The organism is Shewanella sp. BF02_Schw, from assembly GCF_014596695.2.
Lineage (GTDB): Bacteria > Pseudomonadota > Gammaproteobacteria > Enterobacterales > Shewanellaceae > Shewanella.
This window is the reverse complement of record NZ_JABKAW020000002.1, coordinates 922,742-980,412: the sequence shown is the minus strand read 5'-3', so window position 1 is coordinate 980,412 and position 57,671 is coordinate 922,742. Positions and strand designations below refer to the sequence as shown.

47 protein-coding genes and 1 pseudogene (2 of these 48 running past the window's edge) are annotated in these 57,671 nt (G+C 43.0%); 37 read left to right on the top strand and 11 right to left on the bottom strand.

From position 1 onward, the window contains the following. From HNW13_RS12595 to priA, 3 genes are all read right to left on the bottom strand, one after another. Positions 1-273 carry the start of an SPOR domain-containing protein gene (locus HNW13_RS12595; RefSeq protein ID WP_192116419.1) on the bottom strand. The gene continues 330 nt to the left of window position 1, outside the view, so only the first 273 of its 603 coding nucleotides appear in the window; it begins with the start codon at positions 271-273; the stop codon falls past the left edge of the window. Then, on the bottom strand, positions 273-2,018 hold the full coding sequence (gene argS, locus HNW13_RS12590) for an arginine--tRNA ligase (RefSeq protein WP_182744101.1): 1,746 nt from the start codon (positions 2,016-2,018) through the stop codon (positions 273-275). Before argS ends, HNW13_RS12595 begins: the two co-directional genes overlap by 1 nt. A gap of 182 nt (positions 2,019-2,200) precedes the next feature. Then, entirely contained in the window at positions 2,201-4,396 is a 2,196-nt protein-coding gene (priA, locus tag HNW13_RS12585; protein WP_101087705.1) for a primosomal protein N', read from the bottom strand. 82 nt (positions 4,397-4,478) lie between these two features. Between priA and HNW13_RS12580 the strand changes: the two genes are divergently transcribed. The 34 genes from HNW13_RS12580 (at position 4,479) to HNW13_RS12415 (ending at position 46,631) form a co-directional block, all read left to right on the top strand. After that, on the top strand, positions 4,479-5,339 hold the full coding sequence (locus HNW13_RS12580; protein ID WP_192116404.1) for a FimV/HubP family polar landmark protein: 861 nt from the start codon (positions 4,479-4,481) through the stop codon (positions 5,337-5,339). A 288-nt stretch (positions 5,340-5,627) separates the two neighbouring features. Continuing rightward, a complete protein-coding gene (locus HNW13_RS12575; protein WP_192116403.1) occupies positions 5,628-6,860 on the top strand; it encodes a FimV/HubP family polar landmark protein in 1,233 nt (410 codons plus the stop codon). Positions 6,861-6,999: 139 nt separating this feature from the next. Beyond that, complete coding sequence (rpmE, locus tag HNW13_RS12570) at positions 7,000-7,212, top strand: 50S ribosomal protein L31 (RefSeq protein ID WP_011639173.1); 213 nt, start codon at positions 7,000-7,002, stop codon at positions 7,210-7,212. A gap of 435 nt (positions 7,213-7,647) precedes the next feature. Next, the gene (locus tag HNW13_RS12565) at positions 7,648-8,895 is read left to right on the top strand and encodes a malic enzyme-like NAD(P)-binding protein (RefSeq protein WP_101087702.1); all 1,248 of its coding nucleotides are present in this window, start codon (positions 7,648-7,650) and stop codon (positions 8,893-8,895) included. Between the two features lie 205 nt (positions 8,896-9,100). Continuing rightward, positions 9,101-11,011 (top strand): RNase E specificity factor CsrD, encoded by a 1,911-nt coding sequence (gene csrD, locus HNW13_RS12560; RefSeq protein WP_192116402.1) that lies wholly within the window; start codon positions 9,101-9,103, stop codon positions 11,009-11,011. A 287-nt stretch (positions 11,012-11,298) separates the two neighbouring features. Then, a complete protein-coding gene (locus HNW13_RS12555) occupies positions 11,299-12,180 on the top strand; it encodes a biogenesis protein MshI (protein WP_242445183.1) in 882 nt (293 codons plus the stop codon). Continuing rightward, positions 12,177-12,797: a fimbrial assembly protein gene (locus tag HNW13_RS12550; RefSeq protein WP_192116401.1), complete on the top strand. Its 621-nt coding sequence runs from the start codon at positions 12,177-12,179 to the stop codon at positions 12,795-12,797. Before HNW13_RS12555 ends, HNW13_RS12550 begins: the two co-directional genes overlap by 4 nt. After that, on the top strand, positions 12,794-13,450 hold the full coding sequence (locus HNW13_RS12545; RefSeq protein ID WP_101087698.1) for an MSHA biogenesis protein MshJ: 657 nt from the start codon (positions 12,794-12,796) through the stop codon (positions 13,448-13,450). The genes HNW13_RS12550 and HNW13_RS12545 overlap by 4 nt, the downstream gene beginning before the upstream one ends. A gap of 4 nt (positions 13,451-13,454) precedes the next feature. Beyond that, positions 13,455-13,757: an MSHA biogenesis protein MshK gene (locus HNW13_RS12540; protein WP_162024421.1), complete on the top strand. Its 303-nt coding sequence runs from the start codon at positions 13,455-13,457 to the stop codon at positions 13,755-13,757. 13 nt (positions 13,758-13,770) lie between these two features. Beyond that, complete coding sequence (mshL, locus tag HNW13_RS12535) at positions 13,771-15,447, top strand: pilus (MSHA type) biogenesis protein MshL (RefSeq protein ID WP_192116400.1); 1,677 nt, start codon at positions 13,771-13,773, stop codon at positions 15,445-15,447. A gap of 69 nt (positions 15,448-15,516) precedes the next feature. Next, positions 15,517-16,461 (top strand): AAA family ATPase, encoded by a 945-nt coding sequence (locus HNW13_RS12530; RefSeq protein ID WP_162024065.1) that lies wholly within the window; start codon positions 15,517-15,519, stop codon positions 16,459-16,461. Further along, on the top strand, positions 16,458-17,741 hold the full coding sequence (locus HNW13_RS12525; protein WP_192116399.1) for a tetratricopeptide repeat protein: 1,284 nt from the start codon (positions 16,458-16,460) through the stop codon (positions 17,739-17,741). Before HNW13_RS12530 ends, HNW13_RS12525 begins: the two co-directional genes overlap by 4 nt. After that, complete coding sequence (locus tag HNW13_RS12520; RefSeq protein ID WP_101087693.1) at positions 17,738-19,498, top strand: GspE/PulE family protein; 1,761 nt, start codon at positions 17,738-17,740, stop codon at positions 19,496-19,498. The genes HNW13_RS12525 and HNW13_RS12520 overlap by 4 nt, the downstream gene beginning before the upstream one ends. 2 nt (positions 19,499-19,500) lie before the next feature. Further along, a complete protein-coding gene (locus tag HNW13_RS12515) occupies positions 19,501-20,715 on the top strand; it encodes a type II secretion system F family protein (protein ID WP_192116398.1) in 1,215 nt (404 codons plus the stop codon). 56 nt (positions 20,716-20,771) lie between these two features. Further along, the gene (locus tag HNW13_RS12510; RefSeq protein ID WP_192116397.1) at positions 20,772-21,350 is read left to right on the top strand and encodes a hypothetical protein; all 579 of its coding nucleotides are present in this window, start codon (positions 20,772-20,774) and stop codon (positions 21,348-21,350) included. A 109-nt stretch (positions 21,351-21,459) separates the two neighbouring features. After that, positions 21,460-22,065, top strand: coding sequence for a type II secretion system protein (locus tag HNW13_RS12505; RefSeq protein ID WP_101087690.1), 606 nt, complete (start codon positions 21,460-21,462; stop codon positions 22,063-22,065). A gap of 65 nt (positions 22,066-22,130) precedes the next feature. Beyond that, positions 22,131-22,646 (top strand): prepilin-type N-terminal cleavage/methylation domain-containing protein, encoded by a 516-nt coding sequence (locus tag HNW13_RS12500; RefSeq protein WP_192116396.1) that lies wholly within the window; start codon positions 22,131-22,133, stop codon positions 22,644-22,646. A 235-nt stretch (positions 22,647-22,881) separates the two neighbouring features. Further along, positions 22,882-23,361 carry a type II secretion system protein gene (locus HNW13_RS12495; protein ID WP_347813085.1) on the top strand — a complete coding sequence of 160 codons (480 nt, stop codon included), beginning with the start codon at positions 22,882-22,884 and terminating at the stop codon, positions 23,359-23,361. Then, on the top strand, positions 23,351-23,887 hold the full coding sequence (locus tag HNW13_RS12490; protein WP_192116394.1) for a type II secretion system protein: 537 nt from the start codon (positions 23,351-23,353) through the stop codon (positions 23,885-23,887). Before HNW13_RS12495 ends, HNW13_RS12490 begins: the two co-directional genes overlap by 11 nt. Continuing rightward, the gene (locus HNW13_RS12485; RefSeq protein ID WP_192116393.1) at positions 23,887-24,714 is read left to right on the top strand and encodes a type II secretion system protein; all 828 of its coding nucleotides are present in this window, start codon (positions 23,887-23,889) and stop codon (positions 24,712-24,714) included. The genes HNW13_RS12490 and HNW13_RS12485 overlap by 1 nt, the downstream gene beginning before the upstream one ends. Further along, complete coding sequence (locus tag HNW13_RS12480) at positions 24,704-25,159, top strand: MSHA biogenesis protein MshP (RefSeq protein WP_192116392.1); 456 nt, start codon at positions 24,704-24,706, stop codon at positions 25,157-25,159. Before HNW13_RS12485 ends, HNW13_RS12480 begins: the two co-directional genes overlap by 11 nt. After that, positions 25,149-30,101, top strand: coding sequence for a DUF6701 domain-containing protein (locus HNW13_RS12475; RefSeq protein ID WP_208062863.1), 4,953 nt, complete (start codon positions 25,149-25,151; stop codon positions 30,099-30,101). Before HNW13_RS12480 ends, HNW13_RS12475 begins: the two co-directional genes overlap by 11 nt. Positions 30,102-30,293: 192 nt before the next feature. Next, positions 30,294-31,343, top strand: coding sequence for a rod shape-determining protein (locus HNW13_RS12470; protein ID WP_011639153.1), 1,050 nt, complete (start codon positions 30,294-30,296; stop codon positions 31,341-31,343). Between the two features lie 63 nt (positions 31,344-31,406). Then, positions 31,407-32,363 (top strand): rod shape-determining protein MreC, encoded by a 957-nt coding sequence (mreC, locus tag HNW13_RS12465; RefSeq protein WP_101087684.1) that lies wholly within the window; start codon positions 31,407-31,409, stop codon positions 32,361-32,363. After that, positions 32,360-32,851 carry a rod shape-determining protein MreD gene (gene mreD, locus HNW13_RS12460; protein WP_011639151.1) on the top strand — a complete coding sequence of 164 codons (492 nt, stop codon included), beginning with the start codon at positions 32,360-32,362 and terminating at the stop codon, positions 32,849-32,851. Before mreC ends, mreD begins: the two co-directional genes overlap by 4 nt. A 56-nt stretch (positions 32,852-32,907) precedes the next feature. Continuing rightward, positions 32,908-33,495, top strand: coding sequence for a nucleoside triphosphate pyrophosphatase (locus tag HNW13_RS12455; RefSeq protein ID WP_101087683.1), 588 nt, complete (start codon positions 32,908-32,910; stop codon positions 33,493-33,495). 81 nt (positions 33,496-33,576) lie between these two features. Continuing rightward, complete coding sequence (gene rng / locus HNW13_RS12450) at positions 33,577-35,067, top strand: ribonuclease G (protein WP_059747760.1); 1,491 nt, start codon at positions 33,577-33,579, stop codon at positions 35,065-35,067. Beyond that, positions 35,067-39,383, top strand: a complete 4,317-nt coding sequence (locus HNW13_RS12445; RefSeq protein ID WP_192116390.1) for a YhdP family protein — start codon at positions 35,067-35,069, stop codon at positions 39,381-39,383. Before rng ends, HNW13_RS12445 begins: the two co-directional genes overlap by 1 nt. Beyond that, positions 39,307-40,137, top strand: a complete 831-nt coding sequence (locus HNW13_RS12440; RefSeq protein ID WP_101087681.1) for a carbon-nitrogen hydrolase family protein — start codon at positions 39,307-39,309, stop codon at positions 40,135-40,137. The genes HNW13_RS12445 and HNW13_RS12440 overlap by 77 nt, the downstream gene beginning before the upstream one ends. A gap of 125 nt (positions 40,138-40,262) precedes the next feature. Beyond that, complete coding sequence (gene tldD, locus HNW13_RS12435) at positions 40,263-41,711, top strand: metalloprotease TldD (RefSeq protein ID WP_192116389.1); 1,449 nt, start codon at positions 40,263-40,265, stop codon at positions 41,709-41,711. A gap of 180 nt (positions 41,712-41,891) precedes the next feature. After that, the gene (locus HNW13_RS12430) at positions 41,892-43,325 is read left to right on the top strand and encodes a TolC family protein (protein ID WP_243756251.1); all 1,434 of its coding nucleotides are present in this window, start codon (positions 41,892-41,894) and stop codon (positions 43,323-43,325) included. Then, complete coding sequence (locus tag HNW13_RS12425) at positions 43,315-44,304, top strand: biotin/lipoyl-binding protein (RefSeq protein ID WP_192116388.1); 990 nt, start codon at positions 43,315-43,317, stop codon at positions 44,302-44,304. The genes HNW13_RS12430 and HNW13_RS12425 overlap by 11 nt, the downstream gene beginning before the upstream one ends. Positions 44,305-44,316: 12 nt before the next feature. Further along, complete coding sequence (locus tag HNW13_RS12420; RefSeq protein ID WP_192116387.1) at positions 44,317-45,489, top strand: ABC transporter permease; 1,173 nt, start codon at positions 44,317-44,319, stop codon at positions 45,487-45,489. Then, the gene (locus tag HNW13_RS12415) at positions 45,486-46,631 is read left to right on the top strand and encodes an ABC transporter permease (protein ID WP_192116386.1); all 1,146 of its coding nucleotides are present in this window, start codon (positions 45,486-45,488) and stop codon (positions 46,629-46,631) included. The genes HNW13_RS12420 and HNW13_RS12415 overlap by 4 nt, the downstream gene beginning before the upstream one ends. A gap of 179 nt (positions 46,632-46,810) precedes the next feature. Here HNW13_RS12415 and HNW13_RS12410 read toward each other — a convergent pair whose 3' ends face one another. The 4 genes and pseudogenes from HNW13_RS12410 to HNW13_RS12395 all read right to left on the bottom strand — a co-directional run bounded on the left by HNW13_RS12410 (position 46,811) and on the right by HNW13_RS12395 (position 49,821). Next, positions 46,811-47,323 (bottom strand): hypothetical protein, encoded by a 513-nt coding sequence (locus HNW13_RS12410; RefSeq protein WP_192116385.1) that lies wholly within the window; start codon positions 47,321-47,323, stop codon positions 46,811-46,813. A 101-nt stretch (positions 47,324-47,424) separates the two neighbouring features. Further along, positions 47,425-49,067: pseudogene (locus HNW13_RS12405) on the bottom strand (IS66 family transposase). A gap of 83 nt (positions 49,068-49,150) precedes the next feature. Continuing rightward, positions 49,151-49,498 (bottom strand): IS66 family insertion sequence element accessory protein TnpB, encoded by a 348-nt coding sequence (gene tnpB / locus HNW13_RS12400; protein ID WP_208062782.1) that lies wholly within the window; start codon positions 49,496-49,498, stop codon positions 49,151-49,153. Continuing rightward, complete coding sequence (locus tag HNW13_RS12395; RefSeq protein ID WP_208062781.1) at positions 49,492-49,821, bottom strand: IS66 family insertion sequence element accessory protein TnpB; 330 nt, start codon at positions 49,819-49,821, stop codon at positions 49,492-49,494. The genes tnpB and HNW13_RS12395 overlap by 7 nt, the downstream gene beginning before the upstream one ends. A 484-nt stretch (positions 49,822-50,305) precedes the next feature. Here HNW13_RS12395 and HNW13_RS12390 point away from each other — a divergent pair, with 484 nt between their 5' ends. Beyond that, positions 50,306-50,890, top strand: coding sequence for an aspartyl/asparaginyl beta-hydroxylase domain-containing protein (locus tag HNW13_RS12390; protein ID WP_208062861.1), 585 nt, complete (start codon positions 50,306-50,308; stop codon positions 50,888-50,890). 35 nt (positions 50,891-50,925) lie between these two features. Here the strand turns inward: HNW13_RS12390 and HNW13_RS12385 are convergent, their stop codons facing one another. The 4 genes from HNW13_RS12385 to yjgA form a co-directional block, all read right to left on the bottom strand. Next, a complete protein-coding gene (locus tag HNW13_RS12385) occupies positions 50,926-51,816 on the bottom strand; it encodes a LysR family transcriptional regulator (RefSeq protein ID WP_194956201.1) in 891 nt (296 codons plus the stop codon). Positions 51,817-52,153: 337 nt separating this feature from the next. Next, positions 52,154-52,555, bottom strand: coding sequence for a hypothetical protein (locus HNW13_RS12380; RefSeq protein WP_101087673.1), 402 nt, complete (start codon positions 52,553-52,555; stop codon positions 52,154-52,156). A gap of 291 nt (positions 52,556-52,846) precedes the next feature. After that, on the bottom strand, positions 52,847-55,327 hold the full coding sequence (locus tag HNW13_RS12375) for an Ig-like domain-containing protein (RefSeq protein WP_192116382.1): 2,481 nt from the start codon (positions 55,325-55,327) through the stop codon (positions 52,847-52,849). A 46-nt stretch (positions 55,328-55,373) separates the two neighbouring features. After that, positions 55,374-55,907 (bottom strand): ribosome biogenesis factor YjgA, encoded by a 534-nt coding sequence (gene yjgA / locus HNW13_RS12370; protein WP_101087732.1) that lies wholly within the window; start codon positions 55,905-55,907, stop codon positions 55,374-55,376. 159 nt (positions 55,908-56,066) lie between these two features. Here yjgA and pmbA point away from each other — a divergent pair, with 159 nt between their 5' ends. Both pmbA and HNW13_RS12360 read left to right on the top strand, forming a co-directional pair. Next, a complete protein-coding gene (gene pmbA / locus HNW13_RS12365; protein WP_101087671.1) occupies positions 56,067-57,446 on the top strand; it encodes a metalloprotease PmbA in 1,380 nt (459 codons plus the stop codon). 200 nt (positions 57,447-57,646) lie between these two features. Beyond that, positions 57,647-57,671, top strand: partial view of a hypothetical protein gene (locus tag HNW13_RS12360; RefSeq protein WP_192116381.1) — the 5' end (the start) only. It continues 1,343 nt past the right edge of the window; 25 of the gene's 1,368 nt are visible here — the first part of the coding sequence; its start codon is at positions 57,647-57,649; its stop codon lies off the right edge, out of view.

Sequence of the window (57,671 nt, the reverse complement as noted above, 5' to 3'; positions counted from 1 at the left end):
TGCGTTAGGATCTTTCTTGACCACTTTTTTTGGCGCTTCTACGGTCGTGGTTGATAGCGTTTTCTTTTTAGGTTGTTGAGCTGGCTCAGATACGACCGATGAGTCGGAGCTGCCATTAATGGACCATAAGAAATAACCAAAACCTATGACTAAGGTGAGTATCACAAAAACAGCCAAGTAAGGAAAAGAGCGTTTAGGTGCTTTTTTTCGTTGTGGCGCACGGGCTTTTGCGCCCGCACGAGGTTTGCGATTTGCGTAGTCACGACTCATGATTACATCCGCTCTAGGGTTTCAATGCCAAGTAGCGACAAGCCCGTTTTTAAGGTTTTAGCGGTTAATTGTGCAAGCAATAAACGGCTTTGCTTTTGTGCTTCAGTTTCGGCAGCAAGCACTGGGCAAGCTTCATAAAAACTCGAAAACTCACTCGCTAGCTCATACAGGTAACCACATAATACATGCGGTAAGCCTTTGTCTGTCATGCGAGTTAGCACCTCACCAAATTGTGCCAGTTTAGTGCCTAAGTCTTTTTCTTTTTCATGCTCAAGCACAATCTTAGCTTGGCTAAGATCAATATCTGTTGCACGTTTAAAAATACCTGCCACGCGGGTATAGGCATAAAGAAGATAAGGTGCAGTATTACCTTCAAAGCTAAGCATTTGCTCAAAACTGAAAATATAATCACTGGTACGGTTCTTGGACAGATCGGCATACTTAACTGAGCTGATACCGACTACGCGAGCAATTTCAGTGAGGGTAGCTTCATCCATATCTGGATTTTTACTGCGAACCAGTTCAAGAGCGCGAACATCGGCTTCGTCAAGTAAATCGACTAACTTAACCACACCGCCTGAACGGGTTTTAAATGGACGACCATCTTCACCATTCATGGTGCCAAAGCCTGTGTGCTCTAGCGACATTTCTGGGCGAACAAATTTAGCCAGTTTGGCAAGGCTAAACACTTGCTGGAAGTGCAGGGCTTGACGTAAATCGACAAAGTACATAGCGCGATCGGCTTTTAATACGTTTGAGCGGTAACGCATGGCGGCAAGATCTGAGGTGGCGTATAAATAGCCACCATCAGCTTTTTGAATAATAACCGGTAAAGGCTCGCCTTCTTTATTACGAAACGCTTCTTGGAATACCACTTTAGCGCCATTGCTTTCGCTTAACAGGCCTTGGGCATCTAAATCTTTAACCACTTGGGCTAGGTCGGCATTATATGCACTTTCGCCGTGAACATCTGCGCGGGTTAAGCTAACCCCTAAACGCTTATATACATCATGACAATGGCTTAATGAGATGTCGTTAAATTCGCGCCATAGCTTATTGCAGTACTCATCACCTGATTGTAACGCGACGACAAGTTGACGAGCGCGAGTGGCAAATTCAGTAGACTCATCAAAACGTACTTTAGCAGCACGATAAAAACTTTCTAAGTCAGACAATTCCATTTTGGCTTGTTCGCCATTAGCTGCGCGTAACTCTTCCATTAACGCCAGCAGCATACCAAACTGAGTCCCCCAATCGCCGACGTGGTTTTGGCGAATGACCTTATGGCCCAAATACTCGAGTGCGCGCACGACGCTGTCACCAATGATGGTTGAGCGTAAGTGGCCGACGTGCATTTCTTTGGCTAAGTTTGGCGAAGAATAGTCGACAACGATAGTTTGCTTAGTCGGTAAAGCCACTCCTAAATGGTCGCTCGTCAGTGCTTGCTGTAGTTGATTAGCTAATGCATTGTCATCAATGAAAAAGTTAATAAACCCTGGTCCGGCAATTTCTACTTTGGCCACATAAGATGATGCTGGCAAGGTATCAATAATAAGCTGTGCTAATTCGCGCGGGTTCTTTTTAGCAACTTTAGTCAGCATCATTGCAAGGTTAGTCGCTAAGTCACCATGACTTTTATCTTTAGTGCGATCGACCTGAATGCGAGCTTGAAAATCAGCCGGCACAATTCCTTGCTGTTTGAAGGATTCGATGGTTTGTTCTAGTAAAGATTCAATATGTGATTTCATGGGCGTTTGCTTGCACTAATTCGTTAAATGAATGACATGACGGAACCGCATATTTTAGCCGTTTATGGGGGGTGATTGCTATCTGCTTTAACGGAAATATTGGTTTTTTTATGCTGATTATCAACCTAAGCGAAGTTTATGACAGATATAGGGTCCGTTGGCTTAGTAAAAATGCCGCTGTGTTACATTAAATCCTGTGGATCACGATCGATACTCCAACGGCAACGCTTACTTTCAGGTATTTGTTCAATGAGTGCTAATACGCGTTCGAATTCGGTTTGCAAGCGCTGACGACTTTTAGCTTGCAGTATTAATTGGCGTCGATATTTTCCAGCTTTACGATCAAGTGGCGCCGGAATTGGGCCAATAATTTCAAAGTCTTTATCTTGTGGTAATAGCTCGCTGGTGCGGGCGAGAAACGCATCAGCATCTTCGGCTAAATGTGCTTCTGCTCGAATTAATACCATGTGCCAAGCGGGTGGTAATAGTGCCTGTTGGCGCTCTTTCAGCTGAGTACGAGCGAACTCACCATAACCGCGTTTCAATAAATCACGTAAAATGGGGTTATCACTTTGATGGGTTTGCAGTAGCACTTTACCGGGTTTGTCTGCACGGCCAGCACGGCCAGACACTTGGGTGTATAGCTGCCCAAAACGTTCAGGTGCGCGAAAATCTGCACTGAACAATGCACCATCGACGTCCAATAAGCCAACAAGGGTAACATCTGGAAAGTGATGTCCTTTGGCGAGCATCTGTGTGCCGACCAAAATTTTATATTTACCCATGTAAATTCCTTTGAGCTGCTGTTCAAGGGAGCCTTTACGTCTGGTGGTGTCTCGGTCAATGCGGACAACCGGATATTTGGGAAACAGTTTAATCAATTCTTGTTCTAGCTGCTCGGTCCCCAAACCGTGGCCCATTAGCATGGTGCTACCACATTGATGGCATTGGCGCGGGATAGCGTATTGATTGCCACAGTGATGACAACAAATCTCGTTTAAGCCTTGATGAACGGTAAAAAAAGCATCACAACGATCGCACTCATGTAAATGACCACATTCATGACAAAGCAAGGCCGGGGCAAAGCCGCGGCGGTTGAGAAATAGCAGTACCTGATTACCCGCATCAAGGTGCATACGCATTTCATTAATTAATGATGTCGACATGCCCGCTTTTAATGGTTGCGAGGTGATATCGACAATACCTTGCTTAACCTTTTGCGCAGCACCAGCGCGTTCACTCAGTTCCAAGTGATGATAGCGGCCAGATAGCGCATTTTGTAAGGTTTCTAATGATGGCGTTGCGGAGCCTAATACCACTTGAATATCTTCAAGATGCCCACGCATTACTGCCAAGTCACGCGCGTGATAGCGCACACCTTCCTGTTGTTTAAAGCTGCTGTCATGCTCTTCATCAAGAATAATTAACCCTGGATAAGCCATTGGGGTAAAGAGTGCTGAGCGAGTACCAATAATAATTGCCGCTTCACCGACACGAGCCTGACGCCAAGCTTCTAGGCGTTGATTATCGGTTAATCCGGAATGGATCACGGCAACATTGACTTCAAAACGGCGTTTGAAGCGATTAATGGTTTGCGGTGTTAAGCCAATTTCAGGCACGAGGATCAGTGCTTGTTTACCTTGTTTTAAAATTGTCTCAAGCAAGGTGAGGTAGACTTCGGTTTTGCCAGAGCCTGTGATCCCTTCTAATAAGGTGCAATGAAACCCTTGCTGTTGAGTGAGTACTGAAACGGCAACGGCTTGTTGTTTGTTAAGCTTATGAGGTGACTCATTCATAATAAGCTGTTGGCGCCAGCTTAAATCATGGCTGAGTACTTTTTGTTGCCGTTCAATCCATTGTTTTTGTTCTAATGCTTTTAATGCCGCTTTGCTTAATTGTTGGGTGGTGAACTCATCTTGGCTGATGGGGTTTGCCAGTAATAACTCGTGCAGCTTTTTCTGTGCCGGGGCACGTTTTAATACGCTAGAATCAGCATTGCGTCCTTCGGGGCTTAAATGATATTCAACCACCGCTTGCGGCGCCGCTTCGAGGCCTTTTCTCAGTGCGACAGGCAGCGCTTGGCTGAGCATTTGTCCTTGGGTAGTAAAGTAATATCGGGCGGCCCAGAGGGTTAATTTATATAGCGAATCAGGTAACAATGGGGCATCATCTAGTACAGCTGTGACTGATTTTATTTGTTGCGGTGCTAAGTCACAGCTGTCAGTAATAGCAGTAATTAAGCCGATGAGTTGTTGAGGGCCAAAAGGGACTTTGACTCGAAGACCGATTTGTAATCCCGCTTGTTGTTCGTCTTTTACACGATAACTAAAGTTTCTGCGTAACGGGACGGGTAAGGCGACTTCAACAAACACGGGCATAAGGCTTCATCATTTTTCAATTCGATAGTGGATTGCGGATCAGTTTACCTCTAAGTGTCATCAAAGAGATAGGGCAACATATATGCGTAAAGGACTTATTGAGGTCATCATTCTAGTATTTGGATTATTGGGCTATATTGCTACGCCAATGGCTCAAGTGAATCATGTCAGTATCAATAGTCGCCAATTTGAATTGAATAATCTCCCGCAATTAAAGATCAATATCGTGGCACAAAATGATGATGCGTCGCGGTTAGGTTTTTATATTCGCCAGTTGGATGACAGCTTGGATGGCAATAAGGTTGTGCAGCAGAAGTTAGCAGTGCAGAGTATTAATCGTTTTTTATTGCAGCTTAAGGGTACTGATATCATCAGTGATGTAAATGCACAGTTAATCGTTACCGAAGATACTGCGAAAGGAGCGGTTACGTTAGCAGTAATGGCCTTATTTGATGCCCCGTACTCAGTTAATAGTGCCACCTTAGTCTCTAATGTTGTTACGTCTCGAGTACTGCCAGTAGCAAAAGACACCACTAGTGGGAAAGCATCCAAAAAACATCAACAAGATGACAGACGTTTAGAGCAGGCATCATCAGTACCAGAACTATCAGAACCATCAGAACCATCAGAAACATCAGAAACATCAGAGCCATCCACAGTAGAATCCTCTCTTCAGGCAATCTGTGTAATTGAGCGAGATAATAGTGATACATTATGGCGTATTGCGAACCGTTACAAAGAGCAATGGCATACCAGTGTTTATGGGGCAATGTTAGCCATTTTTGAGGCTAACTTAATGGCATTTTCCAAACAGAAAATTCATTTATTACTCAAAGATGTTCCATTGCATTGCCCATCGAAGGCTATTTTAGCTGAATACAATAATAAAGCTGTAGATAGGAAAGTCTTTGAGGTCATTGAAGCAAAGCATGCGGCTAAATAAGGTTTCTGATCATAATTAGTGATAAAAAGTAGTCCTTAATCGAGTATTTACTTTGGTTTATCAGTAATTAGTTGCAGCTGTTTATGTTAGTTTATATAGTTGCCCGTGTTAATACTTATGATTTAGCTCAAGCATAAGGTTAAAAAAGTAAACAATAATAATAAATTACAGCCTGATGAGCTTTATGTGAACATTTTATTTGTCAGTGTATACGTGTATTTAACATCATGGTTTTACAGCGTGTTTTGCGCTGTGCTGAAGCGGTTTATAATCGAAAGGATTGATTTAATGAAAAGCTTTAAGGTGCTAGCAATATTAGCATTATTGGCGGTTGATAGTATTTCAACTGTGATTGCACAAGTCAGTCATATCAGTATCGATACTATTCCATTTGAAAGCGGACAATCTCCTCAGTTCACCGTGAATGTTATAACCGATCACCATGATTTATCGCGGCTGACATTTTATTTACGCCAAATTTATCAAGATAATATTGTGTTAGAAAAGCTTGAGGTTGAACAGCGTGATCGTGATGTTTTTGTATTAAGTGGTACCGAAAAAATCCGCGATAAAGATGCGGCACTCATTGTTTCTGAATACCGTAATGCTAAATGGCTACAATACTCACCTGTCCCTTTATTCTCTCAAGCCATTGTTCAGAGCCAATACCAGCCAGTAGCAATTAAAACGATGAAGTCAGCTTCGGTATTACCGACTTCAATGCTTACGCCTATAAGTCGTAAAGCCAGCATTATACCTCAGGTTGCTACAACGCAAAAAAATCTGAATGATTGCCAGATCAATCAGTTACCGAATGATACTTTATGGAAAATAGCGGTTCGCTATCGTAAGCAATGGAATTCAAACATTTATGGCGCCATGCTTGCGCTTTATCAAACGAATCCCTCTGCATTCTATCAAGATAAAATTAGTCTACTGCAATTAGGCCACTCGTTACGCTGCCCATCAATGGAGACGCTTTCGCGCTATCAAAATGTCGCGGTAGATAGGATCACATTCGACAATTTAGTCGCCAGTCAACGCGGTAAGTCTCAAGGACTATTAGCGCCAACATTACCTGTGCCTGTTCTCGCCACTCAGTCAGTATCAATGAATGGTTCAGTGAATGATATGGACAGTAAAAAATCTGAAAGTAATGCGTTATTGGCCGCTATTCATGAAACGAAAATATCGCCTCAGCCATTGCCAATCAATAATATAGCCAAGTCATCGATACCGACTTATGGGCAAGATAAAACCTGTTTAATGGATAAATTTCCTCAAGACACGTTATGGCGAGTTGCCGATCGTTATTATCGACAATGGCAAATCAGTGTATATGGTGCAATGCTGGCGATTTATGAGGCAAACCCTAATGCGTTTGCCAATGGTAAAATTTACTTATTGATGTCTGATAGCCGTTTACAGTGCCCATCAAGTGAGATGTTAAAGCAACATCAAAATTCATCTAAGGCACAAATTACCTATGAGACTCTAGAGCGCACACATCGACAATCGTAGTATCGCTTAGAAATTCTACTTGTTTGTGTATAAGAGACACTGTATTATCTCGCGCCTAAAACATATTGTTATTAACTGCATGTGGTGCTCAACTTCGGGTTGGGAGAGCGACATGGCCTTCAATTTAAGGTAGCCCAAAATGAAAACAGGTATTCACCCAAATTACGCTGAAATTACTGCAACTTGTACTTGTGGTAACATCATCAAAGTGAACTCAACTGCAGGTAAAAACCTACACTTGGACGTATGTGGTGCATGTCACCCATTCTACACTGGTACTCAGAAAGTTGTTGATACTGGTGGTCGTATTGACAAGTTCAACAAGCGTTTTGGTATGCTTGGTAAAAAGTAATTGCATTGCAATTTACTTGAATAAGGCGCCTTTGGCGCCTTTTTTGTTTTTTATATGGCAACAGCAGTATTGTGCTGTAACGAAAACTAATTTTTTAGTGGTAAACAATACAAAAAAGCACAAACCTCGCTTTATTGTTATTTAGACAAAATAAACTGCAAATATCGACGTCTATATCCGATTGTTATCGTAAATCTTGTTATTTTCCTACATTTTTAACTTATTGATTTATATATATTCATGTTCGATTAGTTATAATTATAAAACATAGCCTCTATTCTGACTCACAACACCTCCTATCACTGAGTTTTTGATGTATATAATCCCTGCATTAGCGTATTGTTATTAAAATTTTAGATGGCCTGCAAGTTCACGGTTAAAGTGAACTATGGATCATACTTTCCTTCATAGATAGCGCATTTCAGGATGTATAAAATGTCAGATATTCGTCAACAAGCTCTCGATTATCATGAATTCCCAGTACCAGGTAAAACCGCTGTTTGCCTGACAAAACCGGCTCAATCAAGCCACGATCTAGCGTTGGCCTATAGTCCTGGTGTGGCAGAGCCTGTTAGAGAGATCGCTTCTAATCCTGAAAATGCCTATCGGTATACCAATAAAGGCAATTCGGTTGCGGTTATTACCAACGGGACCGCTATTTTAGGTTTAGGCAATTTAGGACCATTAGCGTCAAAACCGGTTATGGAAGGCAAATCACTTCTGTTTAAACGTTTTGCGAATATTGATTCGATTGATATTGAAGTGAAACACCGCACAACTGAAGACTTTATTAATACTGTCGAATCGATTGCTGATACCTTTGGCGGGATTAATTTAGAAGATATCAAGGCGCCTGAATGTTTTGAAATTGAACAAGAACTGATTAAGCGATGCAATATTCCGGTATTTCATGACGATCAACACGGCACTGCTATTGTTACTGCAGCAGGCATGTTGAATGCTCTGGAAATTCAAGGTAAAAAAATTGATGATGCAATATTTGTTTGTTTAGGTGCCGGTGCTGCTGCGATTGCGTGTATGACTATGATCGTTAAATGTGGCGCATTGCGTGAAAATGTTTATATGCTAGACAGGCAAGGAGTGATTCATACACGCCGTGAAGATCTCAATGAATATAAAGCGTTATTTGCCAACAATACCGATAAACGCACCCTACAAGATGTGATTAAAGATGCCGATGTATTTTTAGGGTTGTCGGGTGCAAATTTATTGGCTGCCGATGATATTGCGTTAATGGCACCTAACCCGGTGATCTTTGCCTGTTCAAATCCTGATCCTGAAATTAAGCCTGAATTAGCTCATAATATCCGTAAAGACTTAATTATGGGTACTGGTCGTAGTGACTATCCAAATCAAGTGAACAATGTATTGTGCTTCCCGTTTATTTTTCGAGGCGCACTCGATGTTCGCGCGGCGGTCATTAACGACGAAATGAAGCTGGCTGCTGTATATGCTATTGCTAACCTCGCTAAAGAGCCTGTGCCAGCCGAGGTGTTAGCGGCTTATCCTAACGTGTCATCATTGAGTTTTGGTTCGCAATATGTGTTGCCTAAACCCATGGACCCAAGATTACTGCCGCTGGTAGCTCGCGCAGTATCGCAAGCGGCAATCGATTCTGGGGTGGCAAAAATCACCACATTACCGACTGAATACAAAGTGTAGAAAGCAAGCATACCTAATCAGGTTTATTCATCCGAACAAGGATAATAAACCTGCTGCCGTTAATAAAAGGGGCTTTTGCCCCTTTTCTATAGGCCTAAGATAAGCGTGATTAAAAACGATTAGTGAAGTTGTAGAGCACAATCGTTATACTGGATAACATTGGAGTCATTAATAAAATAAATAAATCCAGCAGGATAGCGGATAAATGAAACTCACCAAGATCCTTACTAAAAAATTAACCAGTTTTTGGCTGCTTTCATTAGCTGCGGTGGCTTTTGTATTTTTACTGTGTGCGGTGATGGGCTTTACCCAATTGACCTACACTTTTCAGCAACAAAAAGTCGCTGAGTTAGAAACCATGTTAGCCGACGATTATCAACAACACGGTAGTCGTCAATTTTCTACCTGGTTACCCCCTCTATTGACCGCTTACAAAGCGGTTGAATTCTCTCTGTCGCAAGACAACCAATTAGTTTATCAATTTCATCGTGATCAAGCCGATATCGTTAAAAGTAGTTTAACGCTCTATAAGAGCGAATTAAGCCATGGCCAATTATCCATGTCATTAATTATGCCGCCGCCATTTTCTTTACATGATCTTGGCTGGCACGAGCTTATTATTCTGGTTATTGGTTTTATCAGCATCGGAATTTTTGTCCGTTTTGGTTATGGCTGGTACTCCAGAGAGCTAGATGGCATTGAACAACTTGCTCAACGAAGCAAACTCATTTTAGAGGGACATTTAAAGCAAGCTGCCGATATGCCGACAAATGGCAAACCACGGATGATCAATCGTGCGATCAGCAAATTGCTGGCCGAGTTGGATGATGCTCATAAAGAACGTGGCCGTTTAGATCAATTTATTCGTAAAGACACTTTTCTTGATAAACAAACTCAGATTGGCAACCCGATATTCTTTCAAAATCGTCTCGACGGATTAAGCCATAATCAGAAAATGGTTGCTCATGGCGTATTAATGTTAATTGAGCTTGATGATGTTGACTTAGTGGAAGACCAATACGGTGAAAGCGGCGTTAAGGCAATGCTGTCATTAACAACGGAAGCCATTACAGCCGCACTCGTTCAATACGAGGACAGTATTTTTGCTCGCCGCAGTTACTCACAATTAGTCATCATAGTGCCACAATTATCACTGGCAGAAGCCGACCAGTTAGCGCAACGAATACTCAAAACCTGCCTTGCATTACCTTTTTATGGCATTGGTAATCCCGATAACTTTTTACACTTAGGCTGTGCTTTTTTTAACGCTGGCGATTTACAAGTTCAGCTTATTGAAGAAGCCGAAATGGCACTTCGAGCTGCGCAACTGCAACGTGTTAATAACTGGTTTATGTACGATAAAGGCGCGTTAGATGAGGAAATCGCTAAAGGGTCTGTGCGTTGGCGTAGTTTTATTGAAAATGCATTGGTGTCCAAACGATTTTTTACCTTACAGCAAGCTATTATTGATAGTGATAATCAAATTATGCACTATGAAATATTCAGCCGCGCCCGTGATTTAAAAGGTAATGATGTTCGCGCGACATTGTTCATTCCCATGGCTAACAAGTGTGGATTAATGCCACAGGTTGAGAGGCAAGTGCTGGAACAAGTGCTCTTCAGGTTAATGTCTGATAATGAGTCAACTTACAGCATTAACTTAAGCCTTGATAGTTTGACCAGTAGGGCATTTGTTCGTTGGTTACAATCTACATTATTAGAGCATCGTCCTTTAGCTGCGCGACTTATTTTTGAAGTTTCTGAAGATATTATTGTCAAAAATCAGAAAAATACTTTGGTAGTTAAAACTCTCGATATGTTGAGAAAGATGGGTGCAAAATTGGCGGTAGATAATGTTGGTCAATCAGTTGTGGGTACTCATTATATCCAGGAGTATCACTTTGATTTAGTGAAATTACATCGGTCTATCGTGCGCCGAGTAGATCAACGCTCAGAAAATCAATTATTTATACGTAGTCTCATTGGTGGCCTTTATAGAGCCGAAGTGAAAGTGATTGCAGAGGGCGTTGAATGTTTAGAAGAATGGCAAACGTTAAAAATTCTTGGTGTGAGTGCAGCCCAAGGCGATTTTTTGGGGCAAAGAACTGAAGTTTAAGTCATATAATGCTATGTTTGTTTAAGTTAGATCTTGTTTATCAATAGATTGCACTCTATGTTCAATCTATATGCGCTATATTAATGAGCAGTTATAGCGTTAACGTATCAGTAACAAAGCTTCATCGTTTTAGATTTGAGCAATAATACTGAGAAACGACAATACAGCGTAATCGAATCATGTTGATGTTATATGCTGGTACATTGGCTTAAAAATGTCATTTTTACTGATATATTTATCATCAGTAATCTTAAATAATTAATATGTTAGCGAATATGGGCCACGCAATGGACAATGGTTTTTTGAGTAAACTAGCCTTTTGGCAGACATCGCAATTGATGGGTAATGTAGGTGTATTTATCGCCGGAAATTCCCTGTGGGTATGTAAGCCACAGCAAGGTCAATCAGCGCCTGTTATCAGCCAGTTTTTAGTACAAAAAAACAATTGGTCTCAAGCCTTTGAAGCATTAAAGAGTCAGTTTGGCCGAGTTCGGGTGCAATTAGTGCTGTCGCAGCAGTATTATCAATTATTACAAGTTGAAAAACCCAATGTTGAGCCTAGTGAAGTGACTCAAGCGTTGATTTGGTCTGTTAAAGACATGGTGTCCGAGCCCGTTACGAATATTCATCTAGATTATTTCGAATCCAGTTTTATTGCCAGTTCAAAAGTGAATGTGGTGGTCAGTAGTCGTCAATTTTTAATGCAATTGGCCAGTGCTTGTGATGCCAATGGATTAGATATTGTTGGGATCAGTATTGAAGAATTGGCATTAAGCCATGTCTTAGCACACGATAATATGGCACATATGTTAGTCGCTCACTTGCCGCAGCAAGAATTGTTGTTGTTAGTTGTTAAAGCGGGTGAAGTGTTAATGCAGCGTCGCGTTAGAGGATTTAACCACCTGGATAAAGCGACTTTAGAAGAATTAAAGCAAGGCTTAGCCGATAACCTCAGTTTAGAAATCCAACGTTCTATGGATTATTTTGAAAGCCAATTACGTCAAGCTCCAGTTGGGTCAATTAGTATTTTGGTTGAAGGTGATAGTTCATCATTGGCCAATCTCGTTAGTGCTAACTTTAATCAAAAAGTGGTCGCGGTTACTCACGATGGCGTATCGAATTTACTCGCGCAGTTAGCGTTGCAAGAATTAGCTCGAGGTGAAGTGTGATAAAAACCAGTGTTAATTTATATACCACAGATTTGTTGCCGAAAAAGCAAAGGCTAACCTTTGCAAGAATGATGCTGGCATTGGCTTTTTTCACCGGAGGTTGCGCTGTACTTTATGTTGTAGGGTTGTGGCATACCGATGAGTTGCAAAAGTTAAATCAACAGGCAAGCAGCACAAAAAGTCGATTAACTGACCAAAAGACACAACTAGAACAACAAATTGCTTTACGTAAACCTAATGCCGATTTGGTAGTAAAGGTTGAACTTGAGCAACAACGTTTAGATCTTAAAAAACTACTAAAAGATGAACTAAGTCAGCGCAAGACCATGATAAGCCAAGGTTACTCGCCAATGTTGACCGACTTGGCTGCTGTGGCTGATAGCAATGTGTGGTTGAGTCATATTACTATTGAGCAACAAAACACTAGCGCTCAGCGAATTGAGTTTGAAGGTTATGGTCGTAATCCTCAAAGTATTCCACTGTGGATAGATAAATTAAAAACCACTTCAACGTTAAAGGGTTATGCATTTTCAGCGATGACAATGGATCGCGGTGAAGCACAGCCGTTGGCGTTTAAATTGATAAGCCAGCCCGTTGCTAAGGAGTTTGCACAATGAAGCAACAATGGCTGGTGTGGTCGTCAAAATTTAATGAGCTAAGTCCACGAGAGCGGATATTGATTACGTTAGCCTTATTCGTTGTCATTGGGATGTTGCTGTTTATGCCATTAGAGTCATTGTGGAAGCAACAGCAAAGTGTTCAGAATCAGCTAAAGGGACTCGAACAAGAAAATTCGATTTCATTACAACAAGTGGCGCTTTATGAAGAGCGTTTACAGCTCGATCCCAATCAAGATTATCAACAACGATTACAGTTGATTACTGAGCAAATGCAATTGATTGATGCTGACCTCAGCAACCAAATGGTTGATATGGTTCCCGCGGATTATATGCCGACAGTATTAGCCAACTTGCTGGGTAATGTGAAAGGCGTCTCGCTCATGTCGTTTGCCTCTATTGCGCCCAAAGCCTTATTGCAAGTGGGTGATGGTAGTAAAGTTAATCTTTACAGCCATGGTATTAAGTTGACGTTACAAGGCGATTACTTTTCTATTTTAGCGTTTATTAAAGCGGTGGAAAGTATGCCCGATAAATTGTATTGGAAGCGTTTAGATTACCGTGTTGAATCTCATCCCGATGCGTTAGTTGAATTAGAACTTTACACACTTAGTGTGAATAAGGACTTTATCAGTGTTGCGAAACAAGATTAATGCTATGGCGTATGCATCCAGCCTAATGATGCTATTAATGTCGGCTGCTAACGCGCAAACATTACGTGATCCAACTTTACCAGGGCAGGGCTTTGTTGCTGTGCAGGCCAAAGCTGATAATCAATCTTTGGTGTTAAACAGTATTGTTAACGGCCAGAATACTTATGCGGTTATTAATAATATTATTCTTTCGGTAGGTGATGCTATTAGCGGTAGTGGATTACGAGTATCAAAGATTAACAAGGACTATGTTACCTTGTCAGATGGAAGAAAACTTCAACTATTTCAGTCGATAACAGAGCGATAGGATAAGAATAAAAATGAATGTGATTAGATATGTTACTCCTCTGATGTCGCTGTGCTTAGTTGCTTGCCAAACGACAGATAGGCCCGACCCACAAACAGCGAAAGCGGCCTTGAATGAGTCAAGGCAACAAGCTGAGGCGAGTCAAGCCATTACGCCTCCTCCAGCGGCAATGCCTGAAGATGTTCAGCGTGAGCTTAATGGTAATAATGTGTTGAGCCAATCAGCAAGAGCATTGCCCGCCGAGCGTCGTTTTGATGTATCAGCCAATGAAGTTGACGCCAGAGTTTTTTTCCCCAGCTTAGTAAAAGACACCCCATTGAGTGTCGCGGTACATCCAGATGTACAAGGTAAAATTTCATTATCTTTAAAAGCGGTAACCTTGTCAGAAGCCATTCAAGTTGTTGAAGACATTTATGGTTACGAAGTGAATCGAGAAGGTCGTATTTTACGTGTGTTTCCGTCGGGTATGCGAACCGAAACTTTCCCTTTGAATTATATTTACATGCAACGTGAGGGGTTGTCATTAACCTCCGTTAGCTCAGGACGGATTTCAGACCAAAACAATAATTCAAGTAATGGCAGTAACAATAGTAATAGCAACAGCAGTAACAGTAGTAATAGTTCAAATAGTAACAGTAGCAATGGAAATTCGAACAGCAGTGACAATACCAATGGCACGTTTATTCGTTCAACGACCAAGACCGATTTTTGGGGTGAATTACAAGCCACATTAATGTCAATAATGGGTGAAACAGGTGGCGGACGACAGGTTGTGGTAACCCCTCAAGCAGGGCTTGTTACCGTTCGAGCTTTCCCTGATGAGTTACGTCAAATTCGAAGTTTCTTACAAATAGCCGAAAGCCATCTACAGCGCCAAGTGATTTTGGAAGCGAAAATTATTGAAGTGACCTTATCCGATGGTTACCAGCAAGGTATTCAGTGGGAAAATGTCTTAGGTCATGCTGGCAGTACCAATGTTGATTTCAGTACCTCAGCAGGACAAGGGTTAAGTAATGCGATTACGTCTGCAATTGGCGGTGTAACCTCGATTAATTTCACCGGAAGTGATTTCAGTACCATTATTAACTTGTTAGATACCCAAGGTGATGTTGATGTACTTTCAAGCCCTCGTGTTACCGCTTCTAATAATCAAAAAGCGGTTATTAAAGTCGGCAATGACGAATACTTTGTCACCGATGTATCTTCAACGACCGTAGCGGGTACCACTCCGGTAACGACGCCGCAGGTTGAGCTGACACCATTTTTCTCAGGCATTGCCTTAGATGTAACCCCGCAGATTGATGAATATGGCAACGTAATATTGCATGTCCATCCTTCGGTGATTGACGTGACCTCACAAACCAAAGAAATTAAAATCAGTGATTCAACCTTAGAATTACCGTTAGCACAAAGTGAGATCCGTGAATCGGATACCGTTATCCGCGCCGCTTCTGGTGATGTAGTGGTGATTGGTGGCTTGATGAAGAGCGAAAATATTGAAACAGTGTCTAAAGTACCTTTATTAGGTGATATTCCTTTTCTGGGCGAAGCCTTCACCAGTCGCACTAAATCTAAAAAGAAAACTGAATTGATTATTATGTTGAAGCCAACGGTTGTGGGTGGTGACACATGGAAGGATGAATTAAAGCGTTCGCAAGATTTAATCGAACGTTGGTACCCTTCTAAATAGCGACCGTTGACGGTAGAGAATTGACGATTAAAAATAGCGGTTGAAATTGATAAGGGATAGCCAGTAATTATGTATTTGCAGCACTTTGGCTTAAGTCAATTGCCCTTTACGCTTACCCCAAATACGAGTTTCTTTTTTGGGTTGTCGCCGCATGTGGAAGCGTTGCAAGTGCTGCAAACCGCATTACAGACAGGTGAAGGTTTTATTAAAGTCACTGGTGAAGTGGGTACCGGTAAAACCTTAGTGTGTCGTAAGCTGTTGAATGACTTACCGACTCAATATCATTGCGCTTACTTACCTAACCCCTATTTGAATCCTAAAGAATTACGTTTGGCCGTAGCGGGCGAACTCGGTTTAGCGTTACCGAACAAATTAGATCAACAACAATTGACAAGGCTTATCCATGAGCGCTTGTTAACGTTAAATCATCAGGGCTTTCACGTGGTGTTAGTGTTAGATGAAGCGCAATCATTACCGGATGACAGTATTGAGGCATTAAGATTATTTACTAATTTAGAGACCGAAAGTCGTAAATTATTGCAAGTGGTGTTATTTGGCCAACCAGAATTAGATGAGCGTTTAGCTCAACCCAAGTTTAGACAATTACGACAACGCATTACCTTTAGTTATGACTTACGTCCATTAACATGGGATGAGATACAAGCTTATATTGGTTACCGACTTGCTGTAGCGGGTTATCAAGGACCTGAATTGTTTAATACCGCGGATATTAAACGCATTGCCAAAGCTGCTCGAGGTATCCCGCGTTTAGTGAATATATTGGCGCATAAGAGCTTATTGCTATGTTATGGCCAAGGTAAAAAAAAGGTGACATCTCGCCATTGTCTAGCTGCGATAACGGATACAGAAGATATTAATTTACAACATAAAGTAGGGTTTTCCCGTGTCAGCATGCTGATAATTATGTTGCTTGTAACAGTGATGGTGGTTATTGGGTTAAATGGTGATAATTGTTGTGGTGAATGGATGACACAAATAAGCGAGATTAAATGAGTGTGATTATCAAGATGCTGAAAGATTTAGAGCAGCGTCAGCAACCCGGAACAGACAAACCACCAGTGCAACCTGCAGGTGAATTTGTGCGTCCTCAAATTCAGTATCATTCAGTAGCTAAATCTCGCTCACCACTTATTAGCCTTATTGTTGTTGCCGTACTCCTGATCCCTACATTGTGGTTTGGTGTATCTATGTATCGCCAAGCCAATATTCAAATGGTCAATGAGCCAACAGCTATCAATACATCGGTTACCGAAGATATTCAGTCATCGCTGGCGAGTCAGCCACAAGATAATGTCGTTGCTGCTGAACCTAAGTTTGCTCAAGTTTCAACTGAAGCACCAACCCAAGCAGCAGCTCAAATATCAACTCAAGCATCTATTCAAGCGAGCCCCCCAGAAATCACTGCTGAGATGATTGAACCAACGGATCGCATATCCGAGCTTGATCCATCCAAAGTGAGCACTGCATCAGCCGTTAATAGCGAAAGCGTCAACCAACAAACAGTGCTAGCTTCAACCGTAGACACAGAGAAGCCCAGTGGTTCGGTGGATAATAATTCACAGAATATGGCTTCGCTGATTAATACTGAATCCACTCAAGGCCAAATCGTAGCGCAAACATCTCGCTTCTTACCCGCTGAAGTATCTGCTGCAGCAAAAACTGTTGATATGAGCGTCAATGAAGTGGTGCTTTCCAAGACGCAAATGGCGCAATTGCAATATCGCAAAGCGATGGATGCTGAGCAAGCGCAACGTCTGGACGATGCGGCGGGTTACTATTTAGAAGCCATTATTTTACAACCGAGTTTACATAAAGCCCGTAAGCAATTAGTCGAAATTTATTTTGCGCAAAATAATCCAACGACTGCAATGAGATTACTCGAGAGTGGAATCAGTATGTTTCCACAACAGTGGGAGTTTTATGTGATTTTGTCGCAAATTCAAACTGCAATAAAAGCTTATGATGAAGCGTTAATAACGGTGGCGATGATCCCAGATAGCTCATCGTGGGCTCGTGATAAGTGGATCGCACAAACCGATTTGGCACAAAACTCTAAAAACTTTGTTTTAGCGGAGGAGGCTTACCGAAACTTATTGGTATCTGAGTCAACTCAATCTCGCTGGTGGATGGGGTTAGGTTATGCGCTCGATTCCCAGCAAAAATATCCACAAGCCGCGCAAGCATACCGATCAGCATTAAGCTATGAAGGGCTATCAACTTCAGCTATGACATTTATTGAAAAGCGTTTAGATCAGCTAGGAGAAAACCGATGAAGCCTAAGTTAAAGATGCGGTTAGGAGATCTTCTTGTTCAAGAGCTGATTATTACTGACACCCAATTACAGCAAGCATTAGCAGAGCAGCGCAATTCAGGTAAAAAGCTCGGCCGCACCTTAATTGATTTGAATAGTATTACTGAAGACCAGTTACTTAAATTTTTATCTCATCAGCTTAATTTACCGTACCTCGATATTAGTCGTCGTCCGATTGCCGATGAAGTGGTGAATATTCTCCCCGAAGTACAAGCGAGGCGTTATCGAGCTTTAGTGGTGGAAAGTCATTCCGACCATGTATTAGTTGCTATGAGCGACCCTGCTGACTTGCAGGCTATTGATAATATTGAAGTGTTAGTTGCCCCTAAGCAGTTAATGATCGCGGTGGCACCAGAGCAACAATTACTCGACGCGTTTGACAACCTTTATCGTCGTACCGGGCAAATTGCTGAAATTGCCGGTAAGCTTGATGAAGAATATGCCGCAGATGACATGTTCGATTTGGCTAATTTGACTCAAAGCGACAGTGATAACGAAACCACCGTGGTGAAGCTATTACAGTCTATTTTTGAAGATGCGGTGCAAATGCGTGCGTCAGATATTCACATTGAGCCTGGCGAGAAAGTGCTGCGGATCCGTCAGCGTATCGATGGCCAATTACATGAAAACCTTCTTAGTGAAGTTAATATCGCCTCTGCTTTAGTATTACGGCTTAAGTTGATGGCTGGACTGGATATTTCAGAAAAACGTATGCCACAAGATGGCCGTTTTCATATGGAAATAAAAGGTCATAAAATCGATGTGCGGATGTCGACCATGCCGATTTATCATGGTGAGTCGGTGGTGATGCGTTTATTGGATCAGACCACAGGTTTACGTACGTTAGATGAAACCGGTATGCCACCGCATATTGTGGCGCGTATTCGTAAACAGATTAAACGCCCCCACGGTATGTTGCTAGTTACAGGGCCAACCGGTAGTGGTAAAACGACCACCTTGTACGGTATTTTAAGTGAGCTTAACACTGCCGATAGAAAGATTATCACCGTAGAAGACCCGGTTGAGTATCAATTACCGCGCATTAACCAAGTACAAGTTAACCACAAGATTGGTTTAGACTTTTCTAACGTACTGCGTACCACGCTTCGTCAAGATCCTGACATTATCATGGTGGGAGAGATGCGTGACCAAGAAACGGTGGAAATTGGCTTACGCGGTGCATTAACCGGTCACTTTGTATTATCGACTTTGCATACAAATGATGCGGTTACCAGTGCATTGCGATTACTCGATATGGGCGCGGCGAGTTATTTGGTTGCTAGTGCGCTGCGGGTCATTATCGCTCAACGTCTTGTTAGGCGCGTTTGTCACAATTGTGCCGTAGATTATCAACCAACCGCAGCTGAACGCAGCTGGCTTGCGAGTGTGACGAAAAAAGATATTAGCAGCGCTACGTTTAAAGTGGGTAGCGGTTGCCAAACCTGTAATGGTTCTGGCTATCGTGGTCGTATCGGTATTTTTGAAATACTCGAACTCGACGAAAATATGATTGATGCCATGCGAACGGGTAATCCGCAAGATTTTGCCCGTGCAGCGCTGCGCAGTCCTAACTTTATTCCCCTCGCGCATTCTGCGATGGAGTATTTATTCCTTGGCACCACAACACTGGAAGAGGTGTCAAAACTGGTTGAAGACGTTAGTGAGTCGAAAGTGCCGTTGTCGGAAGATATTGTTAGTCAACAAGATATTGGGTTATAACAATGCCACTATATCAATATCGAGGACGTAATTCACAAGGGCAGGCGGTCAGTGCACAGCTTGAGTCTGCTAATGAAAGCGCGGCGGCCGATGCGTTGCTTTCTCGCGGGATCATTCCACTAGAATTGCGCGAAGTGAAAACTAAGCAATCCTTTTCGATGAGCTTATTTCAAAGCAAGGTGTCGCTGGAAGAGTTACAAATTTTTAGTCGACAAATGTATTCACTGACGCGTTCAGGCATCCCCATTTTAAGGGCCATAGCGGGCTTGTCGGAAACAACCCATTCTGATCGTATGAAAAAAGCTTTGGATGATATTTCTGTTCAACTTACTTCAGGTCGACCGCTATCTTCGGCAATGAATCAACATCAGGATATATTTGATTCGTTGTTTGTCTCGATGATCCATGTTGGGGAGAATACCGGTAAGCTGGAAGATGCTTTTATCCAGTTGTCTGGTTATATCGAGCGAGAACAAGAAACTCGTCGACGGATTAAAGCCGCAATGCGTTATCCGATGTTTGTCTTGATTGCGATTACTATTGCGATGGTTATTTTGAACATTATGGTGATCCCTAAATTTGCCGATATGTTCTCTCGTTTTGGTGCTGAATTACCATGGGCGACAAAAATTTTAATTGGCACGTCTAATCTGTTTGTTAATTTTTGGCCTCACATGATTGTGCTATTAATCGGCATCATAGTCGGGATTCGATACTGGCATCACTCTGAAAAGGGCGAGAGGCAATGGGACTTATGGAAGCTGCACATACCTGTTATTGGATCTATTATTGAGCGCTCAACCTTGTCACGTTATTGTCGCTGTTTTTCGATGATGCTCAGTGCAGGCGTTCCGATGACACAGGCATTAAGCTTGGTCGCAGATGCGGTCGATAACGCTTATATGCATGACAAAATTGTGGGTATGCGCCGTGGTATTGAATCTGGTGAGTCAATGCTAAGGGTATCAAATAGCAGCCAATTGTTTACCCCATTAGTATTGCAAATGGTTGCCGTGGGTGAAGAAACCGGTCAAATAGATCAGCTGCTCAATGATGCCGCTGATTTTTATGAAGGTGAGGTGGATTATGATTTAAAAAACCTCACTGCAAAACTCGAACCTATTTTAATCGCATTTGTTGCTGGCATTGTATTGATATTGGCACTGGGTATTTACCTACCTATGTGGGATATGCTGAATGTGGTAAAAGGCGGTTAGCAAAGAATGCAACAAAGAACGCAACAAAGAATGCAAACAGATCATTGGGTATCGAGATGTTGAGCCAGCAAAAAGCGGATGGCGATCTGCTTAAAGTCTATGGGCGAGTTATTGCGATTGTGGTGGTGTTAACGCTGCTGGCTATTTTTGGCGGACGTTATGTCAATACTACCTCAAACATAGGTGGGCGTGGTTTAGAGTTTGAACATAATCGTTTTTTGAATGTCTTAGCTATGGTGCGTAGTCAGTGGTTAGCTTCTGGCCGACCTCATAAAATGCAGTTGTCCTGGCATCATATGGCATCGAATGTGACATCAAGTAAGATTAGCGATGACAATACAGTATCGAAAGATGCTCCGAGTAAGATGGATGCTATTAATACTGATGCTGATTTGGTTGGCACCGATAATTGGATTGCTATGTCTAATCAAGGTTGGCCAACCATTGACACTAATGATATCCAAGGTTGTGAACAACTGTGGGGGCATTTATTGGCAACTAATGTTCAAGAGTTAAATATTACGGTAGATTATCAGCCTGATGAGAACATTTGCCGCTACTATTCAGGCAATACAGCCAGTTTAAGTTATCAGCTACAAACGGGTAGAGTTATTTTTTTAATGAGCGATGGATAAAGTTTGTGCCATTAGTGTTAAATTTTAAATAAGCTGCTAATATTAGTGAAGTTATAGCTTAATCAGTATTATTTCCTGTTGTAGGCGCTATAGATAAGAGTGAGTTATTATGAAATTGAAACAACAAGGTTTTTCATTGATCGAGTTGGTTATTGTTATTGTCATCCTCGGTTTATTAGCCGCTACAGCGATCCCGCGTTTTTTAAATGTGACCGATGATGCTGAAGACGCCAGTGTTGATGGTGTTGCTGGTGGTTTAGCCACAGCAGTGAGTTTTGTTCGCGCACAATGGGAAGTTGATGGTCGTCGTAACAACAGCGTTATTTTAGATGGTACTAGCGTATCACTCGATACACGTTTTGGTTTTCCAACCGGCACAACCAATACTGATGTTACCTCAATGACCAACGAAACATGTCAGGAAGTATTTGATTCAGTTTTACAAAATGCTCCTAGAAATGTACTGTTCAATCAGGATGCTCGTAATCATCGTTATACCGTAAGAATGCAAAATGGTGTCGGCGGTTCATCTACCAGTATTGATGGCCAAACTGTTACTGGTCTTGATTTGTGTGTTTATCACCAAGTGGCTACTTTAGCGCTAAATCAAACGTCGGGTGTAGCAGATCCTGCGCCTGATTTAGACACTGCGGGTGCTAACGGTGTAACATATAATGCAGGTACGGGTCAGGTCGTATCTTTTACAAACAACTAATTTGATTTACCACTGTTCGCAGTGATGTTGGTTTACCCATTTATTTTCTATAGAGGTTATTTAATATGCAAAAACAACAAGGTTTTACATTAATCGAATTAGTGGTAGTGATCATTATTCTAGGTATTTTAGCGGTTACGGCAGCACCTAAGTTTATTAACTTGCAAGGTGATGCTCGTGCTTCAGCGTTATCAGGCATGAAAGCGGCAATTCAAGGTGCAAACACCTTAGTTTATTCGAAAGCAGCATTAGCTGGTGTCGAGAAAGGCATAGATCCTACTGATGGAAAAGCTAATGTAGATATCAACGATAATGATAATGTAAATATAGTATATGGCTATATTGCAGCATCAATAGTAGATCTGGAGGCCGCATTGGATGTTACATTTGCTGCAGGTGCAGATGGCGTCGCAACAGTAACTACACCTGTTACAGTTGGTGATTGGATTATCGAAGAAAGTACAGGTAGTGTTGAAATTTGGCAAGCAGGTGCACCTGCTACTTGTTCTTTTACTTATACTCAAGCAACGGCGACATCAATTCCTGCCCTTTCTCAAGTTCCTGATGCTGACGATTGTTAATACTTGATTGTTAAGTAATAAAAGCCTGCTCATGCAGGTTTTTTTTTAAGTTAAAAAAGGATATTAATCGACTCACTTGGCTTTTCTATAAAATGTGACAAGGTAATAAATAAACAGACAATAACGCCTATTTTTGCCATAATGAGTAAGTTAATATAAGTCACTGACACCATTATGGTTTAATTAATATTGAACGTTAATAATGTTCATCAGGTTGAATGAGGACATCATCATAGTGAATCGACAACATCATATTCAAGCCGGGTTTACCTTGGTTGAATTGGTTACCACCATGATTGTGATTGGTATTATTGCCGTGGCGGTGTTGCCGCGTTTGATGTCTGATTCATTTTTTAGTGCCTACAGTTTACGCAGTGAATTTATTAGTGAGTTACGCCAGGTCCAACTTAAAGCCATCCAGAATACCGATCAGTGTTATCAAATTGATGTCACATCAAGCGGTTATACGTTACGCCATTTTAGCGAAAGAGCCGCCAGCATATGTATAAACCAAGTACGTATAGAGCAACAACAAACCTTCAGCGGCAATGCTCATGTCGCCTTAACCAGTAATGCTAGCCAAGTGTTTTCGATTACCTTCGACAGCTTAGGTCGCATGTTATCTCCGGCTTGTTCTGGCCATTGCTTTAATGTGGTGGCAGATGAAACCTTAGCCATTGCGGTCGAGTCAGAGGGGTATATTTATGCTCTGTAAAACTCAATTTCATCGTTTATCACAATCTACTCGTGGCTTTACTTTAATCGAACTTGTTATTGGCATGATGGTGATCGGCATTGCGATAGTGATGCTCACCAGTATGCTTTTTCCCCAGGCGGATAGAGCAGCATCAACATTACAAAGAGTGCGTTCGGCAGAATTAGCTCATTCGGTAATGAATGAAATTTGGGGTAAGCGATATGACCAAAATACTAATCCCAATGGCGGAGTACCAGCGTGTAATGCACCTACTGGTATCGCTTGTACTGCAGCATCAGCATTAGGCCTAGACGGTGAAAGCCGAGACACGTTCAACGACGTTGATGATTATAATGGCTTGGTTGAAACCGCCAAAATGCTCGATTCAAGCCAAACTTATGCCCAAGCCTATCCTCGTTATAAGTTGAACGTATCAGTTGAATATCTTGACCCTACGACTCAAGCAAAAAAGTTAATTACTGTCTATGTGACAACACCTGCCGGTGAAGTGATCACTTACCAAGCGGTAAGGAGTAATTATTAATGTCACTTAGCAACCAAGGTAAATCTGCGGGTTTCACTTTAATTGAAATGGTTACGGTTATTTTAATTTTAGGCATTGTTGTAGTTGGGTTGAGTAGTTTTGTGATTTTTGGCACCCGAATTTTTGTCGAATCGAGTGCTGTGGATCAAGTACTCAGTCAAAGCCGTTTTGGTATCGAGCGGATGACCCGAGATATTCGCCATGCAGTGCCCAATAGTATGCGGGTACTTACCGCAACCGATGGCAGTTATCAGTGTTTGGAGTTACTGCCTATTAGCACCAGCACATCGTATCTTGAAGCACCGTTTGTGCCTCAAATTGCGCAAAATACCATAACCGCGATTAAAAGTATTCGTCCCATTAATGCTGCTCAGTCAGTGCTAATTTATCCTTTAACCAATAGCGAAATTTATAATCCTCAAGCGACTACCGCCAAACGATTTATTGTGCAGAGTGTGGCTGAAATAAGCGATCAACTCACCATTACATTAACTCAAAGTGTGCGTTTTACTGAGGCCTCACCGTTAAAACGCTTGTTTGTTGCCGATAGCCCATTAAGCTACTGCTTTGTTAATACAGCTAGCAATGTTGATCTGCGCCTGTACCAAAACTATGGTTATAAGGTCAATCAGCCTGCACCAGCAGCAATGGGCAATGGCGTATTGATGGCACAAAATGTCACTAATACCTTAGCTGTTAATCCCGCGGTGATCTTGACTCCATCGACACTGGTGACTAATGCTATAGTGCATTTGCAGCCACTATTTAGCGTCAATGGTGAAACATTTCAATATCAACATCAAGTACAGGTGATGAATGTTCCCTAAGCTGAAATTAACCCAACATTCTCAACAAGGTAGCGCACTAATTATTGGTGTATTTGTGCTAACGGTGATGTTTTTACTTGCCGCGAGTTTAATTCGTATTGTCGGTGATGCAGATGAATCTGTAAATATGGAAGTGTGGGGCACTCGAGCTTTGTTTAGTGCCAATAGCGGTGCTGGTGCGGCTTTGGCTGAGTTATTTCCACTGTTAGGTTCAGCAGCTAATTGTACTAATGTTAGCCCTACATGGACGCCGCCAAGCGGATTAAATGGGTTTCATAACTGCACCGTGTCGGTTACCTGCAATACTGCAACTGTGGGCAGTGTGACTCAATATCGTATTAACAGCTCAGCGGTATGTGAAACAGGTAATTGTGGTGGCAATGCTAACAGTTCAACATGTTTGCGAGTGAGTCGCCAAGTGGAGGTAGAAGCCCGTGGGAATTAAGTTACTTAAATATATTTTTACTCTTCTGAGCGTTTTTTTTGTGTCTAGTGCAAAAGCGGATCTGCCGCCGCAGTTAGAGCCCCCTCTTGATAGCCTGACGATCTATTCTGGTGCTGCTATTACAATGGGCGCAAGTTCAATAGTTGGTGGCAATATTCAGGTAAAAGCCGCCGCAACACTCGGTGCAAGTACAAGTGTAAGTGGCTATATTGTTGCCGGTGCTGCTGTAACTCTCGGCGCATCGGCAAAAGTTGGAGGCTATATTGAAGCCCGTGACGCCGGAACTATTGGTGCGGATTCAACCATAGGCGGTCATCTTACAACTGGAGATGCCGCTACGCTCGGTGCGAATACGATAGATGGCAATATTATGGTTGGCGGCGACCTAACGGCCGGTGCCGCGATACTCGTCGGCACGAAGGCCATTATTTCCGGTAATCTCAGATCTGGAGCTGCCGCATCTGCAGATCTTGGCGCGGATGCAATAGTTCGTGGCAATGCTACCGCTGGAACCGCCTTAACATTGGGCGCTAATGTCATCATTGATGGCAATATTCAGGCTGGAACTGGCGCTGTATCGCTTGGCGTGGATGCCGACGTGATCGGTAATGCTAGAGCTGGAACCAGCGTGACGCTCGCCGCAGGTGCAAGTGTTGGTGGCGTGATCACACAGAATAGTATTGAGCTGTTTACTAATGATCCCAAGGAACCCATAGATGATCATTTCTTAAAGCTTTCGGTGGTGCAAGCTGAGCTTGCCGCGATGATAGCACCCTTGGAAAATCAACTTCCAGCGTCGATGACCTCAAGTACTACACTCAAAAAGGGCGTCTATCATACAACGGCTCTCACGACTACCGCAGGCATAACCATCACGCTCGATGGCGAAGGCGTAGATGGTCACTGGCTTATCAATAGTGATACCTTCATTGCCTTTGGTGCGAGTACTAAAATAGTATTAAAGAATGTTACTGCTAACAGTACTATTACCTGGAATGCATTGAGCTACACATCTGCAGGTGCAAGCGCTGATCTAATCGGTAAATTTTTTGCATTTTCTTACATTCTCACCGGAGAGTTCGCTACGCTAAAAGGCATTGGTACTGGTTGTGGTGGTATGTTTACTAATACCGGAGCTGTCACATTAGGCGCCAGTAACATAATTGGATCCGTTGGTTGTACGTCTGTTGCACCTCAGAGGCCTTTTCATATGCAATTTGGTAAGGCAGCGCAGGCATCAACGTCGGTGATATTTGATAAACCGTTTCTCTCAGGTGTAACGCCGTTGGTTTTTGTTATGGCGACAATTTCAGAAGCTGATACGAATGACGATGGTCCTGCTGCAGTTTTTGTTAGTGATATTAGTAATACAGGTTTTAAGTGGACACAAAAAGAATCACCTTCTTCAGCAGGAAACTCTGTGGCATCAAAGCCTATGCCTGAGATTCATTGGATTGCAGTGACATCAGGTACTTATGATTTAAGTAACGGGACGCAACTCATTGCTGGCTCGGTACTGCAAAATAAGGCGTTGATTGGCTCAACTAATCAATATGTAGCAGTAACCTTGCCCAGTACTCAAAATGTGGTGCTTAACCAGTTGCAGACTCAAAATAATGACTGTTGGCTAACCAGTACTTCTCAATTTACGACAAGTGGTATCGAGTTAGCGATGGATGCCTCTGAGGTGCGTAATAATTCGGGTCAGTGCGAAACGGGTAAACTAGACAATAATAGTCTTAAAAGTGAAAAAATTGCCTATTTGTCAGTAAAATCAGGTAGCGGTGCGCTCATATTAAATGAAACTAATGTCAATTATCATTTTGGCCAAGGGCAAACGTTTGATGGTAATGGTACCAAAAGTGTTGCAGATCAATGTTCTGATACTACTAGTTTGACAGGTTTTACCAATGTCCCTATGTTGGTCGCCAGTAAAAATAGCCGTCGTGGTAGTGACGGTGGGTGGTTACGGCGCTGTAAGTTAACGAATACAACGGTCAGTATGGTCGATGATGAAGACACTTTTAGGGATGGTGACCGTAGACATACTCGAGAAAACTACAGTTTTGTTGCGATAGAAACACTCAAACCTGTTCGTCAGTGTTTTACTGATAAATTCGATCGTACAGATTTAGGCAGTGATTGGGTTGTTGCGCGCAGTTCAGGTAATTTCACACCTGCAATTGTTGGAAATCGTTTAAGACAAACTCAAGCCTCTTCTAATCAAGCTACGTCTACAACTTACCAGCGTTTATTTCCTGCAAAGAATAATAAAGTAGAAATTGAATTTGATCATTATGCTTATGGAGGAACTGGTGCCGATGGTATTGCTTTTGTATTGTCCGATGCATCTATAACACCACAACCTGGTGCCGCGGGCGGTCCTATGGGTTACGGTGCTCGTTCGAATGTGAATGGATTTGCCGGAGGTTGGTTAGGGTTTGGTATTGATGAGTATGGTAACTTTTCTGCTGAGGGTGGGCCAAGTGGTCCAGGTCGACGCAGACAGTCGGTATCGATTCGAGGTTCTGGCTCAGGCACATCTGGTTATCCTTATTTACGCGGGACATGTAGTAATGGCTCTATAAATCAGAATGGGGATTGTTTGTCTCCTAAAGTTGATAACAATAATGTTTCACCTGCACATCGATACCGTATTACGGTTGATTCATTGATCGCTAATCAGTCCATTGTTAAGGTTGAACGCAATACTGGAAGTGGTTTTGTTGAAATTATTCCAGCATTTAATGCAGCAGGCATTTCCACTCAAGCTGCAATACCTGATAACTTTGTATTATCGTTGACCGGCTCGACGGGTGGCTCTACCAATAATCATGAAATTGATAATGTAGAGATTTGTGCGCTCGACTCAAATCCAATAGGTGTCCAAATAGATCACTTTGAATATTCATATTCTGGCCAAGGGATCACCTGCACACCTAAAACATTGTCGATTAAAGCGTGTGCCAATGCGGATTGTACGCAGACAGTGGCCGATACCGTTACAGCAACTTTAAGCCCTGCAACAGTCACCGGTGGTGGCGGTTGGGTTGGTGGTAACGTGATAACGTTTACTGGTGGGCAAAAATCAGATTTACAACTAAGACGTAATACTCCAGGCACAGTTACTTTAGGTGTTACAGGGTCTACGCCAAGCACTAAAGCATTCAGTAAAACCTTGTGCCGTGTTAATGGTAGCGCCGCGAGTGAGGCTAACTGTGGTTTAGTGTTTGCAGACAGTGGTTTCATTTTTGATGTGCCGGATAAGTTGGCTAACAAACCAACAGGTAATGTATCCATTAGTGCAGTGAAAAAATCGGATAGTACTCTTCAATGTGTACCTACTTTTGCTAGTACAACCAAAAACGTCGGTTTTTGGAGTACTTATATTGAGCCGACTACGTTAATTAGTGGTCAATCGGTAATCGTGAATGCAACAGCTGTGGGTAAACAGAGTAGCGCAGCAACCACGCTTGCGTTGGCATTCGATGCAGAAGGAAAAGCAGATATTATTGTTAACTATCCTGATGCAGGAAAAATGCAGCTAGATGCAAAGTATACTGGCACAGGCGATGAGCAGGGGTTGATCATGTTAGGTTCAGATCAGTTTGTTAGTTTCCCTGTAGGCTTATGCGTTACCCCCAAAGATAGTGTTGCAGAGTGCTCTGCAAATATTAGTAGTACTTGTAATCGATATAAAAAAGCTGGCGAGTCATTTGATTTAATTATTCAAGGTAAAGCATGGCAAGCGGATGGGGACACAAATTACTGCGATAATGTGAATACCCCTAATTATTCCCATACTAACATTGTATTAGGTCATCAGTTGGTTGCTCCAGCCGGAGGTGTGTTAGGGGCTGTGGGATCATCGCTATACAATCATGTCGCCCAAACCACTAACAGTAATACCGTGTCTCAGTCGGTAACCGAAGTTGGTGTGTTTCAGTTTACCGCTAACCCACCGATCCCGTATTTAGGGTCGAGTTTTTATGACATTCCACTGGCAGCATCGCCTAACATCGGCCGTTTTGTACCAGACCGCTTTGTGGTGAGTAGTTCAAGTGTATTGCCATCTTGCGGTAGCTTTACTTACATGGATCAACCTTTTGGCCTGACGTTGACTTTAAGCGCCTTGAATACCGGTACTTATATCACTAAAAATTATCAAGGAGCCTTTGCTAAAGGTAGTGCAAGCCTTGTGGGTGAAAACATCAATAATGGTGTAGATTTGAGTGGTAGATTAAGTGCTTTACCAATAAATGCTGGTTCTTGGGCGTTGGGTGAAGCAAACGTCGGATTATCTTATCAAGCAAATTTTCGTCGTACCGTGGCACCGGCTGTGGATGGACCATTTAGTCAGTTAGCTCTTGGCGTACAAGCATTTGATAATGATGGAGCGGTGTCGTTTATTGCCTCACCTGATATGCGTGCAGACAGCAGTGCTATTTGCGCTGACAGTAACACCTGCAATGCGAAACAATTGTCGACTCAAGATTTTCGTCATGGCAGAGTGGTGATGGATAATACCTATGGCCCTGAAAATGAAATTTTACGCATGCCAACGTATGCTCAATATTGGAATGGTAGCGGCTGGATAACTAACGTCAGTGATAGCTGTACTCGAGTGTTCGATCTACTTGATGGTAGCGAAGTATACAACCCATTATTAACCTCTGGTGAAACCGTTACCCGTAGTGATGGCAACAGTGCCGTGAACGTTACGATGAACAATGGCCAACTCCCCTTATTATGGCAAAACACGGGTTCTGTCGCATATCGAGGTCAAGTGACCGCACCGCTACAAGTCGAGGATTGGCTTAAGTGGTATTGGAATTGGGACCAAGTAAGTCCGACTCAGCTCTATGACCCAAGAGCAAGTGCGTACTTTGGTCGCTACCGAGGCCATGATAAGATCATTTATTGGCGTGAGGTTAGTCAATGATCCGAATAAAAAAGCATCTCTTTTACGCTTTTTAGGATTAAATTTGACCGATTAGCATTTTTTTAGATACTTTTACAAAAAAAAACGTCAGATTAGCAATTGTTAACCTGTTCGGTCTTGTAGAATGGGGGTGTCATTGATAAAGTTAGCTGATTTTTCTTCTTCTGATTTCACAGAATACAGGCCTGATACATGTTCAAAAAGCTGCGCGGCATTTTTTCTAACGACCTATCCATCGATTTAGGTACGGCAAATACTCTTATTTATGTTCGCGATGAAGGCATCGTGTTGAACGAACCCTCAGTGGTTGCCATTCGCGGCGAACGCAATAGCAATGGACCAAAGTCAGTTGCTGCAGTCGGTAGAGAGGCAAAACAAATGCTAGGCAGAACGCCTGGTAATATTCAAGCTATTCGTCCAATGAAAGACGGCGTAATTGCCGATTTTTATGTTACCGAAAAAATGCTTCAGCACTTTATCAAACAAGTGCACAACAACAGTTTTTTCCGTCCTAGTCCTCGCGTACTCGTGTGTGTTCCGGTAGGCGCGACTCAAGTTGAACGCCGTGCTATTCGCGAATCAGCGATGGGTGCAGGTGCTCGTGAAGTTTACCTAATTGAAGAGCCAATGGCTGCTGCGATTGGTGCGGGTTTACCAGTATCTGAAGCGACCGGTTCTATGGTTGTCGATATTGGCGGTGGTACGACCGAAGTGGCGATTATTTCATTGAATGGCGTGGTGTATTCTTCATCAGTGCGTATCGGTGGAGATAAGTTTGACGATGCCATTATCAATTATGTTCGTCGTAACTACGGTAGTTTAATTGGTGAAGCAACAGCTGAGCGTATTAAGCATACTATTGGTACCGCATACCCTGGTGACGAAGTACTTGAAATTGAAGTGCGCGGTCGTAACCTTGCTGAAGGTGTACCAAGAAGTTTCACCTTAAACAGCAATGAAATCTTAGAAGCATTACAAGAGCCATTATCTGGCATTGTGAGCGCGGTAATGGTTGCCCTTGAGCAATCACCACCGGAGCTAGCGTCAGATATTTCTGAGCGCGGCATGGTATTAACTGGCGGTGGTGCATTACTTCGTGACCTAGACCGTTTATTAATGCAAGAAACCGGTATTCCAGTTATGGTCGCAGACGATCCACTGACCTGTGTTGCTCGTGGTGGTGGTAAAGCTCTTGAAATGATTGATATGCACGGTGGTGATTTGTTCTCTGAAGAGAACTAATTATCAACTGCTGAGCGGCTTTGTTAATGGCATTTTATGGGTTAACAAAGTTGCGAACAATTTATGAAACCAATTTTCGTTCGTGGCGTCTCGAGTCAATTTAGATTGACACTGGCAATTATTTTGTCGGTGGCATTACTTATGACCAATAATCGCCTTGATCCAATACGCCAATCTTTATCCTCAGTATTAAGTCCTCTACAGTATTTAGCCAATGTACCAGGGGTGATGCTCGACTGGTCAGCCGAGGCTTTTGCCACCCGCAATATGCTTGAACTGCAAAACAAAGAACTGTTACGCCAACAACTGGTTATGTCAGAACGTTTACAACGTTTTGAGCATGTTCGCCAAGAAAATGAGCGTTTACGTGCATTACTCGGTTCGCCTGTGCACATGGATTCTCGTAAAATGGTGGCTGAAGTGATGGAAGTTGCCAGTGACCCATTTCGTCAATTTGTGGTATTAAATCATGGTTCACAAACCGGCATTTATGTTGGTCAACCTGTGGTTGACGCCCAAGGTGTTGTGGGACAGGTGGTGGAGGTTAGTGAGTTTACCAGTCGAGTATTGATGGTGTCAGATACCACTCATGGTATTCCGGTACGTGTTACCCGTAACGATGTGCGGGCCATTGCGAATGGCATGGGTGATATTGATCAAATTGAACTCCGTCATGTGGCTAAAAGTACTGACATTATAGTGGGTGATTTATTAGTCACTTCAGGGCTGGGTAATCGTTTTCCTGAAGGGTATCCCGTCGCGCGCGTTATTAGTGTGTCGCGTGATGATGGCCAGAGTTATGCCGTGATTTATGCTCAGCCTTTGGCAGCGCTAGATCGTATTCGATACGTGTTACTTATTTGGCCTGATGAAACCAAACCGTTTACGCTGCCTAATGACGTACAAGAGTTAATAAAAGAAGCGGCAGATAAAGCCGCTGCCACTGCAAATTCTTCAGCGCCCCAACCTCAACCCGTAGAAACAACCACTACACCAGTAACAAGCGAGGTAAACCAATGAGCGCACATATTGCAAATGGTCGCTTAGTGGTATGGCTGACCTTATTCATCGGGATGATGTTTCAGATTATGCCGTTGCCAAAAATGGTAGAAGCCTGGCGACCGGATTGGCTATTGATGGTGATGATGTATTGGGCCATGGCGCTACCGCATCGTTACAGTATTCTCACTGCGTGGTTGTTAGGGGTGATGCTTGATGTGTTGTTGGGCGCCCATTTAGGCATCCGCTCATTAGCGCTGTCATTAGTGATTTATATTGTGGTGTTGTTGTGTCAACAGTTACGCAATTACCCTCGCTGGCAGCAGTCGTTACTGGTTGCTTGTTTTATTTGTATTTATCATGCTGTGATCTTTTGGGTGCAGTTTGTTGTCGTAGGCGCCGCCCCATTTAATGTGGACATGTTTTTACCCGCTATTTCGAGTTTATTTATTTGGTGGTGGGTGTTCTGGGTGTTACGCAATATGCGCCGCCATTATAAAGTACGTTAATCCAACGCACTAACGTGAGTACGGTATTAATGTACACTAATTAGGGTAAATAACCGATGGCATGGGTACTGGCTTCAACATCACCAAGAAGAAAAGAATTATTGGCACAAGCAGGATTTAGTCATCTCGATTTTTCGTTTCAGCTTGTCGCACCCAACATTGATGAAACACCTTTGTTGACTGAAACGGCAGAGCAATATGTCTGTCGTCTCGCACTTGAAAAAGCCCAAGCGGGCCTAGTGCTTAGCGGTCATGTGGTTAAGCCTCAAGTTCTGGGTTCAGATACGATAGTGGTGTTAAATGGCCTGATATTAGGTAAACCAACAGATTTAAATGATGCCAAACGTATGCTGGCATTATTATCCGGTCAAACTCACGAAGTGATGACCGCGGTAGCGTTAACAGACGGTGAACACACCTTTAACCGACTATGCCGTACCCAAGTGAGCTTTTGTGAATTGTCTGCAGCAGACATAGATGCTTATGTTGCCTCAGGTGAACCGATGGACAAAGCCGGTGCTTACGGTATACAAGCTCTGGGTGGTTGTTTTGTTAAATCGATTACTGGCAGTTACTCTGCAGTGGTTGGTTTGCCGTTAGTCGAAACACGTGAATTATTAGCCTGCATGATGCAGCAAACTTAACCTTTGCTTTAATCGGTCATCTACGGTGGTACAACTGCTGTCAATATTACGATTGGAGCATGACCCGAATACTGGTGGCTTATGAACATAAAAGCACAACGTAAAAAAGGCACAGAATTACTTATCAATGTCACGCCAACAGAAGCGCGTGTTGCATTAGTCGAGCATGGTGTTTTACAAGAGGTGCATATTGAACGTCGCATGAAGCGAGGTTTGGTCGGCAATATTTACAAAGGTAAAATCAGCCGTGTCCTCCCAGGTATGCAAGCCGCGTTTGTTGATATTGGCTTAGATAAAGCTGCTTTCTTACATGCCTCAGATATTGTTCCTCATACCGAATGTGTTGCCGATGTCGAAAAAGGCAACTTTGTGGTGCGTGATATTGCTGAGCTCGTGCGTCAAGGGCAAGACATTATGGTGCAAGTGGTCAAAGACCCACTCGGTACCAAAGGCGCCCGCCTTACGACTGACATTACCTTACCCTCACGTTATTTAGTCTTTATGCCTGGTTCTAGTCATGTTGGCGTATCGCAACGTATTGAGCTTGAAGACGAACGTCAACGCCTTAAAAATATTACTCTTCCTTATGTTGATGATGATGGCGGCTTTATTATTCGTACCGCGGCTGAAAATGTGGGTGAAGATGAGCTTGCTCAAGATGCAGCCTTTTTACGCCGGGTGTGGGCTAAAGTCAGCGAGCGTCGTAAGCGTAAAGGCGTCACTTTACTGTATCAAGACTTAGCCTTACCAGTGCGGATCATTCGTGATTTTGTCGGAACCGAACTTGACCATATTCAAGTCGATTCGCGTCGAACTTATGCAGAGCTGCAACAGTTCGTGCAAGAGTTTATGCCTGAAATTGCGGATAAAATTGAGCATTATGCTGGCCCTGCACCTATCTTTGAATTGTATGATGTTGAAAACGAAGTTCAACGGGCTTTGGGCCGTAAAGTTGAACTTAAGTCTGGTGGTTATTTAATCATTGACCAAACTGAAGCCATGACCACCGTCGACATTAATACCGGCGCATTTGTTGGCCATCGCAACTTAGAAGAAACCATTTTCAATACTAATCTCGAAGCCACTCAAGCAATTGCAAGGCAACTACGGTTACGCAATTTGGGTGGGATTATCATTATCGACTTTATCGATATGTTAAGTAAGGAACACCAAGCGCGGGTGCTAGAAAGCTTAAATGCAGCATTGGCGTTAGATCGCGTTAAAACCAGTGTCAGTGGTTTTTCGGGCTTAGGTTTAGTGGAAATGACCCGTAAACGTACTCGCGAAAGTTTAGAGCATGTGGTGTGTGGTGAATGCCCTTCCTGTAAAGGCACCGGCACCATGAAAACGATTGAAACCGTGTCTTATGAAATTTTTCGAGAGATTATCCGTTTAGACCGAGCATACAAAGCCGATGAGTTTTTACTGTATTGCTCGCCGGCGGTGTATATGAGCTTTAGTGGTGATGAATCGCATTTGCTGGCAGAATTAGAAGTCTACATTGGTAAGCGTATTCGTTTGCAAAATGAACCGTTATACATTCAAAGTAAATATGATGTGGTGATGATGTAGTGTCGACAACTCAGGCAGTAACTATCAACAGATTATGTTGGCAAATTTTGGCTATCGCGCTGGTGCTTTTTGCACTGGTTGTGAGCCTTATTCGTGGTTTATTGCCCCATATTCCTGAAGTACGTACTGAGTTAATCCATTATCTTGAAAGTGAATACCAACTGCATGTGCAGATGGATAAACTGAGTGCAGAATGGCAAGCTTTTGGGCCAGCACTTACCGTTAATAATTTAGTCTTACCGCCACAAGATAACTTACCGATTACCGTTATCAGCGAAAATGTGCATATCAAACTCGATTTTTGGCAATCGCTTTTCACCTTGAGCCCACAGATTGAAACGGTAGTATTTGATGGCGTTAAAGTCGCGTTAAATCTTGATGAGTTAGCGGCTAGTGATGACCAGGCTACAGTGGGCGATAAAGCTAATCTTGATTGGTTATATGGTCTGTTACTAGAACAGCTGGGACATTTTTCAATTACCGACGCGTCTTTACAACTGGTGAGTAAACAACATGCTTATCAGCCGATTTTTATCGATAATCTGCTATGGCAAAACACGGCTAATCGTCACCAAGCGCAAGGTATTATCCACGTCGATCAGCTTAAGTCGGAGCAAGAGCAATTAACATTACGCATTGACCTTACAGGGGATGGTTATCAACCCGATACTGTAGCAGGCCAGCTTTATGTTACCGCAGACTCATTAGACCTAGGTGAATGGGCGTCAAGGCAGCATACCGCTCAAACAAACACTGATAATATTGAATTTCAAGGCGTGATAAACCTCGATGCGTGGATGACATTTGCTCATCGTCAAATTCGTGATGGCATATTGGTTTTTAAACCCAGCTGGTTGCAATGGCACGATGCAGACACCCAGCAAAAATTTGCAATTAACTCAGGTTCATTGCTATGGACTCTACAACCCGATGGTTGGAAAATAGACAGCCACGATTTAGATTTATCGACCAATGATCAAACTTGGCCATCATTGACATTGGCAATTGGCACTCGCGAGGGTGACTTTTTTGGTTACGCTAACCAGATTATTCCAGCGAACTTAACCCCAATGTTGCCGCTAGTGCCCGATTTGGGTAAGCAGCAAGTGAATATTTGGCAACAACTCAACCCTCAAGGGCTAATTGGGCCGATTAGGCTGTATAAACCGGACGACAAACCCCTTATTGCCAAGGTCGAGTTACAGCAATTACAGTGGCAACCTTATCTGTCAGTACCTGGTATTAGCCCTATTGATGCTCAATTAACCTGGGCCAATAATCAACTCGAGTTTGCCTTACCAGAGCAGGAGTATACGCTCGATTTTAGCGGTGATTTTGGTCAACCAATTGTGCTGCGCGGCAGCCCAATTATGGGGCGTTATAATGTCGAACAACAACGCTTAACAGTACCTAATATTGAATTTATTAATGATGATATTGCCCTGCAAGCAGGTTTGAATCTTGAGTTTGCCCAGCAGACACATATGGGTTTAGCTGCTCATGTCACTATTAATGATGTCTCTCATCTTGGGCGGTATTTTCCATTAATGGCGATGAGCCCCAATTTAATCAACTACCTGAATGACGGTTTAGTGGCTGGGAATATAAACGATGCACAAGTCGTTTGGCATGGTGCATTAGGCGATTATCCTTATCAAGATAGCAGTGGAGTATTTCAAGCTGGCTTTACCCTTGATAGCGGCATCTTTAAATTCCAACCAAATTGGCCTGCCGTTAGCTCGCTCACGCTTTCCGCATTATTTGAAAATGACATGATGGATTTGCATATTGATCAGGGCAAACTCGATAACGTGGTGGTGGACGGTGCGCGAGTTTCTATTCCACATCTTGGTAAAGAATCTTTATTAAGAGTAGAAGCAGATATCACCACCGATGCACAAGCCGCCACCAAAGTGATTAATGCCTCTTCATTGCGGGGTTCTGTTGGGGCAACGTTAGATGTGGTGCAAATTCAGCGAAATATTAATACCACATTAGATCTTTCCATTCCCTTATATAAAGGGGGTGAACAATTGATTAAAGGCCAAGTCACACTTGATAATAACCCAGTGTTTATTAACTCGCCTGGTTTAGATTTACAGGCTGTGTCAGGGCAAGTGAGCTTTGTAAATCAATTGATTGAAGGTAAAAATATTAAGGCCAGATTATTTCAACAGCCGTTAACGTTTAGCGTAAAGACCGGTAAACACAACAGCAATTTAGCATTGAATGTCGATATGCGTGGCAAATGGGATCTTGATGCTCTGCCTGCCAGTTTACATAACCCAATGACGGAAACGTACCATGGGCTGCTAGACTGGAACGGCGGGCTAACCATGATTTTTGACCCCAGTGGTTACAGCTTACAAGTCTCTGCTAATTCCGATCTTATCGGTACGTCATTGGATTTACCGATGCCTTATCAAAAATCTGCAGACGAGCCCAGAAAGCTAAGTGCGGATCTTATTGGCGATAACAAACAATCATCATTGAGTATTAAGTTGGGTAATGATCTGGAGTTTTGGGGTGGATTTAATGCTGATAGTGGCAGTCAGCTTGCCTATTATGATGTCATGATTGGTCGCCACTTTAGACTAGGTGATAACTTAAATAAGCAACAAGGACATCTACATTTAGACTTGCCAAAAGTGGATTTAGCGCAGTGGCTCCCGCTTATCAATCGCTTTAGTGCCACCGCAGAACCTGAAGTGATCACCTCATCGGTACGCGACCGTATCTTAACGGCTGCAGAGCTACCTGGCGCTACAGCACAACATAATGCCACCTCACCGATTGAAGCTACAGCCCCCGCATTCCCTAAATTAGTCGGTATTCATGCCAACATCGCTCAATTAAATGTATTGGGACAATCATTTGATAAACTGCATTTTGATGCTCAACCCACTGAACATGTGTGGCGCGTTGATGCTGATTCACAACAGTTTGCGGGACGTATCGATTTTTATCCTAACTGGCGTGACCAAGGCATCAAAGTGGTCGCGAAAAAGCTGCATTTATTCCCGGTAGTGAGTGGCCCTGAAACCGTTGAGTTAGCGCCAACGTCGATGCTAGAGCATCTGCCCACTTTAGCTGTAGATGTTGATGACTTTAGCGTTAATGATTTATCTCTAGGCCACTTAGTGTTACAAGGTTTACCACATAAGCAAGGCTACCAATTTCAAACTATTTCCATCACAAAGCCGACGGTAGCATTACAGGCCAATGGCTTATGGTCTGTCGAAAATGGAACCGATAAAACCCTATTTGAGGTTAATTTACAGGCTGACAAGTTTGATGACCTATCGACGATGTTAAAAATAAACCCTGGGCTACAAGATGCACCGCTGGACCTCTCCGGTCAGTTATCTTGGCAAGGCGCACCTTATCACTTCGCCCTCGACACCTTAAACGGCCAACTTAAGTTTGATTTGGGCAAAGGTCATTTATCGGAAATTAGTGATAAAGGTGCCCGAGTGTTTTCGTTATTTAGTTTAGATTCGTTGTTGCGCAAATTATCGTTAGATTTTTCGGACGTGTTTGGCGAAGGTTTATATTTCAATACATTTAACGGTAACTTGACGATTGATAATGGGGTGGTTAAAACCACCGATTCTGAAATGGATGCTATTGCTGGTAATATGCGAGTAAGAGGCTACACCGACTTAACCACCCAAAGCTTAAATTATGACATTCGTTTTGTGCCACAACTTGCGTCAAGTGTGCCAACCGTGGTGTTATTGAGTACGAGTGCATGGACCCTAGGTTTAGGCGCGTTTGCCCTAACGAAAGTGTTAGAACCGGTTATTGAAGTTATCTCTGAAATTCGTTTCCGAGTCACCGGTACCATGGACAACCCGCAGCTAGAAGAGCTTGAGCGTAAGAGTAAAGAAATCGAAATACCTAAAGCAATTTTACCGCAAGCGGACGAGACCAGTGTAGAGACGACTATTGGAACTAAAGCCAAAGCTAACTTAGATACTACAGCTAACGTAGAAACTAAAGCTAACATAGACAGTAAAGCAGAAAATAACGTTGAGGCAGATGTTCAGCGTGGCGATAACGCTCGTGAAGCGGAAGATAAATCGCTACCAAGAAGTTCGCCATCCACGCAACTTATGCCTGGTATCGATAGTTTATCTGATGTAAATCAACCGTCAGCGACTGACACTGAAGTTGATCGAATGCGCAAAACTTTAGCCGAGCCAGCAACTAACGTCGTTATGCTACCAGGAGTGAGAAATGCAAATCAGCTTATTACAATGTCAAAGCAGTCGCGATGTCAAAGCCAATCTCGCGTTTGTCGACTCGCAGCTTAAAGACTTACCCCGCGAGGCCGATGAAGCGCAATTAGTGGTGTTGCCCGAGTGTTGTTTATTGTTTGGTGGCCATGAAAGCCAGCAACTTGAACATGCTGGCAACGAGCATCAAAGTGAGCTTAAAGATGCATTAGCTGCAATGGCAAAACAATACCAAGTGTATTTTATTGCCGGCACCATTCCCATGCGTGCTGATGATGGTAGAGTCTTTAGCCGCTGTTATTTTTTTGATGATCATGGCGTCACCCTAGGTCATTACGATAAACTGCATTTATTCGATGTTGAGGTGGCAGATGGCACCAAGACTTATCGTGAAAGTGATACCTTTCATCCCGGTGATAGCATTTGTGTTATAGACACCCCTTTTGGCAAAGTCGGCTTAGCCGTTTGTTACGATATCCGTTTTGGCGATATGTTTCGAGCGTTGCGTTTAGCGGGAGCAGACTATATTGCGTTACCTTCTGCTTTTACCAAAGTCACTGGTGAAGCGCATTGGCAGGTGTTATTACAAGCCCGAGCCATTGAAACTCAATGTTATTTGTTGGGGGCGGGCCAATGGGGACAACATAACCAGGGCAGTCGAGAAACATGGGGTCACAGTATGATCGTCGACCCATGGGGCCGAGTGATTGCAGAGCAAGCCACTGAATGCGGCTGGGTACAAGCTAAAGTCGATTTAACGGAACTACGGCGTATTCGTCAACAAATGCCAGTGATAGGCCATAATCGATTTATAGAACCGCAGTTGAAATAACACTGGTTGAAATAATACTGGTTTAAATAATACTGGTTTAAATAATACTGGTTGAAATAACACTGAACGAGCCTGACAGAAACCAAATTCGCAGTACGCGTTACCAATTAAAAAAGAGAGTTTTAATGCCATTTTTAACCCAAGTAGAGCAGAGTTTATTGCAAGATGGATTAACCTTAGATGGACTGCAAGGTTACTTAAATACCATTCATCAACACAATATCGATTTTTCAGACCTGTATTTCCAAGCTTGTCGTCATGAGTCTTGGGTATTAGAAGATGGCATTGTAAAAGAAGGTAGCTTTCACATTGAACGTGGAGTAGGTGTGCGCGCTATTACCGGCGAAAAAACCGGTTTTGCTTATGCTGACGAAATCACCCCAGCAGCTTTAGATGCAGCAGCAAAAGCTGCCCGCGGAATTGCCAGTGCTGGTGAGCAACATAAAGTACAAGCTTTTAAGCGCCAAACAGCCCATAAATTGTATGACAGTGCTGACCCAATAGCGGCTATGGACGAAGTGAAGAAAATCGATTTGTTAAAGCAAGCCGATGCTTATATTCGTAGTCTCGACAGCCGTATTATTCAAGTCGTCGTAAGTTTATCGGGCGTACATGAAGAAATATTGATAGCCGCCAGTGACGGCACATTAGCAGCAGATATTCGTCCATTAGTACGCTTTAACTGTAGTGTTATCTTAGAAGACAAAGGTAAGCGCGAACGTGGCAGTGCTGGTGGCGGTGGTCGTCACGATTACAGCGCCTTTTTAGCCACCGATGAAGCTGGCTTACCGCAGAGTTTTGAGTTTGCCCGCGAAGCGGTACGCCAAGCTCAAGTTAATGTACACGCTATTGATGCACCTGCCGGTGAAATGACCGTGGTGTTAGGTAATGGTTGGCCTGGTGTTTTATTGCATGAGGCAGTTGGCCATGGCTTAGAAGGCGACTTTAACCGTAAAGGCAGCAGTGCATTTAGCGGTAAAATGGGCCAGCAGGTGGCGTCTACCTTAGTGACCATCGTGGATGACGGCACCTTAGAAAATCGTCGCGGTTCATTAAGCATCGATGATGAAGGCGTGCCAAGCCAAAAAACCATCTTAATTGAGAACGGTATTTTAAAAGGTTACATGCAAGACAAGTTAAATGCCCGCTTAATGGGGCAAGAGCCTACAGGTAACGGTCGCCGTGAATCTTATGCGCATTTACCTATGCCGCGCATGACCAATACCTATATGAACGCAGGTGAGTCAAACCCAGCCGACATTATTAAGTCGGTTAAAAAAGGCATTTACGCGCCTAACTTTGGTGGCGGACAGGTCGACATTACTTCAGGTAAATTTGTGTTCTCGGCTTCTGAAGCCTATTTGATTGAAGACGGTGAAGTGACTCAGGCGATTAAAGGCGCGACCTTAATTGGTAATGGCCCTGAAGCTATGGGACTCATTTCAATGGTAGGTAATGACTTAGCCTTAGATAAAGGTGTTGGCGTGTGCGGTAAAGACGGACAAAGCGTACCCGTTGGTGTGGGTCAGCCTACTCTAAAAATTGATCGCCTAACGGTTGGTGGCACTGCTTAACACTAACTTTTACTGTAATGGTCACTCACTGAGTGTTTATGCTCAGTGAGTTATGGTGATCTTCACTGTGATCACTATCTTATGTGAGTGAATATGCACGTTATGATCTAGTGGCTGTGATAATAACGGAATTACGTTATAATTCATCAAGGAATTAGAGTATTAACTCTAGAGGTGTTTATGGTTGCACAACGTCTTATCAGTACATATTGTCGCAGACGAGTGAACTTTACTCTGTGTTTCAGTGTTTTATTTGTCCATCTTAGTCTTTTTGCTGAACCCGTTACCTTTAGTCATGCTTGGCAGCAATTGGCGCAAGTGAGTGATCAGCTTCAAGCTAAAGCTCAGCTAGTCAACCGCGCCAAAGCGGAAGAGGATGCCGGTGATGCGTTAAATTACCCATCGCTTAATATTGCTGGTAGCTATACTCGCCTCGAAAAACCTATCGAACTTGATTTACGTGACTTAAATCCATTAGCGACTCTCGACACAAGTACATTACCAGCAGCTCTTAGTAGTGCATTAGCTGAAATCCCAGGCTCTCTCTTTGTCACTCCTTTTACCGAACAAGATGTATTTCGTGCCAGTTTACAAGCCATGTGGCCCATTTATACCGGTGGTAAAATTACTGCAGCCCAAGGAATACATGCTGCCCAAGTTTCAGAGAGAGAACAAGAGTTTGCCTTAGCTCAGCGTGAGTTATTTCTTCAGTTAGTTGATCGCTACTACGCAGTATCGGTGACAAAAACCTTGGTAGATACCCAAAAGCAGCTGGTGGACTCGTTAACTTTGCATGTGAGTCATGCCCAAAAATTAGAACAACAAGGCCAAATAGCCAAGGTTGAACGCTTAAATGCCCAGGTCGCATTAGAAAATGCCAAAGTCAACTGGGGCAAAACCAAGCGTCAATACGAAATGACTGAAATTGCGCTAGCAAGGATGTTACATATACCGTCGGTCGATCCTATTTCGGCACTGTTTTTACTCGAACAACAACCTTCATTGCCCCGCCTTAGCCAGCTGACATTAACTCAGCATCCGGCGTTAAAACTACTCGAAGCTAAAGAAGCTCAAGCCAATGGTTTAGTCGACTTAGAAAAGGGCAGTTACTACCCCACGGTGTATTTATACGGCAACTACACCTTGTATGAAGATGACAGCTTATTTTCTCAAGTAGAGCCGGACTGGATGGTGGGTGTTGGTATGAGCATACCGCTTATTAGCCGTGATGGTCGCAGTGGAAAAGTGCTCGCGGCGAAAAGTGCTTTACTGCAAGCGCGTTACACCAAAGCACAAACCAAACAAGATTTAAGTTTGTTGATTGATCAGAGTTATCGGCAAATGCTGCAAGCTAAAGAAGAAGCGGATGCGCTGGATGTGTCATTAGCATTGGCGACCGAGAATTTACGATTGCGAGAGTTGTCCTTTAACCAAGGCTTATCCACTTCAATTGACCGAATTGATGCCGAGTTGAGCTTAACTGCAGTGAAAACTCAGCAATTAGGTGCAAAATATCGTTATATGCAAGCCTATGCCAAAGTGATGGCCATTAGTGGTCAAGTAGATGAATTTATTAACCGAACTCAACTTCAAGGGGCTGCTTATGCGGGCTAACAAGATTATTGCAGTGGTCGCATTCGTGCTAGTTATATTATTGTTAGGGTACGGTGTAATGCTAGCTTTTACGCCTCAACCGACAGTGTTGCAAGGGCAAATAGAAGCTCGTGAATATAATATCTCGTCTAAAGTTCCTGGACGAGTTGAGCAAGTTTTGGTTCGCAAAGGCGACCAAGTCAATGTGAATGATATTTTGTTTGCCATCAGCAGCCCAGAATTAGATGCTAAGTTACTGCAGGCTCAAGGCGGCCTTGAAGCGGCAACGGCTATGCAGCAACAAGCTAAAAATGGCGCAAGGCAGCAACAAGTTACCGCAGCTAAAGAACAGTGGTTAAAAGCCAAGGCTGCAACCGAACTTAGCCTAAAAACTTACCAACGAATTGAAAACTTATTTGATGAAGGTGTTGTCGCACGGCAAAAGCGCGATGAAGCTTATACCCAATGGCAAGCGGCTAAATATACCGAGCAAGCAGCTTACGCTATGTATCAAATGGCAAATGAAGGCGCGCGGGTTGAAACTAAAGCCGCAGCCGCAGGAAAAACTCGTATGGCAGAAGGTGCGGTTAACGAGGTCAATGCCATTTTAGCCGACAGCCAAATGCGCTCACCTAAAAAAGCGGAGGTGAGTGAAGTATTATTACAAGCAGGTGAGCTTGCGCCGAGTGGTTTTCCGGTGGTAAGCATTATTGATATGAGTGATGCGTGGGCCGTTTTACAAGTTAGAGAAGATTTGTTGAAGCTATTTAAACAAGATCAAACTGTCATGTTAGATATTCCAGCACTACAGCAGCAAGTCGAATTTACCGTTTCGCACGTTAGTGTTATGGGTAATTTTGCCACTTGGCGCTCGACAGAGAGCGGCCATGACTTTGATATGCGTACCTTTGAAGTTGAACTGACACCTAGGCAAAAGATTGTCGATTTACGAGTTGGTATGTCGGTATTGTTTCGTGCCGACAAGCTTGCCGAACATTAATAAGGCTTGCTGATGAGGCATTTATTCAGGCGAGAATGTAAAGCGTTGTGGAATTCACCATGGCAACTTGCCTTGGTGAGCTATATTCCGCTAATTAGCGTGATCGCACTTTGGTGGTTATTTAGTGCGGGGTTGCCAAGGCAGCTCCCTGTTGCCGTGGTTGACTTAGATAACAGCCAAATTAGCCGCATGCTAACAAGGCAATTATCGGCCAATGCCGTGATTGCACCACGTTCATTTGCCAATGAAGCTGCGGCGATTGAAGCTATGCGTCAAGCGCAAGTATACGGGCTAGTTATTTTACCTTACCAGCTCAGAAAAGATTTACTCACATCAAAACAACCCACTATTGATATTCGCTATAACAGCCAATTTTTGTTAGTAGGTAAGTTATTATCCAGCCAACTACAACTCAGCCTTGCTGAGGGGTTAACGCAAATTGGCGAGGAGAGCCTATTACTTAAAGGCGCAAATAAAGCCACCGTTGATGTGAGCTTAACGCCTATTAGTAACCAAACGACGGCGTTATTTAACCGAAATAATAACTATGTTGGTTTTTTAGTCCCGCCTATATTGATTGCATTATGGCAATTACTGTCGATGTTGGTATTCGTTAATAGTGTTAATGCGGAGCTTATTCCTCAAGGTGAACGCTATTATTTAGCCCGAAACATTTGGCCAAAAGTGTGGGTTAAAGTGTTATTTTATAGTCCGATCATGCTCGTTCATAGTGGCTTTATTTTAGTGTGGTTATACCACTATTTAGCTTTGCCCGTTGCGGGGTCATTATGGCTACTGTTACTGGCGCAGGCGTTCATGCTCATGGCATTGTGGTTGTTAGTATTGGTGATTTTTATGATTATGCGTGACAGTGCTCGCACGGTCAGTTTCTGTACCGCATTATTTGCTCCAGCATTTGCGTTTATGGGAATAACCTTTCCCGTAAACGATATGCCCGTATTGGCTAAATGGTGGCGGTTGGTGATGCCATCGAGTCACTATATAGACTCTCATATCAGCGTCGTCAGTTATGGTGTTGGCTTGCCGCAAGTATTGACTCAAATCAGTTCTTATTGGGGCTTTTTACTGTTATTGCCTTTGCTTTATGTGCTGGGCCGCCACGCGCAGAAAATACCGCCACAGGGTCATGTTAGTCACCCGGTTACTCTGGAGGTCAACCGATGAACTTCTGGCAATTAATCGTAGCAGAATGCAAAGCTATATTGGCTGACAAAGCGATTGTGATGACGCTATTTGGTGGAGTGTTATTTTACTCGGTTCTGTATCCGTTACCGTATTTGAATCAGGTGCCGACAGAGCAAAAGGTCGTGGTGGTAGATCATGATAATTCGTCACTCAGTAGGTTGGTGACTCGCCACGCAGATGCCAGTGCTAAGATAAAAATACTCGCTAAGGTAAGCAGTATTGAGCAAGCACAAATGTGGATCGATCAAGGTAAAGCTCACGGCTTACTGGTTATTCCGACTAACTTTAGACGCGATTTGTTGTTAGGCAAGGGTGCAACATTAAGTTACGGCGGCGATGCGAGTTACTTTCTGATTTATTCAGCCGTAGTAGAAGGCTTAGTGTCAGCCGGTATAGATGCCAGTAAACAAGTGCAGTTAATTGGTTTATTGGCTCGGGGCCAAAACCCCCAACTTGCCCAGCAAGCTGTTAATTCTATTAATATTAATTCAGTTCCAGCGTTTAACCCCAGTTTAGGCTACACACCGTATGTGGTGCCGGGATTATTTTTATTAATTCTGCATCAAACCTTATTAATTGGCACCGGTATTTTGGGTGCAGGCCAATGGCGCAAACCCGGTTATTGGCAGCAAGTACGTCCAGTAACCTTGGTGCTTGCACGGTTAAGTGTGTTTATGATGATTTACGCGCTATTTAGTAGTTTCTATTTAGGTTTTTGTTTTTATTGGTACAAAGTAAGCGTGGTGGCTACGGTGATTGAAGTTGGGCTATTTATGTTGCCCTTTCTATTAGCCACGGGATCGTTAGGTATTTATCTTAGCAGTTTATTTAATCGTCGAGAATTACCTACCCAATTGTATTTACTGGTGTCGATGCCGATTTTATTTGTGTCAGGGTTTGTGTGGCCGATTGCATTAATTCCAGAACCATTGGTATTAGCATCTCAAGTTATTCCAGCTGTTCCAGCGATTATGGGGATGCTCGAGTTAAATCAATTAGGAGCTGGTTGGTCGGCGGTAATGCCTAAATGGTTACAATTGTGGGGCTTGTTTGCAGTATTCGTCACGATGGCCATAGTTGCCATTAGGCGGAAACAGAAAAATGTTGATGTTGCATCATAAATCACCCATAGAAGTTAGCCAGGTTTTATCATATCGAAATAACGTTATAGCTAGGTTTGTCACTGAGTAAAAAAAATAGACAGTTATCTTCTCGATAGACCTGTCTATTTCATTTGTTTTATGGGGTTTATTGTTGACTGATAAAGGGCAACCGTGACGGTTTCTTGGTCAGAGTCCAATTACATCATTCCGTTTTGGGCATTGTTTAAAGCTGCTTCTAAACGTTTAACGTTATGTTGGTATATCTCGCTGTGATCGACTTTTGCAGCATATTTAAAATCAGCTAATGCGCCTAAATTGTCATTATTCAGTAATTTCATTACACCACGATTATTATAGGCATAAGCCCGAACCGTCATTGATGGAATCGCCACTTGGGTACGAGCACTTTTCACGGCTGCACTACAGGCTTTTTGGGCTTTTTCCATATCAGCTAATTGCACATATCCAGCGCATAAGTTCACGTTGCGAGAATAGTCATCCACGGCGAACTTACTTGCAGACAAAGTAGCGGTTAAGCCTGCTTCAACATCACCAGACTGCAATGCGTTAACACCAGGCACATCTTCCACTAATACCATTTTGTAGGCATTACTTTTGATCTGTTGACCTTGCTTATCAGCCATTACGCTTGTCGATGCTGTCAGTACTAATGTGGCACAAATTAGGCCATTAACGATGCTCTTTTTCATGATGTCGCTCCTTTAAACGTTTGTGTAGCGCCGCGCTACAGGTGAACTTTAGTCAAAACGACTAGCGTCGACAAACGATAAAAAAGTAAGCGTCCGGCGAACTACGTCTTGTCTAGCCTAACCTGCCAGGGTAAGAGACTGTTGAGGTCACAATCAGGGTAGGATAATTGTTCTAAGCAGTGTTCGATGTAATCGAACGGGATGAGTCCATTCGCTTTAGCCGTTTCTATGATGCTGTACAAAATTGCACTCGCCTCAGCGCCGCGATGGTTGTGATTGAATAGCCAGTTTTTACGCCCTATCACAAACGGTTTTACTGCCCGCTCTGCGCGGTTGTTGTCGATATTGAGGCGACTGTCTTGCGTGTAACAACTCAGCTTTGACCATTGATTGAGGCTGTAATGGATGGCTTTGCCTAGCGGACTTTCCTTTGATACTTGCAGCACTGATTTATCCAACCATTGCCTAAATAACCCCAGCTGAGCACGTGAGTGGGTGCGCCTAAAATACAATCGCTCTTCCAGGCTCAGTGCTTGTATTTGGGTTTCAATACGGTACAGCTTGGCTATCATGCTCAGCGCCATATCCGCTTTACTGATTTTGCCTACTTTGGGCTTGCCTTGTGCTATTAGCGCTTCTTTGAATTTACGCCGCGCATGAGCCCACGACTGCATGGATGCAGGAGGTAGAGCGACTCAGGAGACTAAGCCGAACAACCGACCAGTTTATTGTTTGCCTGCTGATAAGCCGCGTAACCATCGACTTGTAAATAACCATTAAATACCGTTTGCTCAGTGGCAAGAAAACGGCTCACGCAGGTGCCCGCGCGGCTACCGTCTTGATAGTCGTACAGTACTATATTGCGCAAACCTTGATATCGAGGCTCAGTGCTTGGTTTATCCGCGCCAGCGCAATACACCCACATGTAGGATTTCACCCGCTCATCGTTAATCACTTTGAGCGTGGTCTCATCGGCGTGGATGACATCTTGTGTTAATAAATGGTGGTGGAGTAAATCATATAAGGGCTTGAACAGCGCTGCAGATTTCATCATCCAATCCGCCATGGTTTGCCGGCTTAAGGCGATACCATGTTGCTTGAACAGTGTTTCTTGCCGGTAAAGGGGTAATGCGTACTGATATTTACTGGTAATGAGCTGGCTTAACAAGCTTGGCGTCGCCACGCTTTTAGGGATAGGACTGACTGGCACGGGCGCTTGTTTGATATTGGCCTGGGTTCCTTTAGTCTCACAATGCTTGCAGCTGTATTTTAATCTAACGTGCTCAATCACACTGATTTGCGCCGGAATAAACTTCAGCTTCTCACTACTGTCTTGGCCCATTAACGCCAGCTCATGACCACAGCACTCACACTGCTTATCTTCATCACTAATATCATGGATAATCACTTCACGTGGCAGGTCTTTAGGCAGTAATTTACGCTTGGCGCGCTGTTTAGGTGACACTGGCGCGTCAGCATCTGCTGTTAATTCAACAGGCTCATCAACCGTCACTTCTGCTTCGTTAAACAACTCACCTTGATAGTCATGGCTTTCACTGCTGGCGCCAAAACGTTGTTGCTGTGCGAGGCGGAATTGTTCAAGCAAACGCTGCACAGAGTGTTTAAGTTCGGCGATTTCAGCGTCTTTCAACTCGATAACATTATCTTTAGCCGCCAGCGTCTCAAGCAATAATTGCTTAAGTAAATCAACGTCGTTGGGTAAGTTATCAGGGCTTAATTTCATGGTGTTATTATATCAAATATCCCATTAAATAAGGCTAAAGCAGTGATCTAATTATCGAAAACAGCCTTCGCAATGGCGATCAATTAACTGTAATTCAAGCCGTTCACATGCTGATGACCCAATACATCAAAGCCAGATAACAGCCAATGAAACTGTTGCTCAGATAAACTCAGGCACTCATCAATACTTTTCGTCGGCCACTTAAACTTATCCTGCTCGAGGCGTTTGTACCAAAGTGCAAAGCCGGTGTTATCCCAGTAGAGGATTTTTAATTTATCACGGCCTTTATTACAAAAGACAAACACACTGCCGTCGCTGGCCTGTAAGGATAATTGCTGCTCAACGATAACAGCTAAGCCATTTATCGATTTACGAAAATCCACCGGTGCACGGTGCAGATAAACACACGGAAGCTCACGAAACATCAACATGCTTGTAGGCCTTTTATAATCTCCAGCAGGTATCGTGCAGGCAAGGTGCTGGGGAAAGTCCATAAACCGGTTTGATGCTGAAAATGGATAGCCTGCCCTGAAGCGGAAGGTTGAGCTTGGGTTGTCATCGCTGTCGGCGATGTCACGGTAGCCTTAACAAACGGCGCTATCTGTTGGGTGCCCGTTTTAGCCATGTCCGCTTTGCGGGCGTAAAACCCACTAAGACTAAGCTTGTGCACACGACAAAAATTTGAAATCGTTAAGCCGCTAGCGGATTGCTGTTGTATCAAAGCAGCCCAATCTTGATGTGAACGTGTAGCCATGTTAACTCCTGATGTCATTATCAGTCGTTAAGATAAAGGCTAGATGAGTGCAGTTGAAGACGTACTTGCCCGGACGCATACATAAAAAACGCATTAATGGGTTAAAAAAATTCACTTATGGGGAGGTGTGATAGTTTTGTTTAATTAATGGCCGCGGCAATTAACGTCGATGTGTTTCATGACATGGTCATCCAACGATTTTCTTTAACCTCCACAATTTTCATTGAACCTGAAACCTTAACGACTTACACATTCTTTTATAAACAGTCTTCAACGGTATCAAGGGATTTAATACTGATAGTGTGTAAGCCATATTGATATGATTCAAAGTCTATTTATACTGTCTGCGTCTGCACTGCTTAAGATTTTTAATGTCTTTACATCAATAAGATAGGGCATGTAGGATTATAACTGATACTTAATTAAAGACGGCCAGAAACTATTGGCAATGATCACTGATTTTTAGCCCAAAATGTGGCTGATAATGCTAATAGTATATTTAGGACTAATGATGATGTTTATTGAAGCCTCTAAATTTTCTTTTGTGAAAGAGCTTGAAGCTAATTGGGAAATAATTCGAGATGAATTTCTTGCACTACCAAATGACTCGTTTGACCCATGGGTTCAACAACAAATGCATGGTCAAGGCTGGAGTGTCTTCGGCTTGTATGCGCTTGGGAATCGTGTTGAAGGTGCATGCGTTAAATGTCCTCAAACAGCGAAACTCGTTGAAAACATCGGCGGCATTTCTCTCGCTGGTTTTTCGCTACTAGCCCCCCATACGCATATAACACCACATGTCGGTTGGGCCAATAATGTATATCGTTTACATCTTGGATTAGTGGTGCCACCTGACTGCAGGCTTCGTGTTGCCAGCGAAACCCGTTATTGGGAAGAAGGTAAATGTTTAATATTTGATGATACTGCTGAACATGAAGCTTGGAACGATTCTGCTCAATATCGTGGCACATTAATGTTGGATTTTCTTCGGTCGGATATTTGTTCCTTCACAGAAGATATGGTGCCAGACGACGTTCGGCAATACGCTGAACAGCTATTGAAACGATAATAAACAGTGTAATAAATTCATTATCAATCTAATTATTAATGACTTTCATCATGGAAACTTTTGAGGATCCAATCGATCAGTAATTGCACTTCTGGTCGCTGTTGTTCATTGGTGTGGCGGATCAAATAATAGCGATCATGGCTAAAAAGTGGATGAGGAAATAATGGTAGAAGGGTGCCATTATCGAACCATGCTTGGCTGATGGGTAATGGAATGAGTGCAATGCCTAATCCTTGTTCTGCAGCGCGGGCGACACTGAACATACTGTCTAGTTGAATTATCTGCTTAGGCTGAAATGCATCAAAGCCAACATTTTCGGCCCATTGATGCCAAGCGTAAGGTCGAGCTTTATGCAATATTAATGGCACCTTAGTTAATGCTTTAAAACCTTGTGAAGACAATTCAGCATGCAGTTGTGCATTACACGCAGGGATATAAGTGATTGGAAATAAATCATACACATCGGCATTCGTTTGTTGTTTACCAGAGAGCATAATGGATACATCAGTGTGCTTAATTGTATCGCTACGCGACTTAATGGTTTCGAGCTTAAGATTGATGGTGGGATATTTAGATGACCAACCAATGAGTTTAGGCATAAACAGTTCACTGGCAAAGAATTCTGGCATTGAAATACTGACTTCGAGCATTCTGTCTGACTGGTTAAATTCACTGACTGTGTTGACTAATTGCTGCATGACCGGCTCGATGGCCTGGTAAAAGCGTGCGCCCACTTCGGTCAATGTCACCGCGCGGGTTTGACGAATAAACAAGCTCTGGTTTAGTGATTCTTCTAACTGTTTAATCTGATGACTTACCGCCGAAGGGGTTAGATACAATCTTTTAGCGGTTTCTTTAAAACTTAAGCATTCAGCAGCGACGCAAAAACAACGTAGGCCGCGCATGGAGGTGTGTAAAGGGATCATTCAATTCTCAACAAGGACAGTTTATCAACTCACTTCCCCTCGATGATAATCAATTATGATGACATCTGTAATGCATGCGGGTCGACTACTGAGTAATAGTTTAGTGAGACTAGGAGCTATTCTTGAAGAGAAAGCAAGGATTAGACCAGTAGTTAAAATCTAATTTAAACATAGTGTTAACTAATTTTATAAAAATTGATTGAGTTGCTCTGGTGCTGAATAAACCTTGTTCGCACCAATTTGGTGCTAACTGATGTTACGTTATCTCAACTGAGATAACGAAATGGATTAATAGATAGGTAGGTAAGCAGGGCTAGCGCTTAATTAATATGTCTAATTAGAAGTACAGTGTTTCTTGCTTGGTGCCATCGATAAAAATGTCGCATTTATCTGCAGTGCTCGATTTTGCTGATTGAACAATGCTAGCAACAATACCAAAGCTTCCACCTTGATCTCCGAGTACCGAACCAAAGTAACAATCACCTTTAAATTTCATATCTTTAAAGTTTGCATTAAGATTTTGGGTAGGCGTCATTGGCGGGAATCGACCCTGCATGATCGGGTCACCATTAGCGGTCAATAGCAGTTTATTATTTGCTTTATCATACGATCCGCCAAGCACGAAAGTTTGGTCATTGACGACAACCGTTTTGTTTTGAGCCACGATTGGTGGTTTAGCGGCACAAGCGGTGAGTAGTACACCTGCAGTTATAGTAAGAAGTAGAGAAATTTTGCGCATTATTATTCCTTAGTATGCGTCGAGAGTCGTAAATCGGTCCCTCGTAATAGTAAACTAGCCCTGTTTACAGATGCTATTGATGGTATCGAAACGCATAATGTTGAGCACTATTTAAGGCGCGAACATAACGTCAGCTAGAAAAAATAGTTTTTATTTCAACAGCATATCAATTAAATACCGTATTGCACGTCTTATTGTATCAACATATTTGTGAATGCCAAGTATAAAAAAGCCTGCTGAAGTAGCAGGCTTGAAGGATCGATATATATTATAGGAGTGAGAATATTGAGCTTATGACAAGGTCACATCAAATATCAATTTAGTTACCACACCTTTAGGCGTAGTTGCTGTCAGTGTGACTTGGCTTGCGCCTGGTGTACCATTATTTTTCAAGGTAAATGAGGTTGATGTTCCTCCTGCTGAACTCTTGTTAGGTACGGTATAGCCAGAGAACTGCAATTCACCTTCGGTGTTAGTAACGGTTAAGGTTGTACCTGAAGGTAATATTTGATTGGCGCTATCAGTGATTACCACATCAAACTTTGCCGTTTCATCTAGTGCAATAGGTTGAACATCAGTGTCGTAATCATTAATCACGCTGCCATCTTGGCTAACGACAAAATTAGCTTCAGAGCCTGACATTGTTAATACTAATGCTTTACGGATATAAGTACTCATAGCCGTGCTATCACATAATGCACCTTGGCATTGTGGGCCGTTAAATTGACCGTCAGCTAATTGGTATGTGTTGCTCGCTTGAATATTAAAGTACGGTTCAGCTGAATCATGGGTGCGAGATTCGTTGTCATCTCTAAAGGCGTCTGGCAAGTCAACAAAACCACCGTCATGGTAAGTTTCTACATCCATGCCGTTGCCACTGCATGCTACTGACGTTGTGCCGCTTAAGCAGCCGTTAACCACGCCACCATCAGCATCGTCAAATACATTGTTGCCATTGGTATCGAAGAAGGTTTCGTGTCCTAGCGCATAAGCCATAATCGTTACACGATGGTCACTTACCCGTGGTGATGCCGATGTCCAAATGACGGAACATTTTCCGTTTTCTATGGAACACGATGGTTCAATTTGACCACCTTCAGCGGTAAAGTTGATGGTAGTGTCGTCTGGTGCAGGGTTTGCAAAACTGTCAGAGGCATAAGCTGTAATGGTAACTTGTTCGCCGTTGTAGTCGCCCGCTTCAGGGTTGCCATTTGATCTTGAAATACTAAAACCAAGCTGTTGTGGCAAGCCGGTATTGACGGTCAGCTGTTCTGATTGGCTGGTAATGGTTTGGTTAGTGTCGGCGTCTGTGGTTGATGCCACCACTCTTACCGGGGTTGGAATGGTGCCAGCTTGCACTCGCACACTGACTAATCCCTGGGAATTGGTAATACTGCTGTCGGTCACTTCACCATTAGCAAACCGCAGACTGCCAACACTGGTGTCTAAGCTGAAATTAACCGTTTGTTGTGCTGCCGGCTGGCCATTAGCACTGGTGACTAAAAAGGTCACTAACGATGATTCTGTTGAACCGGTACCACCAGAACCTTTGATACGAATTTGGCTTGGATCAGCTGACACAAAGCTCACATTAGATAATGTTTGACGGGCTAAGGTAAAAGGCAAACTTGCATTTAAACTAGCGCCATTAACCGTTGCTGTCGCGATGATGATGTCATTACGTTCGCTGTTGCCACTGCAGCTGACATCTGAAAAGGTTGAGCTGGCAGAACCTGATAAGCTAGTAACAGGTGAATCAAGTGTGGCGTTGTCATTGGTCGAACAGTCAGAACTAAAGCTGATGCTGGTTGGGCTTTGTAAGCGTGTAAATGTGCCATCGGTGTTTTCGGTAACTAACGTAGCGCTAATCCCAAAGGTGCCACCGGCACTAATGCTATAACTACCATCAGTTGTTGCGACTAGCGTTGTCGCTAATTCACTTTCAACAAACTCACCATTAGCATTATACGAGCCCATCTTAACATTACCATTCGTGGCAATATCGTCAGACGCTAACACTTCAAAAGCGCTGCTGCTGGTAAGAGTACTACCTTGATATTCGGTGGTAGCAGTTAACAGGCTCGCACCTAACTCTGCCTCGGACGGTGTGTAGTTTAGCGTAGCAATACCTGAGGATTTTGTCAGTGCAGTTGCTGGCGCTAACGTAGCGCTACCGGCATTGAATGTCACAATTTGGTTAGCAATAGCTTGATTATTACTGTCAGTAAGCAAGGCATTGAGCTGAACTGTTTTATCAATATTAAAGCGGGTAATAGGGCCGGTAGCATCACTTATCGAAGCGGTTAATTTAATCGCTTCGACAGAGATACTGGTGTCATATTCTTTAAATTGATAATTGCGAGTCGCACTAACAGCATCTGCATCACTTGGAGAGTAAGTTGCGCTAAGCGTGCCAGCGTCGGTACTACTTGATGTGACCAGAGTTGTCGCAAGACCAGAAGATAAGGTTAACACCGTGGTAGGTGATATTGTTGCATTGGTGGTGCTAAAAGTAATGAGCGCTCCACTAACGTTAGTACTACCAATTTTGAGATGTGCAATGGCACAAAAGCTACCATCAAGATCAAAAATCAGTGAGTCAGTATTCTCATCACATTGGCCATTGACGATATTTTGATAGCTGACGGCAATACTATAATTACCACTCAGTGTGTCAGTATCGGTGCCGTCCGCGGCACCGTTACAACCGGTAAATAACAGCACTGAAGTTAATAATAACAATAGTGTGCGAGTCATCATTTTTAGCCGCATTAGCAACATCCTTATTCTATTAAACAGACTATTTTTGAGATGGACCCTAGTCTTTTATTTCAGATCTTAAATACTTATATAGCTCTTTAGACGATTTTGATTCTGGGTTTTTAGCCAGTTCTTTATTCGCTTGGCGGATCAGTTGACGCATTTTTTGACGATCAAGTTGTGGGTGTAAATCCAGTAATACTTGGACTTCATCGTCGCCATTCGCTAATAAACGTTCACGCATTTTTTCAAAAATCTGTATTTGAGCGGCTTCATTATTGTTTTTGTTCAACACTTTATCCAGTGCTGCTTCAATAGGTTCATGCTCAAAGCCACGCATTAATTTACCAATGTATTGTAAATGGCGGCGATAGGCTTCAGTTTTTTGTTTAATCAGTTTTGTTTTTAGAATCGCATCATATAGAAATTCATCTAAACCCATTTTGTCTAATTGAGTTTTGCTCAGGGCCACTAAACGCATGCCAAGTGCTTGAGCATCCTCACTTTCTTTTTTAACGCCTGTTCTGCTGACATAGTTGTCATCATTATCATAGGGCTGCTGAAATAGCTCAGAATCGCCAACAATTTTCATAGTCATAAACCTCAAGTCAATATGCATTAATGATAGCATTTATTTGGCCTAGAATATGCAGAATTTATTGATGATCAACTGCGATATAAATGTGCGGTTATCAATCGCCAATTGAATTTGATATGCTAGCGTCAATTAGACTAATCAAAGAGTAAATTTGTGGCTTCTCATCCTTCTTCAGCGCCTAGCGCAACTGAACCAACACCTAGAATTGATTCTGAATTATCGGCGTTAAAAGACGCGGTATCTGTCGCATTAGAATATGCGAAAGAGTTAGGCACTTCGGCCGCTGAAGTGGCTATCAGCAAGCAGCAAGGTTTGTCGGTTTCAACCCGTGAAAAAGAAGTTGAAACCGTTGAGTTTAATAAAGACGGTGCGTTGGGCATTACCATTTACCGTGATGGTCGCAAAGGCAGTTCATCGACCTCAGACTTAAGCCCTGAAGCAATTCGTCAAGCGGTAAAAGCGGCCGATGGCATTGCAAAATATACCTCAGAAGATCCTTTTAGTGGCTTGGCTGATCCCGCTTTGATGGCGCAAGATATTCGCGATTTGGAGTTATATCATCCACAAGATATCGATGCTGAAGAGCTCGCACAGTTGGCCATTCGGGCAGAAGAAGCCAGTTTATCGGTTGATAGCCGTATACGTAACTCAGACGGCGCGAGTGCCAATGCTCATACTGCCGCTAGGGTTTATGGTAACAGTCATGGGTTTCTTAACGGCTATTGCAGCTCTCGCTACAGTTTAAGTTGTGTTGTAATAGGCCAAGAGTCTGATGGCAATATGCAGCGCGACTACGACTATACGGTTGCCCGTAAATATCATGATTTACTGTCACCTGAAGCGGTTGGTTTGCAAGCGGCAAACAAAACCTTAAGCCGTTTGGATGCCCGTAAAATAGCCACGGCGAAAATGCCAGTGTTATTTGCTCCTGAACTTGCCACAGGCTTAATGGGACATTTAATTGGCGCGATTAGTGGCAGTAGTATTTACCGTAAGTCGAGCTTCTTAATGGAAGCTCTGAATACTCAAATATTCCCAGACTGGTTTAGTATTGAAGAACAACCGCATTTAATTGGCGCACTGGCCAGTGCTAACTACGACAGTGAAGGCGTGGCAACCCAAGACCGTCGTATTATTGATCGTGGCCAACTAGAAACTTACTTACTAACCAGTTATTCGGCGCGTAAATTATCGATGACCAATACAGGCCATGCTGGTGGTATTTATAACTGGACCCTAAGCCATTCAAATCAAACCTTTGATGACTTGGTTAAAGCCATGAATACCGGCTTAATTGTTACGGAAGTGATGGGCCAAGGCGTTAATGGCGTTACTGGTGATTATTCACGTGGCGCGGCAGGTTTTTATGTTGAAAATGGCGAAGTGTTGTATCCAGTAGAAGAAATTACTATCGCGGGTAATTTAAAAGACATGTTTATGGGAATACAAGGCGTAGGTAAAGATCGCGATTTACGTTCATCAATCCGCACCGGCGGTATTTTACTGAGCGAGATGAAAATCGCGGGTAATTAACTCCTTTTGCTGAAAAATGCATTTATGGTTTAAATGCAAAAAGAATTAAAGCCTCTTATCTAATTGATTAAGAGGCTTTTTTTTAACTTTAATTTGGCTCTTTACGCTTTATATCTTTACTTTACCTTTCTTGACAGTCGTTTACAGGCAAGGGTTGTCATAACTCTTGCAAATGTAACTAGATGGTTAATGGAGTAAATATGTTTAACAAAAAAATAAGTCGAT

Bases quoted from the DNA above. Each gene is read 5' to 3' on its own strand.
- HNW13_RS12485 (WP_192116393.1), top strand. From the start codon at position 23,887: ATGTCACTTAGCAACCAAGGTAAATCTGCGGGTTTCACTTTAATTGAA.
- HNW13_RS12520 (WP_101087693.1), top strand. From the start codon at position 17,738: ATGAAGCCTAAGTTAAAGATGCGGTTAGGAGATCTTCTTGTTCAAGAG.
- HNW13_RS12480 (WP_192116392.1), top strand. From the start codon at position 24,704: ATGTTCCCTAAGCTGAAATTAACCCAACATTCTCAACAAGGTAGCGCA.
- HNW13_RS12415 (WP_192116386.1), top strand. From the start codon at position 45,486: ATGAACTTCTGGCAATTAATCGTAGCAGAATGCAAAGCTATATTGGCT.
- mshL (WP_192116400.1), top strand. From the start codon at position 13,771: ATGAATGTGATTAGATATGTTACTCCTCTGATGTCGCTGTGCTTAGTT.
- HNW13_RS12515 (WP_192116398.1), top strand. From the start codon at position 19,501: ATGCCACTATATCAATATCGAGGACGTAATTCACAAGGGCAGGCGGTC.
- argS (WP_182744101.1), bottom strand. From the start codon at position 2,018: ATGAAATCACATATTGAATCTTTACTAGAACAAACCATCGAATCCTTC.
- HNW13_RS12525 (WP_192116399.1), top strand. From the start codon at position 16,458: ATGAGTGTGATTATCAAGATGCTGAAAGATTTAGAGCAGCGTCAGCAA.
- HNW13_RS12510 (WP_192116397.1), top strand. From the start codon at position 20,772: ATGTTGAGCCAGCAAAAAGCGGATGGCGATCTGCTTAAAGTCTATGGG.
- rpmE (WP_011639173.1), top strand. From the start codon at position 7,000: ATGAAAACAGGTATTCACCCAAATTACGCTGAAATTACTGCAACTTGT.
- HNW13_RS12455 (WP_101087683.1), top strand. From the start codon at position 32,908: ATGGCATGGGTACTGGCTTCAACATCACCAAGAAGAAAAGAATTATTG.
- HNW13_RS12575 (WP_192116403.1), top strand. From the start codon at position 5,628: ATGAAAAGCTTTAAGGTGCTAGCAATATTAGCATTATTGGCGGTTGAT.
- HNW13_RS12385 (WP_194956201.1), bottom strand. From the start codon at position 51,816: ATGATCCCTTTACACACCTCCATGCGCGGCCTACGTTGTTTTTGCGTC.
- HNW13_RS12580 (WP_192116404.1), top strand. From the start codon at position 4,479: ATGCGTAAAGGACTTATTGAGGTCATCATTCTAGTATTTGGATTATTG.
- HNW13_RS12425 (WP_192116388.1), top strand. From the start codon at position 43,315: ATGCGGGCTAACAAGATTATTGCAGTGGTCGCATTCGTGCTAGTTATA.
- mreC (WP_101087684.1), top strand. From the start codon at position 31,407: ATGAAACCAATTTTCGTTCGTGGCGTCTCGAGTCAATTTAGATTGACA.
- tnpB (WP_208062782.1), bottom strand. From the start codon at position 49,498: ATGTTGATGTTTCGTGAGCTTCCGTGTGTTTATCTGCACCGTGCACCG.
- HNW13_RS12490 (WP_192116394.1), top strand. From the start codon at position 23,351: ATGCTCTGTAAAACTCAATTTCATCGTTTATCACAATCTACTCGTGGC.
- yjgA (WP_101087732.1), bottom strand. From the start codon at position 55,907: ATGAAAATTGTTGGCGATTCTGAGCTATTTCAGCAGCCCTATGATAAT.
- HNW13_RS12540 (WP_162024421.1), top strand. From the start codon at position 13,455: ATGGCGTATGCATCCAGCCTAATGATGCTATTAATGTCGGCTGCTAAC.
- HNW13_RS12395 (WP_208062781.1), bottom strand. From the start codon at position 49,821: ATGGCTACACGTTCACATCAAGATTGGGCTGCTTTGATACAACAGCAA.
- HNW13_RS12530 (WP_162024065.1), top strand. From the start codon at position 15,517: ATGTATTTGCAGCACTTTGGCTTAAGTCAATTGCCCTTTACGCTTACC.
- HNW13_RS12545 (WP_101087698.1), top strand. From the start codon at position 12,794: ATGAAGCAACAATGGCTGGTGTGGTCGTCAAAATTTAATGAGCTAAGT.
- HNW13_RS12410 (WP_192116385.1), bottom strand. From the start codon at position 47,323: ATGAAAAAGAGCATCGTTAATGGCCTAATTTGTGCCACATTAGTACTG.
- HNW13_RS12500 (WP_192116396.1), top strand. From the start codon at position 22,131: ATGCAAAAACAACAAGGTTTTACATTAATCGAATTAGTGGTAGTGATC.
- csrD (WP_192116402.1), top strand. From the start codon at position 9,101: ATGAAACTCACCAAGATCCTTACTAAAAAATTAACCAGTTTTTGGCTG.
- HNW13_RS12470 (WP_011639153.1), top strand. From the start codon at position 30,294: ATGTTCAAAAAGCTGCGCGGCATTTTTTCTAACGACCTATCCATCGAT.
- HNW13_RS12375 (WP_192116382.1), bottom strand. From the start codon at position 55,327: ATGCGGCTAAAAATGATGACTCGCACACTATTGTTATTATTAACTTCA.
- HNW13_RS12505 (WP_101087690.1), top strand. From the start codon at position 21,460: ATGAAATTGAAACAACAAGGTTTTTCATTGATCGAGTTGGTTATTGTT.
- HNW13_RS12555 (WP_242445183.1), top strand. From the start codon at position 11,299: ATGGACAATGGTTTTTTGAGTAAACTAGCCTTTTGGCAGACATCGCAA.
- tldD (WP_192116389.1), top strand. From the start codon at position 40,263: ATGCCATTTTTAACCCAAGTAGAGCAGAGTTTATTGCAAGATGGATTA.
- mreD (WP_011639151.1), top strand. From the start codon at position 32,360: ATGAGCGCACATATTGCAAATGGTCGCTTAGTGGTATGGCTGACCTTA.
- priA (WP_101087705.1), bottom strand. From the start codon at position 4,396: ATGCCCGTGTTTGTTGAAGTCGCCTTACCCGTCCCGTTACGCAGAAAC.
- HNW13_RS12430 (WP_243756251.1), top strand. From the start codon at position 41,892: ATGGTTGCACAACGTCTTATCAGTACATATTGTCGCAGACGAGTGAAC.
- rng (WP_059747760.1), top strand. From the start codon at position 33,577: ATGAACATAAAAGCACAACGTAAAAAAGGCACAGAATTACTTATCAAT.
- HNW13_RS12380 (WP_101087673.1), bottom strand. From the start codon at position 52,555: ATGCGCAAAATTTCTCTACTTCTTACTATAACTGCAGGTGTACTACTC.
- HNW13_RS12390 (WP_208062861.1), top strand. From the start codon at position 50,306: ATGCTAATAGTATATTTAGGACTAATGATGATGTTTATTGAAGCCTCT.
- HNW13_RS12565 (WP_101087702.1), top strand. From the start codon at position 7,648: ATGTCAGATATTCGTCAACAAGCTCTCGATTATCATGAATTCCCAGTA.
- HNW13_RS12420 (WP_192116387.1), top strand. From the start codon at position 44,317: ATGAGGCATTTATTCAGGCGAGAATGTAAAGCGTTGTGGAATTCACCA.
- HNW13_RS12440 (WP_101087681.1), top strand. From the start codon at position 39,307: ATGCAAATCAGCTTATTACAATGTCAAAGCAGTCGCGATGTCAAAGCC.